The organism is Flavobacterium sp. N1719, assembly GCF_025947045.1.
Taxonomy (GTDB): domain Bacteria; phylum Bacteroidota; class Bacteroidia; order Flavobacteriales; family Flavobacteriaceae; genus Flavobacterium; species Flavobacterium stagni.
The window spans coordinates 1,614,802-1,672,472 of sequence record NZ_CP109993.1 but is presented as its reverse complement, the minus strand read 5'-3'; the positions used below and the strand labels follow the sequence as shown (position 1 = coordinate 1,672,472).

Here is a 57,671-nt window from a genome sequence, read left to right as displayed (position 1 = left end):
CAATATAGTCTTGCTGAATTTGAATCAATTATCCAAAACAATCCGCAGTGCATTAGCCCAAATGTGCTTCTTCGTCCATTGTATCAAGAAATTATTCTACCTAATTTAGCTTACATTGGCGGTGGAGGCGAAATTGCCTATTGGTTGGAATTGAAAACAATGTTTTCACAGTTTAAAGTACCATTCCCGCTATTGATGTTACGCAATTCTGTAGTAAATGTGAGTCAAAAACAGGAGCAGAAACGACAAAAGTTAGCCGTTTCGTATGGAGAATTATTCAAGACTCAAGAACAATTAAAAATCAGCAGCACCCAACGTTTAAGTTCGCTGAACTTCGATTTTGAATCCCAAAAACAATTTTTAAAAGACCAATTTGAATCGTTATACCAATTGGCTTCACAAACCGACAAATCCTTTGTGGGTGCAGTCAAAGCACAAGAACAAAAACAAATTAAAGGATTAGAAAACCTCCAAAAAAGAATGATTCGTGCTGAAAAAAGGGTTCATAGCGAACAATTGGAACGCATCATTGCTTTACAAAATGAATTATTTCCAAATCAAGGATTACAAGAAAGAAGTGCCAATTTTAGTACTTTTTACATGGAATTTGGCCCTGATTGGATGGAACGATTACATCAAGAACTAAATCCGTTGAAAAGTTGTTTTTCGGTATTCATTTTCGATTAATTTATTAACACTATAACGTTTTAGTGGTTGCAAATCTATTTTTTTGTTTTGTAAATCATTCATTTACATTATTTTAGTATAAAATCAACTAAACCATGACAAAAAAACTACTCACTTTCATTGCCCTAATCTCGTTTTATTTTTCAAATGCACAGACCATTTCTATTGTAGGAACGGGTGTTAACGGATGGCCACCGACCAATGGTCCAGAAATTACATTGGCTACAACAGATAACATTGTGTATACCATTTCAAATTTAGCTGTTTCAACAGGTTATGTGAAATTCAGACAAAATTTGGATTGGGCCGTAAACTGGGGCTCAACTACCTTTCCAAACGGTACAGGAACTCAAGGGGGAGCCGATATCCCAACAATATCAGGCACTTATAATGTAACATTTAATCGATTGACTGGAGCCTATTCCTTTGCGGGTACGGCTACGGGAGCAACCATTGATCTTTGGGGACCTGCAGTCGATGCACAATTGGGGTACGGCGGACCTGGTGTATCTATGACTACCAGTGATGACGTGAACTATTCGTTAGCTAATTTTATATTTACTTCTGGGAATGCCTATTTCCGTCAAAATGGAAACAACAATCTTACTTACGGAAGTACCGCTTTTCCCGCTGGAACTGCTGTAGCGTCTGGCCCTTCCATTCCAATAAATGGTGGTGAATGGTATGTAACCTTCAATCGTGTAACAGGAGTATACAATTTTGATTACCCTCAAATTGGAATCTTAGGCTCGGCTTTGAACGGTTGGACAACCGACACCGATTTGCAAACCAATGACGGGTTCAATTATAATGTACAAGTTAGTCTAACCACTGGCGCTGTAAAATTCCGCAAGAACAACGCTTGGGGTATTGATTGGGGAGGAACAAGTTTTCCAAGTGGAACAGGAACGCAAGGCGGACCCGATATTACTATTCCAACGGCAAGCACCTATTATGTAACCTTCGAACCGTTGACAGGCAATTATACCTTCACAGATTTATTGAGTACAACTTCTTTCGAAAAAGTAAAATTTTCAGCATACCCAAATCCATCTACAACCACATGGACATTTGAAGGAAATGCATCTATGGAAAAAATTGAGTTATTGGATGTAAGTGGGAAAATTTTGGATTCGGTTTTACCTATTAGTACTTCATACACTTTACAAAATAACAATTTGAGTCCGGGTATTTACTTGGCCCGAATCCACACGGCAACTGTTATACAAACCATCAAGCTGATCAAAAATTAATTCAAGAGTTAGTCCTATGAAGTCCTCAACATGAAAATGTTGAGGATTTTTTATTTTATACTAAAATGATTTCGCTAATCTGAATCAAAACACTACTTTTGCACCCGAAAAATAATATTTTACACAATGTCAGGGAATAGAACTTTTACAATGATTAAACCGGATGCGGTTGAAAAAGGACACATCGGTGGTATTTTAAATATGATTGCTGAAGGCGGTTTCAGAATCGTAGCCATGAAATTAACGCAATTAACCGTTGCTGACGCACAACAATTTTATGCGATTCACAAAGAAAGACCTTTCTTTGGAGAATTGGTAGAATTCATGACACGCGGTCCAATCGTTGCTGCAATTTTAGAAAAAGAAAATGCAGTGGAAGATTTCAGAACATTAATCGGAGCTACCAATCCAGCTGATGCAGCTGAAGGTACTATCCGTAAAAAATATGCTACTTCTATTGGAGAGAATGCCGTTCACGGTTCTGACTCTGATGAAAATGCTGCAATTGAAGGTGCTTTCCACTTTGCTGGAAGAGAGCAATTCTAAGCTAAGAAAACAATCAAAAAAAGCCGGTACACATGCACCGGCTTTTTTTTATTTATACTTTTCAAACAAAGATTGAACTACTTGACCGGTTCGAGCATACCGTTCATCACGCTCAATTTTATAGGCGGGTGCTACCCGTTCTTCACACGCTTGAAGAGAACAAGATTCACATGTGACTCCTACTGTGCGCCTTACTAAGTGTTCGGATTTCAAAAACTTGATGGTTTGTACTGCCAAAGGAGAGACCATTATCCCTAAAGCGATACTTCGATAATAACCACTACGAAATGGATCTTTTGTAGCCGTTGACAATACTAAATATTCATTTTCGGTATGGGTATAGGATGAAATTTGAGCATCAGACAATTGGGTAAGTTCAGACTCAGGCAATACTTGTAAATTGCGTATAGAAACCCATCTGCGGCAATAGTGTTCATTATGTTCGTTCCCATGGGGATCCAAGGAATTTGTAATATGCAATTCTTTGGTTAACTGTATCGCTCCTCGTTCAGGTTTATACCGAAAACGCAAAAAGAATAAGTTTTTTAAATTAAAATCATGCGGAAGTATATTCGTCAGGCGTTGATAAAAAGTCTCGGGTGAATCCGTAAAATTTGCCACCAAGGCTTCAAATGCATCCGCTTGAAAATGGGGTTGATTGAAAAAGGACTTCAGGGATTGTACTAATCGTTTTTTTGGAATCAATAAAGCCCCAGCAAAATAAGAGGCTACAAAATTATTGAACACTTGGTCAAACCGTTCAAACTGTATCCATGAAAAGGTATATAACCGATCCGTGATTTGTAAATAATTGTATGCAATTTCTTTCGCATAAATAAACATCCGTTGAGATGTATCCGACTCGGAAGAAACCAATAAGGTTTTTGAACTTGGTACAAATACAGAACGTAATTTATCCAATTCCCGATGCTGTGTCAATTCTTCATTATTGATTGTATAACCATATTCTTCGATCAATATTTCTTCCAAATCATTCACCGCTAATTTTTGATTTAGATCAATTGAATAGGCTTTTGCAAATTGTTCCACTTGTTGTTCATACACTTCAAAGTAATTATCATGAGCTTCTTGATAGGAACGAAGTGCGGCTAGAAAGAAACTTTCACGTGTGAGGTTGTAATTCTTGGCAATCTCAAACAAGGTGGTTATGAAAGCATTGACTTTCAAAGGAGCATCCGCAATAATATCAATCAAATCGCTTTCACGGATACCAAAAATATCTAGAGGAATCTCTTTTAAAATTTTGGATTGCAAAATCTCACCAATGGGAGCTAAGTTTTTATCCAATTTTAATGAAACTAAATCATCATAATTGGTATCCAATGCTTCGGCTAATAAGAGAATTTTATCCCGTTTTGGATACTTTTTCCCTTTTTCAATTTCATTAAGATAGGATTTTGACAATCCTGTTTTTTTAGCTAATCCAAATAAAGACAAATCTTTCTCATTCCTTATTTGTCGCATCTTCAACCCAAATATCAAACGAATATATTCTTCTTCTATCATTCTTACTGATTCCATTTAATTTCCAAATTTAATTTTTTTTGCGGAAAATCACAAAAATAATTTTTTTTACATTTTTGCGAACGTTCGCTTGTTTTGTGTTTTTTAATTTTATAATATTGCTGTAAATTAAAAATCAGCTACCATGGAAACTGTAACTACAACTATTTCAATTCGAAAAGATGCCGAGCACTATGCTTCCCTTTTGACACCTGAGGCACTTACTTTTCTCGAACAACTTCACCAAAAATTCAATACTTCACGCAAAGTGCTAATAGAAAAAAGAAAGCAACAGCAATTGGAATTTGATCGAGGCGCTACACCAAAATTCCCAACAGAAACAAGTGCTATTCGAACAGGAACGTGGACAGCTGCTCCAATTCCTGAAAAATTACAAGACCGAAGAGTTGAAATTACAGGACCCGTAGATGCAAAAATGATTATTAATGCGTTAAATTCTGGTGCCTCCATGTTCATGGCTGACTTTGAGGACAGTTGTTCACCTACTTGGAAAAATCTCATGGATGGACAACTCAACTTACACGCGGCTCTTCGTAAAACCTTACACTTAGAAACCCCTACCAAAACCTACGAACTCGGCCCTAAAACCGCTACATTATTGGTTCGACCCCGAGGTTTACATCTGGAAGAGAAAAATCTTTATTATGGAGATGAGCGGCTATCGGCTTCTTTGGTCGATTTTGGATTATTTGTATTTCATAATGCACAATACGCCTACCAACACGAAGAAGGGCCATTTTTCTATATCCCTAAATTGGAACATTACTTAGAAGCACGCTGGTGGAATGAAGTCTTCGTATTTGCTCAACAGTATTTAAAAATCCCAACGGGAACATTTAAAGCTACTGTTTTGATTGAAACCATAACAGCAAGCTTTCAATTGGATGAAATCATTTATGAATTAAGGGATCACATTGCTGGATTAAACTGTGGTAGATGGGATTATATTTTTTCTTATATCAAAAAATTAAAAACGCACGACCAATTTCTCGTCCCCGATCGTGATCAAGTGACCATGACAAGTCCGTTCATGCAAGCCTATGCGTTGCGAGTGATACAAGTTTGTCACAAACGCAATATCCTAGCAATAGGTGGTATGGCTGCTCAAATTCCAATTAAAAATGATACAGATGCCAATACGATTGCCATTCAAAAAGTCATAACTGATAAGGAACGGGAAGTTCGAAATGGTCATGATGGAACATGGGTCGCACATCCGGGTTTAGTCGCCCCTGTATTGAAAGTTTTCAATACCCATATGCCTACCAAAAACCACCTTCATATTAAACGGAATGAACTACAAATTACAGAGGGAATGTTGGTTGAACTGCCTCAGGGAACCATCACAGAAAATGGAGTTCGCAAAAACATCCATGTCGGTGTTTTGTATTTAGAATCTTGGTTAATGGGTACGGGGGCTGCAGCCTTATATCATTTGATGGAAGATGCGGCAACAGCAGAAATCTCTCGAGTTCAACTCTGGCATTGGCGCAATAAAGAAGTCGTATTGGAAAACAATGAAATATGCTCGACATCTTATTATCAAAAATTAATGCAAGAAGAACTCGAAAAAATCAAAATCAGTATTGGTAACTCTCGCTATGAGTCGGGGCGTTTTGCTTTGGCTTCAGCACTCTTTTTCAAAATGATTACTGCAGACGAACTTGCAGAATTCTTAACCCTAGAAGCTTACGAATTTTTAGAATAAAAAAACCGGATGCGGCAACATCCGGTACACATTTTCAATAATAAATATGAATCACTATCAAAAACTTTTCAAAAGTATGAAAACATCAGAACGAATTCAAGCATTACAACACGATTGGTCAACAAATCCAAGATGGAACGGAATAGTTCGACCCTACAGTGCTGAAAAAGTAGTAGAACTTCAAGGTTCCTATCAAATTGAATACAGTATTTCCCGCCGTGGTGCTGAGGTATTATGGCATAAATTAAACCATCAAAGTTGGGTAGCTGGTTTAGGCGCATTAACAGGCAACCAAGCAATACAAGAAGTGGAAGCCGGATTAGAAGCCATCTATTTGAGTGGCTGGCAAGTGGCTGCTGATGCCAATGTAGCTGGTGAAATGTACCCTGATCAATCACTTTACCCCGCAAACAGTGTTCCGTTGGTCGTAAAACGCATCAACAACGCACTTTTACGTGCAGATCAAATACAGTCCGTAAACAAAGTTAGTGAAAAGAAAGACTATTTAGTTCCGATAATAGCGGATGCAGAAGCAGGCTTTGGCGGTAATTTAAATGCTTTTGAACTGATGAAAAGCATGATTGAAGCAGGTGCTTCAGGAGTTCACTTTGAAGATCAATTGTCGTCGGCCAAAAAATGTGGGCACTTAGGAGGAAAGGTGTTAGTCCCAACCCAAGAAGCGATCAACAAACTCATTGCAGCTCGCCTTGCAGCGGATACAATGGGCGTCCCAACATTAATTATCGCTCGCACTGATGCGGATGCAGCCAACTTATTAACTAGCGATATTGACGAACGTGACCAAAAATTCGTCACTGGGGAGCGCACTGCGGAAGGCTTCTATTATGTCAATGCTGGAATTGCGCAAGGAATTGATCGCGGTTTATCGTATGCTCCCTATGCGGATTTAATTTGGCTGGAAACATCTACTCCCGATTTGAATCAAGCCCGCCAATTTGCTGAAGCAATTCATGCCGAATTTCCAGGAAAATTACTGGCTTATAACTGCTCCCCATCGTTTAATTGGGCGGCAAAATTATCCGTATCAGAAATGGAAACTTTCCGTGAAGATTTAGCCGCAATGGGATACAAATTCCAGTTTATCACCTTGGCAGGGTTCCATGCTTTAAATACATCAATGTTCGAATTGGCATTGGCGTATAAAAAAAGAGGTATGGCAGGGTATTCTGAGTTACAAGAACGCGAATTTGCATTACAAAAAGAAGGATTTAAAGCCGTTAAGCATCAAAATTTTGTAGGGACATCTTACTTTGATGCCGTTCAAGATACTGTCACTTTAGGTTTAGCATCAACAGTTGCTATGAAAGACTCGACTGAAGTTGCACAATTCTAAGTTTTTATAGTTTTAGTTTGTAAAGACGCTCCTTTTGCCGGGGGCGTTTTTCTTTATAAATGACCCATTTTCAATTGTTGAAAAAAAAGTTCAATTTAAATGGCTGTTCAATTAACGCAATATAAGTTCTTTGATTACTTCTTTTCCCAATTCTTCGTTTAACATCCCAATAATTTTGGATTTTCCATGACTCAATTCTTCACGCAAAACGGAAGAAGATAACGAGACATAAAGCGTAGTTCCTTTCAACTTTACTTCCCGCGTGTAGCTATTGACGCCATTCCCTAAAATTGTTCGCCAAACTTTCTCTGCATCCACACGCTCCAATCCTGCCTCTAATTTATTCGTTTGAATAAAGGCTTTTAAGACTTCAGAAATGGAGTTTTCATTGCTTTGACGTTTCATTATTTCTTTGAAAAGGGTTTAAATTTTTTATAATGGTATTCTAAATCGGCTTGATTTTTTACTACCAAAATGGAATCGGTGAGTTCGATCAATTCCTCACTCCATGAACCATAAGGCGTTTTATAGTAGATATTCCAGGTGCCATCTTGGTTTTTAAGGGTAATTGTTTCTTGCAAATTATTGGTGCGAAATGAACCATCCAATTGCGGCATTACCTTTTGTCGAAAACCTGCATTATTCTTAATTTCAATATAATCTACAGTGGGATTGACTTTATAATCTTTATCCTCACCTTCTTTCATTTCGACTTTTTGAATTTCCCAATAGCCGTTTAACTTTGTCAAATCAGCTTCTTGAACAGTGGGTTTACAAGCGACAAAAAAGCTCGTAACTACAAATAAAATAACCGTTTTTTTCATACCAAAATAAAAACTAAAGGTACCGAAAATTCAGGATTAAAACCTACTTTTGATTAAACCTTTTTTTAATTCGGTGGTCTTACCCAAAAACATAACCCTATGCAGTTTAAAACCTACCTTTTCACATGTCTTGGCCTTATTGCCTTGAGTAGTTGTTCAAAAGATGATTCAGCAAGTACACCCACCACTCCCGAAGAATCGATGTATTTCCCTCCCAGCGATGGCACGAATACTTGGGAAACAAAATCTATAGCTTCTTTAGGATGGAATCAAGCGGCTGTTCAACCTTTAGTCGATTATTTGACACTAAAAAACACCAAATCGTTCATGATTTTAGTCAACGGACGAATCGTAATGGAATACTATTTGAACGGACATACAGCTACTACTCCCTGGTATTGGGCGAGTGCGGGCAAAACATTAACAGCAATGACCTCTGGGATTGCCCAACAAGAAGGCTTAATCAACATCAACAATAAAGTATCCGATTATTTGGGTACGGGTTGGACCAGCGCTCCTTTAGCCAAAGAAAATATGATTACCTGCAAACATCTTTTGACTATGACATCGGGCTTAAACGATGCATTAGGCGATGATGTGAGTCCGGGCAATCTACAATACGTAGCCGATGCCGGAACCCGTTGGGCCTATCACAATGTCTATGTAAAAATGCAAGATGTGGTTGCCGCAGCGAGTGGTCAAACGTGGTCTAGTTATTTTAACACCAAATTACGTGATCGCATTGGAATGACGGGAGGCGCTTGGATTGAAGATGGCAGTGGTTTAAGTGTATATTGGAGTACAACCCGCAATATGGCACGTTTTGGATTATTGTCTTTAAATAAAGGAAAATGGAACGGTACGCAAATCGTTAATGAAGCGTATTATAATGAAGCTACATCAACTTCTCAAAATCTAAATCAAGCGTATGGCTATTTGTGGTGGCTCAATGGAAAATCAACCTATCGATTGCCAGGTTTACAATTGCAGTTTAATGGTACTTTAATTCCGAATGGCCCTGCAGATATGTTTTGTGCCTTGGGTAAAAATGACCAAAAAATATATGTCATTCCGAGTAAAAAAATGGTTGTGATTCGGATGGGGGAAGTTTCAGACCCGAACAATCCAACTTTTGCATTATCAGGATTTGACAATGAATTATGGGGAAAAATAAATGCGCTTTTTTAAGCGCATTTTTTATTTAAAAACTGTTTTATCAAAAAATCGAATCAAGCCTGAAATCAAAAAGAAAAAGGCAATAAGTTGAAGCCCCATCGCTAAATCTTCAAATTTAATCTCAACTAATTTTGAAAGTAAACCGATTCCAAAACTCAATACAATTAAAAGCATTGCAGAAACAGAACGGTACCAATTCCATACTTTTTTCATAGGCTATTTAAAAAAACTATCCACAAATTCGTATTTATTAAAAACTTGTAAATCCTCAATTCCTTCTCCAACTCCGATGTATTTTACCGGAATTTGGAATTGATCCGAGATACCAATTACAACACCACCTTTGGCTGTTCCATCCAATTTGGTTACCGCTAAACAACTCACTTCAGTAGCTGCAGTAAATTGTTTGGCTTGTTCGAAAGCATTCTGTCCAGTTGATCCATCCAAAACTAATAATACATCATGAGGCGCATCACCTACCACTTTCTGCATTACTTTTTTCACTTTGGATAATTCATTCATCAAACCTACTTTGTTGTGTAAACGACCCGCCGTATCGATAATCACCACATCGGCATTTTGAGCCACTGCTGATTGTAGGGTATCAAAAGCAACCGAAGCCGGATCAGAACCCATTTGTTGTTTTACAATTGGAACCCCAACACGATCCGCCCAAATTTGTAATTGATCAATGGCAGCGGCCCGAAATGTATCCGCAGCACCCAAAACAACTTTATATCCAGCCTTTTTAAATTGGAAGGCTAATTTTCCAATCGTTGTTGTTTTACCCACGCCATTCACACCAACCACCATAATCACATACGGTTTTGTGTTACTAGGAATCGTAAATTCCGTTTCTTCACCCGACTTGGTTTCTGAAAGTAAACCTGCAATTTCTTCACGTAAAATGTGATTTAATTCGTCGGTTCCCATGTATTTATCTTCAGAAACACGGGATTCAATGCGTTCAATAATTTTTAAGGTCGTATTCACCCCAACATCGGAGGTTACTAAAATTTCTTCTAAATTATCCAAAACCTCATCATCGACTTTGGATTTACCCGCGATGGCTTTGGTTAATTTGGATAAAAATGATGTTTTTGACTTCTCTAGTCCTTTATCTAAGGTTTCCTTTTTTTCAGAGGAAAATAATCGTTTGAAAAAACTCATCTGTTTCTACTAAAGTATGCTGTTTTGCTGGATACAAATATAAATAAAAAAGCTACTTTCAAGAGAAAGTAGCTTTGATATGTTTGTTGTGCACTTACAATTATTTCTTTTTCAAATACTCATCAACTTCTTCTGGAGTCATAATAGATTCCACGAAAGTATAAGCACCTGTTTTTGGAGATTTTACCATTTTAATGGCTTTTGTCAATCTCTTTGAAGCGGTTTGTAACGTTGCTACGGTTTTCTTTGCCATGATTCAAAAGGGTATTTTGAAATTTTTAAAACAATAAAAATCTCGTATTATTTAATTTCTTTGTGAACAGTCATTCTCTTCAAGATCGGATTGAATTTTTTCAATTCCATACGATCTGGAGTATTTTTCTTATTTTTCTTAGTGATATAACGTGAAGTACCTGGCATACCAGACTCTTTGTGCTCAGTACATTCTAAGATTACTTGGATTCTATTACCTTTCTTTGCCATTGTTCTTTATTTTTATAGGTTACAGATTAAATAAATCCGTTTGCTTTAGCATCTTTCAATACAGCAGCAATTCCTTTTTTATTGATTGTTTTAATCGTAGATGCAGCTACTCTCAAAGTAACCCATCTGTCTTCTTCAGCAAGGTAGAAACGTTTTTTAACCAAGTTCACAGAAAACTTTCTCTTCGTTTTGTTCATCGCGTGAGAAACATTGTTTCCTACCATCGCTCTCTTACCTGTAAGGTCACAAACTCTTGACATTATGCTTTTCTTTTATCGTTATTCAAAATCAGGGTGCAAAGAAACAAAAAAGAAACCTTATACACAAAAAAATATTATAGATTTTTTAAAATTTCTTTTTGCAGTATTTCCAAGGCTTTATTCACGGTTCGATCAATTACTTTTTCTCGGGGCTGACCAAAATTAAACCCCTCAACCACAACATTTTCCGGCGTTGCCAATGCAATGAACACCGTACCCACTTCAGCATCCGAATCGCCTTTTTCAGGTCCGGCATTGCCCGTAGTCGCCAAAACATAGTCCGATTTTAATTGACGCTGTGCTCCTTTTGCCATAGCCATTGCTACTTCTGCACTCACCACACTGTGGGTTGCAATTAGTTGCGGATCGACACCTAAAAGATCCACTTTGGCTTCTGTAGCATAACTCACAACACTTCCTTTAAAATAGGCCGAAGATCCTGCCACCGAAGTAATTGTTTGCGCTATTTTACCGCCGGTACAACTCTCAGCCGTTGCCAACGTTGTACCCTTTTGTTTCAACAACCTACCAACTACAACTTCTAAAGTTTCGTCTTCGTCATAGCCCACAATGATATCGCCTATAATCGCTGAAACCAATTCCACTTGGCGCTGAATTTCGCTTTCAAGTTGTTGCTGATCGATCCCTCGGGCTGTTAAACGCAATCGAACGCGTCCAGGGGCCGGTAAATAGGCCAACTTGATAAAATCAGGCAAGGCATTTTCCCATGCTTCAATGCGCTCAGCCACGACACTTTCCCCTTGTCCGTAAGTCATTAATGTTTTATGGAGAATGTAGGGGCGTTGATACGTTGACACAATTTTTGGCAACACTCCATGTTCCATAATGTATTTCATTTCATACGGAACACCGGGCATGGAAATAAAAACGGTATTTTCTTTTTGAATCCACATGCCGGGAGCGGTACCCACTTGATTAAAGAGCACTTCGGCTTTGGAGGGCACTAAGGCTTGATCTTTGTTAATTTGTGAAGCTGGTCGCTTGAGTACATTTTCAATCAAAGCCACCACATGGGCTTCAACTTTGGCATTGCGAACAAACGTATCTTCAAAATAATCACACAAGGTTTTTTTGGTGATATCGTCTTTTGTCGGACCTAAACCTCCCGTTAGAATCACAATATCAAATTGATTTTGCAATTCCTGGAAAGTCTGCAGTATATGTTCGCGTTGATCACTAATTGATCGCATTTCATACGTTTGCACGCCAATACGATCCAATGCCTTGGCAATGTAAGCTGAATTGGTATCTATAATTTGACCAATTAGAATCTCATCTCCAATGGTAACAATGGCAGCTTTCATAATTAAATAATAAGTGAATTATAAATCGAAATCTTTCTTAATTTCTTTTACTGCTCGATCAACTTGATCTTTAATACTTTCAAAAGTAGCTTCAATTTCTTTACGCTTTCCTTCTGCTTTGGTCCACGCTTCTACCTGAAGAATCTCTTCATGTGCCATAGACATTCCTAGCAAATCTAGCGTTGGTTTTATTTTGTGAGCGAAAGAGTAGGCTAATTTGTGATCTTTTGCTTTAATCCCTAAATCAATTTGTTGAAGATCTTGGGGAACTTCAGTCACAAACAACGTGATAATTTGCATTACAAATTCAGGATCATTGTCCGATAATGCGTAAACTTTTGCGAGGTTATAATTAATTGCCATTATTCGTAATATTCGTATTTATTGCCTTATTATTTTACTTGTATTCTAAATGTTTTTTTACCTTCTAAATAGCCTTCCAAAATATCATTGGGTTGGACTTTGGCTACGCCAGCCGGTGTTCCCGTAAATATCACATCCCCTTTTTTCAAAGTGAAATATTGTGATACATACGAAATTAATGCGTCTATGGTCCATAACATGTGAGAGGTATTTCCCTTTTGAACCACTTCCCCATTGCGTTGCAACTCAAAGTTAATGTTTTCCATAGATTGAAAATCAGATTTCGGAAAAAATTCACCGATAACCGCAGAACCGTCAAATGCTTTCGCTTTTTCCCAAGGCAAACCCTTTTTTTTGAGTTCGTCTTGCACATCACGTGCCGTAAAATCGATTCCCAATCCTATTTCGTCATAATAACTAGGAGCAAATTTTTGATCAATGTATTTCCCTACTTTATTAATTTTCACCAATACCTCAACTTCGTGATGCACATCATTGGTAAATTCAGGAATCACAAAAGGGTGTTGTTTTAACAATATCGATGAATCGGGTTTTAAAAAAACCACAGGCGCATCCGGACGCTCGTTATGCAGCTCCGCAATATGCTGGGTATAATTTCTACCGATACAAATGATTTTCATAATAACAGTTCTAAAAATAAATTCCCTAAGTCAAAATTCGCTTAAGACTTTCTTACTTTCGATTTATAATTTGGTATTTAACTTGCGTAACTTGATTCCTGTCAGTACTTTCTTCGTGTACAATGGAAATTCTGCTCCTTGAATCCAACCAAAATAGCCAGGTTCTTTGTCAAAAACTTCTTCTACTAAAGCTCCTTTGTGTTTTCCAAACGTGAAAATCTCTCTACCCTGTTCATCCAACGCAATAAAACCAGCAAAGTCAACAGCTTTTTTACGGGTGGTAAATTCCGATAACGCCTTCATATCATTGGGTAAATCCGGATAACGCTCCAGCTGCGCCTTCAAGATTTCATAAGTTGCCAAGGTATCTGCCTCGGCACTGTGAGCATTCTCCAACGTTTGATTGCAATAAAACTTGTAGGCCGCACTCAACGTTCGCTCTTCTTTTTTATGAAAAATGGTCTGCACATCAACAGAGACCCGATTCTTCATATCAAAATCAACCTCTGCACGCAATAATTCTTCAGCTAATAAGGGAATATCAAAACGATCGGAATTGAATCCCGCCAAATCGGCATCTTTAATCATAGCATGAATTTGGGGAGCGAGTTCTTTAAAAGTGGGTTCGTGGGCAACTTTCTCATTGGAAATTCCATGTACGGCTGTAGCTTGTGCTGGAATCGGAATGGTGGGGTTTACCAACCAGGTCCGACTTTCTTTGTTCCCGTTAGGGTATACTTTTACGATGGATATTTCTACTATGCGGTCTCTAGCCACATCAATTCCCGTTGTTTCTAAGTCGAAAAAACAAATCGGACGGTTTAATTTTAATTCCATTCTCTAGTATTCAAGCGGACAAATATAAGGCATTGCATGTACCGTTCATCGATACCTTTATTTTTTTAAACATTTCCTATAAAAAAAACCCTTTCCTAAAAGTGGAAAGGGTTGATTATGAAGTTGTACTAAATTTCTCTATTAAGATCCCAAGCTTCTAAGTAATCCGCAACGCGTTTTACAAAGCTACCACCCAATGCACCATCGACTACACGGTGGTCATAACTGTGGGATAAAAACATCTTTTGACGGATTCCGATAAAGTCTCCTTCTGGTGTTTCAATAACCGCCGGCACTTTACGAATCGCACCTAGTGCCAAAATTCCCACTTGCGGCTGATTAATAATAGGTGTTCCAAAAACAGAACCGAACGTACCCACATTCGTAACCGTATAGGTACCGCCTTGGGTATCGTCTGGTTTTAATTTACCGGCTTTTGCACGGTTTCCTAAATCATTTACCGCTTTGGCCATACCTACCAAGTTCAATTGATCGGCATTTTTAATTACGGGTACGATTAAGTTCCCATTCGGTAAAGCAGCGGCCATTCCCAAATTGATATTTTTCTTTTTCACGATATACTCCCCTTCTACGGAAATATTCATCATCGGAAAATCTTTCAACGCTTTGGCTACGGCTTCCATGAAAATTGGTGTAAAGGTCAATTTCTCGCCTTCACGCTTTTCAAACGCATTTTTCACTTTATCACGCCATTTCACGATATTGGTCACATCCACTTCAATAAACGACTGCACGTGTGCCGAAGTTTGCACGGATTCTACCATATATTTCGAAATCAACTTGCGCATGCGGTCCATTTCCACAATCTCATCGCCACCGTTAACCGAAACAGGAACAGCTTGTGCCGCTGGTGCTAGTGTTACTGGAGCTGCCACCGCTGGAGCTGGAGCTGCCACCGCTGCAACGGGTTGATTTCCTTTATTTTTAATATAATCTAAAATGTCCTCTTTGGTCACACGTCCTTCTTTTCCTGAACCCGTAATGGTATCCAACTCGGCTACAGAAATTCCCTCTTCTTTGGCAATGTTTTTTACCAAAGGAGAATAAAATTTATCCGAACCCGAAAAATCGGCAGGTGCAGCTACTTCTTTAGCAACTTCAATGGTAGCAGCAACAGCAGCAACCACAGGAGCCGTTTCCGCTTTAGGTGCTTCAGCAGCAGGTGCGCCACCTTCGGTTTCAATAATGGCGATCGTCTGACCTACTTTTACCACATCGTTTACTTGAAAAAGGATTTCAGTCAACGTTCCCGAAACTTCACTCGGTACCTCGCTGTCTACTTTATCCGTAGCGATTTCCAAAACCGCTTCATCCGCAGCAATGGTATCACCCACATTTTTCAACCAATTGGTAATCGTTGCTTCCGCAACACTTTCCCCCATTTTGGGTAATTTCAATTCAAACTTTGCCATATTATTAGTGTGACGTTGTGTTCTATAATTTGGATTGCAAAAATACTAATTCTTCTGAGCCTATATAAAGAATTTCGTAATTTTTCATAAAAATTCGACACCTCCTACATCGTTTGCGTGGTCACTTCCGATGATTCCATCAAAGGTTGCAAGGTAATTGCGATACTGCACGCCTTCATTTTTGTGCTTTTGCATTAAGGCCATAATGGATTGATACGTATAATAACGGGTATCAAAAATAACCCGGGTAATTCCTTTATTTTCGGGGATTCCTACTTCTAATTGGGTTTCATAGCGAACCGGAACAGTACTTTTTATTTCAAGTTTATCTTTTGTAAAAACAAGCAATGAGTCGGGAGCAACCGATCGATTTTTTTGCTGTTTTGATTTGATAAGCGAAAACAAGAACGCCCCTATTCGCATCATCAGATCAAAAAACAAGGACCGATTAAAATGCTTTTGGTAAAAAAACTGCATCGCTTCACGGAAACGCTTCATGTATTGACCATCGCGAACGGTACTCTCTCCTTTATAATGAATCACCGTAGTATCGTGAAAGTAGTAATTGGTGCGACCCGACTTCAAACTCAGATAACTCAAGTCAATGTCATCGGAGTACATAAAGCAATTTTCATCAAATCCGCCCAACTCCAAATACACTTCGCGAGGCATCACCATAAAAGCACCAACTAGAATATCGACGTGACCCGATTCATTTTCGGTAAGATGTTCGGCGTAATATTTCGTAAATACGGGAATTTTTGAAAAAGCTTTATACAACCCAAAAATCTTCGTAAAAGCCACCCAAGGTGTGGGTACGCCGCGTTTGGATTCGGGTAAAAAATGTCCCGTTCCGTCAATTAACTTGCATCCCAAAATCCCTAAATTTGCTTCCAATTCGGGATGGGATGCCAAATGTGAAAAGATTTTGGTAAAGGTATCTTCTGCCACCACGGTATCGGGATTCAAAATGCACAAGTACTTTCCTTTGGCTTCGGCCACACCTATATTATTGCCTTTCGGAAAACCGTAATTCTCTAAATTGGCGATTAACTTGACCTCTGGAAAACGTTCCCGAACCATCGCACAACTGTCATCAGACGATGCATTATCCACCACAATGATTTCTGCTTCCAATCCCGCCGTAGCTTTTTGAACACTGTATAAACATTGTTCCAAAAAGTACCGCACCTTGTAGTTTAAAATGACGACGGAGAGTTGCATGCCACAAAGATACAGATTGCCCGTAATAATTAACCGCTGAAATAAAATTGGTGATTGCCCATCAATCCGTTACTTTTGTACCGCAAAATTGCCAACTAAAATCCTCGAATTTTGAATTACTTATCGGTAGAAAATATTGCCAAATCCTACGGTGAACGCACCCTTTTTGAAAACTTATCCTTTGGGATCAACAAAGACCAAAAGATTGCTTTTGTCGCTAAAAACGGAACGGGGAAAACGTCTTTACTCAAAATGATCACCGGTGAAGATACCCCTGATGCAGGCCAAATCGTGATGCGCAAAGACATTAAAATGGCGTTTTTGTCGCAAGAACCCAATTTGCAACCCGAACTCACCATCGAGGAAAGTATTTTCGCCAGCGATAACGATACGCTAAAAATCATCGAACAATACGAAAAAGCGCTCGAAAATCCAGAAGACGAAGAAGCCTACCAAAAGGCTTTTGAAAACATGGAGCGCCATAATGCATGGGACTTCGAAACGCAATACAAGCAGATTTTGTTCAAACTCAAACTCGACGATTTGAAATTGAAAGTCAAAAATCTTTCGGGAGGACAAAAGAAACGCTTGGCACTCGCCATCATTTTGATCAACCGTCCCGATTTATTGATTTTGGACGAACCCACCAACCATTTGGATTTGGAAATGATCGAATGGTTGGAAAATTATTTTGCCAAAGAAAATATGACGCTGTTCATGGTGACGCACGACCGTTTCTTCTTGGAACGGGTATGTAATGAAATCATCGAACTCGACAACGGCAAACTCTACCAATACAAAGGGAATTACTCCTATTATTTACAGAAAAAAGAAGAACGCATCGCCAGTGAAAATGCTTCGGTTGAAAAAGCAAAAAACCTTTTTGTCAAAGAATTGGATTGGATGCGCCGTCAACCCAAAGCCCGAACAACCAAGTCCAAATCGCGTATCGACGACTTTTATGTGATTAAAGAAAAAGCACATTCCCGTCGGAAGGAACACGTGATGGAACTGGAAATCAACATGGAACGCATGGGAAGCAAAGTGGTCGAATTGCATAAAGTATCCAAAAAGTTCCAAGATAAAATCATCATGGACGGTTTCGATTACACGTTTAATCGCGGCGAACGCATCGGAATCATTGGAAAAAATGGAACCGGCAAGTCGACCTTTTTAAATATTTTAACCCAAACACTGCAACCCGATGGCGGAAAAGTGGTAATTGGTGACACCATTAAAATTGGGTACTACACCCAAAGTGGCATCAACCCCAAACCGGAACAAAAAGTCATCGATATCATTAAAGAATACGGCGAATACATTCCGCTGACCAAAGGTCGGACCATCTCTGCTGGAGGCTTACTCGAACGCTTTTTATTTGACCGTAAAAAGCAACACGATTATGTAGAGAAATTAAGTGGTGGCGAACTCAAACGCTTGTATTTATGTACTGTGTTGATTCAGAACCCTAACTTTTTGATTCTGGACGAACCCACCAACGACTTGGATATTGTGACCTTGAATGTGTTGGAAAATTTCTTATTGGATTATCCCGGCTGTCTATTGGTCGTTTCCCACGACCGCTATTTCATGGATAAAATTGTCGACCACCTTTTTGTGTTCCGAGGACAAGGTGAAATTGAAGATTTTCCGGGTAACTACTCCGATTTTCGGGCTTATGAAGACAGTGCTGCGCCTGAGAAAGAGGAGAAAACAGACGGCAACACGGCCAAAAATTGGAAAGAAAAACAAGTAAAACAAGGCTTGACCTTTAACGAACAAAAGGAATTCCAGAAAATTGAACGCGAAATCAAAGATTTAGAATACACCAAAAAACAAATCGAACAGCAATTCACCGAAGGTTCGCTCGCCCCTGACGCGATTGAATCCAAAGCCTTGGAATTGCAAAAAATCATCAAATCCTTGGAGGAGAAAGAAGAACGCTGGTTTGAACTTTCTGCGAAGATAGAGGGGTAATTTAAGTTTACAGTCGCAGTTTACAGTCGCAGTTTTCGAACTTTAAAACATTTCAGTCTTTAGCTATGCAACAAATTAGGGCTTTTATCCAATTCTTATGGCACTCCAAAAATGAACATGGAGTCCATTCGCCGTTTGTATTTGATTTGGTGACCCAATGTTTTTACGATAAAAAAAAATACCCCGCGTATGAAAAACTCGCTAGCTACCGAAACCAACTTTTAGCAAACTCCAATACCATTGAAGTAACCGACTTCGGAGCGGGTTCGCGGGTGTTCAAATCCAATACGCGAGCGATAAAAGCCATTGCGAAAAACGCAGGAATTTCGCCCAAAAGAGCACAATTGTTATTCCGACTTGTGCAGTATTTCCAACCGGTATCGGTTTTGGAAATTGGCACTTCCCTCGGACTAGCAACTGCAGCCCTACATTTGGGGCAGCCCAACGCCCAATTGATTACCCTCGAAGGCTGCCCGAATACGCAACGTATCGCTCAATCTGAATTCCAAAAGTTGTTCCCCTCTGCCCATTCCGTTGCGTGGATCACTACCGAATTTTCGACATACTTGAATGCCTTGGAGGCCACTACACAATTTGACTGTATTTACTTTGACGGCAACCATTCAAAAGCGGCCACCTTAGCGTATTTCGAACAGTTATTGCCCACAGCCACTAACGATTCCGTGTGGATTTTTGATGACATTCATTGGTCAACCGACATGGAAGAAGCCTGGGAAAGTATCAAAAACCATCCCGCGGTAACTGTAACCATCGACACCTTTCAATGGGGATTGGTTTTTTTTCGCCAAGAACAACAATTCGCCAAAGAACATTTTATCCTACGTACCTAAAATTTTAGGTTTCTTGTAACAAAATCCGGGCAACGATTACTTATCTTTCGACTTGCAATTAGGCATTTCAAAGAATACTCATACTCATGGCCGAATCATTAATTAGAATTACCAATATCAAAAGGGATTTCCAACTGGGAAGTGAAACCATTAATGTACTCAAAGGAATTGATTTAAACATCAACAAAGGAGAATATGTAGCCTTGATGGGACCTTCGGGTTCGGGAAAATCCACCCTGATGAATCTTTTGGGATGTTTGGATACGCCAACGTCTGGAACCTATATTCTTAATGGTAAAGATGTTTCCAAAATGCACGATGACGATTTAGCCGAAGTGCGCAACAAAGAAATTGGTTTCGTTTTTCAAACCTTTAATTTGTTACCGCGTACCACCGCCTTGGATAATGTGGCGTTACCAATGGTTTATGCCGGTTATTCTAAATCCGATCGTCACGAACGCGCCAAAGAAGTGTTAGCCCAAGTGGGATTGGCTGATCGTATGGACCATCAACCCAACCAACTTTCGGGCGGACAACGTCAACGGGTAGCCGTTGCTCGAGCATTGGTCAACAAGCCTTCTATCATCTTGGCCGACGAACCCACAGGAAACTTAGACAGTAAAACTTCCGTTGAGATTATGAAGTTGTTTGACGATATTCATGCCAATGGCAACACCGTAATTTTGGTTACCCACGAAGAAGATATTGCACAATATGCCCACCGTATTATCCGTTTGAGAGACGGAATCATTGAAAGCGACACCCCAAACCGATAAGTTGGGGTTTCCTTTTTTAGTTAATTACACACCAATTCTATTTTTATGAAAAACAAACTAAACCTTACCTTATTTTTCTTAGCCGTTTCGGCTGTAGTATTTGGCCAGCAATCGGGATTCCAATGGAAAGAAGCTGAATCGGGTGGCTACAAGTACAAATACGTGACCAACGACCCGATGAAAGCCCGTTTTTACACCTTAAAAAATGGCTTGACGGTTATTTTGAGTCCGACCAACAAAGACCCGCGCATTCAAGCTTATGTGGCGGTGAAAGCAGGAAGTAAAACCGACCCGGCTACCAATACCGGATTGGCGCATTATCTTGAGCACATGTTGTTCAAAGGAACCGACAAATATGGAAGTTTGGATTGGGCCAAAGAAAAAGTGGAATTGGACAAAATCGATGCCCTTTACGAGAAATACAACAAATCGACCGATGCAGCGCAACGCAAAGCCATTTACCACCAAATCGACTCCATTTCGGGAGTGGCTAGTAAATATGCCATTGCCAATGAATACGACAAAATGATGACTTCGATGGGAGCGCAAGGCACGAATGCCTTCACTTCATTTGAGCAAACGGTGTATACAGATGATGTTCCTGCGAGTGCCATCGACAAGTATTTAACGGTGCAAGCCGAGCGTTTCCGCAACCCTATTTTGCGTATTTTCCATACTGAATTAGAAGCGGTTTATGAAGAAAAAAACCGTTCGCTAGACAACGACGGACGCAAGGTGTTTGAAACCTTATTTTCCAATTTATTTTTAAAACACAATTACGGTTTACAGACCACCATTGGAACGGTTGAACATTTGAAAAACCCGTCTTTGGTAGAAATCCGAAAATATTTCAACAAATATTATGTTCCTAATAATATGGGTATCATTTTATCCGGTGACTTTGATGCGGATAAAGTAATTGCCACCATTGACAAAATGTTTGGATACATGCAAGCCAAACCGTTTGACAAATATAAATTCGAACCCGAAGCGCCCATCACCGCTCCGATTCAAAAAGAAATCGTAGGTCCCGATGCTGAAAGTTTGACTCTAGGTTACCGCCTACCCGGAAATAAAGACAAAGATGCTTTATTAGCTGATTTGGTGGGACAAATTTTAACCAACGGAAAAGCCGGTTTATTGGATTTGAATTTGGTCAAAAAACAAAAACTACTCCGCGCCAATGCCTTCACCTACAGTTTGATTGACTATGGCGTTTTGTATTTTTCAGCATCTCCAACCAACGGACAATCATTGGAAGACGTGAAAGCCTTGGTGTTGGGCGAAATCGACAATTTGAAAAAAGGAAATTTCGACAATGATTTGATTGCTTCAATCATTAATAACATCAAGAAAAATAAAATTACCGAATCCGAAAGTTATGGCGAACGTGCAAGCGTTTTGATGGATGCCTTTACGTCTGAATTGGATTGGAAAGATCAAGTGGCGTACGTGAACAATCTTTCTAAAATTAAAAAAGAAGATATTGTCGCTTTCGCGAATAAATATTTAGGCTCTAATTATGTGTGTATTTTCAAACGCAAAGGGGATGCACCCCAATCGCAAAAAATTGAAAAACCACAAATTACGCCAGTGGAAACCAATGCCGACAAACAATCGGCTTTTGTGAAAATGGTGGATGATCTACCAGCCACTGCCGCTACGCCCGTATTTTTAGATTACAACACCGCCATTCAAAAAGCAAAATTAGGAAATGCGGAAGTGCTGTATGTCCCGAACAAAGACAATTCGATTTTCCGTTTGCGTTACCGTTACAACATCGGAACATTGAACGATAACAAACAAAGTATTGCTACACAGTTTGTACAATTTTTGGGTACGGATAAAAAATCTGCGGAACAAATCACGAAAGAGTTTTACAAAATCGCATGTAGTTTCAACATCAATGCCAATGAAAATTATACCACAGTGACCATTGAAGGTTTGCAAGATAATTTTGAAGCCGCAGTGAAACTATATGAAGAGGTTATCGCTAACATTCAAGCCGATGAAACTGCTTTAAAAGCCTTAAAAGCGCGCATTAACAAATCGAGAAAAGATGCCAAAGCCAACAAAGGCGCTATCCTACAAGGATTAACGAGTTATGCCACCTACGGTCCGGTGAACAAATTCAACAATACGTTCAGCAATGCCGAATTGGAAGCCCTTACAGCGCAAGAATTGGTCGATCGTATAAAGAATTTAAACAATTACGAACAAACGGTGATTTATTACGGTCCCGCTTCTTTAGCTTCTTTAACTGAAAAATTAAAAGGAGTACACAAAGTACCGGCTCAATTTTCAAAACCTGCTCCGGCAAAAGAGTTTACGTTAACCACGCAAAATTCCAACCAAGTCTTGTTTACCGACTACGATATGGTACAAGCGGAAACACGTTGGGTGCGTAACTTAGAAGCGTTTGACCCTAATCAAAAAACAATCGTGAATGTATTCAACAATTATTTTGGCGGCGGAATGGGTTCGCTAGTTTTCCAAACCATTCGCGAGAGTAAAGCCCTAGCTTACAGCACCTACGGATACATCATGGAACCACAAAAAGCCGAGGATCACTTCCAAATCTTAGCCTATGTGGGAAGTCAGGCCGACAAATTTAACGAAGCGACCGTGGCCATGAATGAGTTATTGAACGTGATGCCTGAATTACCGGCGAATTTGGAATTGGCAAAAACACAAATCAAAAAAGACATTCAAACCGAACGCATTACCCAAGACGGTATCATTTTCAATTATTTAAATGCCAAACAATTGGGATTAACTGCTGACCCGCGTAAACAAATGTACAATCAGGTGGACAGCATCCAAATGAAAGATGTGAAAGCCTACCACCAAAGTCATTTGGCCAATAAAGCGTATACTTACGCCATTGTTGGTTCAGAAAAGCGAATCAACTTGGAGGATTTGAAAAAACTGGGTGAAGTGAAAAAAATCACCTTAGAAGAATTGTTTGGGTATTAATTCCGAACCTTCCTAATCATAAAGCTGTCCCTAAAAAGACAGCTTTTTTAGTTTTTAGTACGTCTTTTTGTTACTTTTGAAAACGATTGAAAAAAGCGAAAGCAGCTATGAAAGTATATACAAAAACAGGGGATGCTGGAACTACTTCCCTATTTGGTGGAGACCGCGTTCCCAAACACCATATTCGTATTGAAAGTTATGGTACGGTAGACGAACTCAATAGTTACATCGGACTCGTGCGCGATCAAGAAATGAATCCCTTGTACAAAGCCGTTTTGGTCGAAGTGCAAGACCGTTTGTTTACGGTAGGAGCTATTTTGGCTACACCACCCGCGAAAGAAGTGTTGAAAAACGGCGAAAAACGCTTGCAAAACTTAGGCATCACCGAAGCGGATATCGACTATTTGGAGATGGAAATGGATAAAATGGATGCTGAATTACCGCCTATGACACACTTTGTGTTACCGGGTGGACATACTACGGTGTCATATTGTCATGTAGCGCGCTGTGTATGCCGTAGAGCCGAGCGTTTAGCGGTGCATTTGAATGACATCGAACCGACAGATTCGCTTGTAATTAAGTACTTGAACCGACTTTCTGACTACCTTTTTGTGTTGGCACGGAAGTTGTCCCTCGACTTGAACGCCGAGGAAACGCCTTGGATACCGAGAAAGTAGTTTTCAACTTTTGTTTTGAATAAAAATCAAGTCGCAAGTCCCGTGAAAACCCACTTTTTTACGTTCTTAACTTTTAAATTAAAATAAATCAATTTTTACTTGACTTTTTCAGTTAAAAATTTATTTTTGCAGTAAATCTAAAAATCGAAAGAAGATGTATTGGACATTAGAATTAGCATCGTATTTAAGTGATGCACCGTGGCCTGCTACTAAAGATGAATTAATCGATTTTGCCATCAGAACCGGAGCGCCTCTTGAGGTGGTTGAAAACCTTCAATCCATCGAAGACGAAGGCGAAATTTACGAGTCTATGGAAGAAATTTGGCCAGATTACCCTACGGATGAAGATTATCTGTGGAACGAGGACGAATACTAAGAAATAAAAACATTCACAACTGAAAAAAAGTCTCATTTGGGGCTTTTTTTTTGTTTAAATTTGCACACCCCGAAAGGGGCAAAAACTAAATTATTATACCATGAGTATCATTAACAGCATACTTAAAATGTTTGTCGGAGATAAATCCGAAAAAGATATTAAAGCAATCCAACCTATTGTAGCGAAAATCAAAGCGATGGAAGGTTCGTTGACCGGACTCTCCCACGATCAATTGCGTGCGAAAACCGCTGAATTCAAAGCCAAAATCAAAGACGCCCGCGCTAAATTTGATGAAGAAATCAGCAAACTTAAAGCTGATGCCGAAGCTACACAGGATATCGATGCTCGTGAAGACTTATACAACAAAATCGATGCGTTAGAAAAAGAAGCCTACGAAGCTTCTGAAAAAACACTTAACGATATTTTACCCGAAGCTTTTGCTGTGGTGAAAGAAACGGCAAAACGTTTCAAAGAAAACACATCCATTACCGTAACCGCTACGCCAATGGACCGTGAATTTTCCGCGACCAAAGCGTATGTTACCCTAGAAGGTGACCAAGCCGTTTGGGCCAATTCCTGGAATGCGGCTGGAAAAGAAATTACTTGGGACATGATCCACTACGATGTACAGTTGATCGGGGGTATCGTATTGCACCAAGGGAAAATTTCAGAAATGCAAACCGGGGAAGGAAAAACCTTAGTAGCTACCCTTCCGTTGTACTTGAATGCCTTGACCGGAAATGGCGTACACTTGGTGACCGTGAACGACTACCTTGCCAAACGTGACAGCACGTGGAAAGCGCCTTTATTCGAATTCCACGGATTGACAGTAGATTGTATCGACAACCACTCGCCCAACACCGCTGCCCGTCGTAAAGCGTATAATGCCGACATCACTTATGGAACCAACAACGAGTTTGGTTTCGACTACCTTCGTGATAACATGGCACACTCGCCCGAAGATTTGGTACAACGCAAACACAATTATGCGATTGTCGACGAGGTGGACTCGGTATTAATCGATGACGCACGTACACCGTTGATCATCTCGGGACCGGTTCCTGATGGCGATCGTCACGAGTTCAACGAATTAAAACCAAAAATCGAAAACTTATATAACCTACAACGTCAATTGGCGAATGGTTTCTTAGCGGAAGCTAAAAAATTAATCAAAGAAGGCAATGCCAAAGACGGCGGTTTCCAATTGTTGCGTGCTTACCGTGCGCTTCCAAAAAACAAAGCGTTGATCAAATTCTTGAGTGAAGAAGGTGTAAAACAATTGTTGCAAAAAACGGAAAACCAATACATGCAAGACAACAACCGCGAAATGCACAAAGTGGATGAAGCGTTGTATTTCGTGATTGAAGAAAAAAATAACCAAGTGGAATTGACCGATAACGGTATCAAATTCCTTTCCCAAGATACCTCTGACGATTTCTTCGTATTACCGGATATCGGAACTGAAATCGCCAACATCGAAAAAATGAATTTGGACAAAGACCAAGAAGCGGAAGCCCGCGAGCGTTTGTTCCAAGATTTCGGTGTAAAAAGCGAGCGTATTCATACCTTAACCCAATTATTGAAAGCGTATACCTTGTTTGAAAAAGACGTGGAATACGTGATCATGGACAATAAAATTTTAATCGTAGACGAACAAACCGGTCGTATCATGGACGGTCGTCGCTACTCCGATGGTTTACACCAAGCGATTGAAGCGAAAGAAAACGTGACCATTGAAGCGGCTACGCAAACCTTTGCTACGATTACGTTACAGAACTACTTCCGTATGTACAACAAGTTGGCGGGGATGACCGGTACCGCAGTGACGGAAGCTGGCGAGTTCTGGGAAATCTACAAGTTAGACGTTGTTGAGATTCCGACGAACCGTGGAATTTCACGTATCGATAAAGACGATTTGATCTACCGTTCTGTACGTGAAAAATACAATGCCATCATTGAAGATGTGGTGAAAATTTCGCAAGAAGGTCGCCCTGTTTTGATCGGTACCACTTCGGTTGAAATCTCGGAATTGTTGAGTCGTATGTTGAAAATTCGCAATATTGCGCACAACGTCTTGAATGCGAAATTGCACAAAAAAGAAGCCGATATCGTTGCCGAAGCAGGTAAACCAGGGGTCGTAACCATCGCCACCAACATGGCCGGTCGTGGAACCGACATTAAGTTGACGCCTGAAGTAAAAGCTGCAGGTGGTTTGGCCATCATCGGTACAGAGCGTCACGATTCACGTCGTGTAGACCGTCAGTTACGCGGTCGTTCTGGTCGTCAAGGAGATCCAGGAAGTTCGCAGTTCTATGTATCGTTGGAAGATAACTTGATGCGTCTTTTCGGTTCGGAGCGTGTAGCCAAAATCATGGACCGTATGGGCTTGAAAGAAGGGGAAGTGATCCAACACTCGATGATGACGAAGTCGATCGAACGTGCCCAGAAAAAAGTAGAAGAAAACAACTTTGGGGTTCGTAAACGTTTGTTGGAATACGATGATGTTATGAATGCGCAACGTGAAGTGGTGTACAAACGCCGCCGTCACGCCTTACACGGAGAACGTTTGAAACTGGATATCGTGAATATGTTGTACGATACCTGTGAAGTGATTGTAGCCGACAACAAAGGGGTGAACGATTTTAAAAACTTCGAATTTGAAATTATTCGCTACTTCTCCATCACCTCGCCGATTACGCAAAGTGAATTTGAAAAATTAAACGAAATGGAAATTACAGGTCGTCTCTACAAAGCGGCGTACCAATATTATACAGAGAAATGCGAACGTTCTGCCCGTGAAGCCTTCCCGATTATCGCGAATGTGTACGAAAATCCGGGGAACCAATTTGAGCGTATCGTGGTACCGTTTACCGATGGTATCAAATCCTTGAATGTGGTAACCGACTTGAAAAAGGCCTACGAAACGCAAGGTGCACAATTGGTGGCTGATTTCGAAAAGAACATCACCTTAGCCATTGTGGACGAAGCCTGGAAAAAACACTTGCGCAAAATGGACGAATTGAAAACGTCGGTGCAGTTGGCGGTTCACGAACAAAAAGACCCGTTGTTGATTTATAAATTGGAAGCCTTCAACTTGTTCCGTACGATGTTGAATGCTGTAAATAAAGAAGTGATTTCGTTCTTGTTCAAAGGCGATTTACCCCAACAACAAGTGTCGCAAGAAATTCACGAAGCGCGCATCGAAGACCGTCCACGCGAGCAGTACACTGAATCGCGTAACGAAAATGAAGTGGCGGAAAGCAATGCTCAAGCGCAGCAAGAAGCCCAACCGCAACGCACAGAAACGGTGGTGCGCGAAATGCCAAAAATTAACCGTAACGATACCGTTACCATCAAACATATTTTAAGTGGCAAAACCGAATCGATGAAGTACAAAAAAGCCGAATCGATGATTGCTACAGGCGAATGGGTTATTGTAAACGAATAATACATTCCCACTTAAAAAATCTTCCCCGTATCCACCGATGCGGGGATTTTTTTTGCCCAAAATCCACCGCAGCTCCTCCCCGATTTGTTATATTTGTGACTCAAAATTTCCAACTATGCAACATATTATTGACCGCTTTATCAGCTACGTCACGATCGATACCGAGTCGGATGCCAACTCACCGACAACACCCAGTACCGCCAAACAATTTGACTTGGCCAACTTACTGGTGCAAGAATTACAAAACATCGGACTCACCGAAGTCACCATCGATGAAAAGGGCTATGTGATGGGCACCCTTCCTTCGAATGTGGAGCATGACGTACCAACCATCGGCTTTGTGTCGCATTACGATACTTCGCCCGATTTTACAGGAAAAGGCGTAACGCCACAAATTGTGCACAATTACGACGGCGGTGACATTGTGTTGAATGCTGAAAAAAACATTGTGCTTTCGCCTTCCTATTTTGAAGATTTGTTGTTGTACAAAGGACAAACCTTGATTACCACCAACGGACTCACCTTGTTGGGTGCCGACGACAAAGCCGGACTTACAGAGATTGTAACCGCGATGGAATACTTGGTACAACACCCCGAAATCAAACACGGGAAAATTCGCGTGGGTTTTACGCCGGATGAAGAAATTGGCCGTGGTGCCGACTTTTTTGACGTGGAGCAATTTGGCGCGCAATGGGCCTATACGATGGACGGAAGTCAGTTGGGCGAATTGGAGTACGAGAACTTCAACGCGGCGGGTGCAAAAATTACCTTCAAAGGGAAAAGCGTACACCCGGGCTATGCCAAAGGCAAGATGATCAACTCCATGTTGATTGCTAACGATTTTATCAATGCCTTACCGCAACACGAAATCCCACAAGAAACCGAAGGTTACGAAGGCTTTTTCCACGTGACGGGTTTGACCGGCAGTTTGGAAGAAACCCATTTGGAGCTGATTATCCGCGACCACGACCGGGCGAAGTTTGAAGCGCGCAAGGCCATGGTACTACAAATTGCAGCCGACATCAACGCGCGTTTTGCGGCACAGTTTGGCGAGGACATTTGCATCGCCGAGGTGAAAGACCAGTACTACAACATGCGGGAGAAAGTCGAACCGATGTATTTTATTGTGGACTTGGCCGAGCAGGCGATGCGCGAGTTGGGGATCGTACCCTTGATTAAACCCATTCGTGGCGGCACGGACGGATCGCGTTTGTCGTACATGGGACTACCCTGCCCGAACATCTTTGCGGGCGGCCATAATTTCCACGGCAAATACGAATACGTACCCGTAGAAAGCATGCAAAAAGCAGTGGACGTGATTGTGAAGATTGCGGAGTTGACGGCAACGACGAAATTTGAATAAATCAAAGAACATACTTACACGAAACGGCGTACGATAGTGCGCCGTTTTTTTGTGGAAATTATTTAAAAGTATTTACTCCGACTAGAAAGATCCACTATGTCAAAAATTGAAAAAGCGTTGGCATCATAATTGGAAAAGAAAAATACTAATCCTCAAATGAAAATTAAATTGACACGCCATGAAAAAAGCCATCCAAATTCTTTCGTTTTCGTTATTTATAAGCTTTACTTTTCCCTGTTTTCAAATGTGTTCGGATGCTTCGTTATTGAAAAGGAAGCATCAGGAAACAGGCCAGTTGGAACCCGAAACACCAACCAAAACAGAACAAACCAAACCTATTCATTTATGGAAAGAAAAGGGGAATGCTGCACAAGTTGGCTGGGTTGCGGCACGAGCCGAATGGACTTTTACGACGTATGAACTAGCCCTGAAAAGCTTTCAAATAGATACTGTAGCCGATTTAAAAGAGCGGGGCATCTATCCGTTTCTTTGCATTACGGGCGTTGTATTGTTTACCGTATTGCTTTGTTATCATGCTGTTCGGCAACGTTTTGCAAGTGTTTTCTGGATTTCGTTGATCAACATTGCCTTGCTTGTAACCGCCGTTGGGCTATGGGTTTATGACAAAACCTTGGAGGAATTGCAGCAATTGAAGTGGGGTTTTTATATGGTGTTTATTACGCTGGTGGTGTTGGCAGTTATATCGTATTTGAAAAAGAGAAAAACACTGCAATAAAGTAATTTATATGTGAACTAAATTCACTTCCCTATCCCTAAAATTAAATCAATCGAAATTATAATGTAAAAACCTGTATTTTAGCAGTAACCAGCACCAGCGATTGTAGCGGCATCCCCCGATAGCTATCGGGGATACAGCGGAAAGCGCGGCGGCTTGCCGGGGGCTAAAGAAATTATGAGTTATGAATTATGAGTTATGAGTGAACAAAAAACGTGGAATCGCAATGCCTATTGGCAACAGGAACTTGAGGGTTTAAAGGCTATTCTTGCAACGACTGAATTGGTGGAAACGACCAAATGGGGCGGGATTGTGTATACGCTCAACGGGAAGAATGTGCTGGGCTTGGGCGGGTTCAAAAATTACTTTACCATTTGGTTTTTTAACGGTGTTTTTTTGAAGGACGAATTGGGTGTGCTGGTGAATGCCAACGAAGGAGTCACGAAAGGCCTTCGGCAATGGCGGTTTACCCGTTGGGAGGATGTTAACGAAAAAAACGTGTTGCATTACGTGAATGAAGCTATCGCCAATGAACGCGCCGGACTTGCGATCAAACCCGAGAAGAAAGTACGCATCGAATGTGCTTTTCTCGATGCCGAACTCGCTAAGGATGCTGCCTTACGCACGGCTTTTGAGGGGTTTACGCTTTCGAAGCAAAATGAATTTTTGGAATACATCGCCACAGCGAAACAGGAAAAAACGCAAGTGAGTAGGATGGAAAAAATAAAACCGCTCATCTTGGAAGGACGCGGTTTGAACGATCGGTACCGGAAATAAAAAAATCCCGAGGCGATCGGGATTTTTAGTTATGCTTTTTTGTTCAAGGCAGCACTCAATTCCATCGAAATAGCGGTACGTTCCATTTTTAATTTCCCGGACATGGTTTCGATGATTACTGTGGTTTCGGCCAGCTCGACAATTTTACCGTGAATCCCACTTTTGGTAATAATGCGGTCCCCGACTTTCAAGGCACTTTCAAATTCTTTTTCTTTTTTCATGCGGTTTTGTTGTGGACGAATCATAAAGAAATAGATGACTACGAACATCAATAAAAACGGCAACATTTGTGTTAATTGACCCATAATTGAATTATTTGTTTGTTATAATAAACCGCGACCGGCTTTTTTCATTTTTCCATTAGCTTGGAATTCTTTGACCAAGTTGTCTAAGATTCCGTTGATGAAGAGGCTACTCTTCGGGGTTGAATATTCTTTGGCCAATTCCAAGTACTCGTTGATGGTTACTTTGGCTGGAATGGACGGGAACTTAATGAATTCGCAAATGGCCATTTTTAAAATAATGGTATCCAATTCAGCGATCCGTTCTAAATCCCAATTGGGGGTTTTATTTTCAAATTCTTTCCCGAATTCTTTTTCGTTTAATAAGGTCTTGCGCAATAGATCGACAGCAAAATCGGCATCTTCCGCATCTTTAAAGATTTTCGGCACGCGAAACTCTTCGCTTGTAAAATGACGCAATTGCTTTTGAATCAAAGTGTTCACCACAGGAATATCATCCACCCACGTCAGTTTGAAGTCTTCTAAATAGGCATACAACTTTTCATTGGGCGCAATGATTTCAGTGAATAAATCCATCACAAAGAACCGCTCTTCTTCAAAAGTCACCGTGGGCTTACCCATGTACTTTTGGTACAACGCGCTGTTCTTCACATCTTGCAACATATAGATGATGGTATCATCGTTATTTTGCCAGTTGTTGATGTGGTTGTATTCCAAAGCTTGTTGCAAGGACGGATTATTTTCCAAAGCGAGCAACACGGTATTATTGATAAATCGGGTATTGGGATTGCGTTCTTCTGGGGTAGCTAAGTGTTTGTTCTTGGCCAATTCGATGTAAGTTGCCTCTTTTTTACGGAGTTCGACCAACGAAGACAAAAGGATGAGATAAAGGTCGAGGATGTTGTCCAAACTGGCTTTGAGAAATTTCTCTTGTTTGGTGAGGTCATCGCTTCCACTTTGATGCATAGCGTAAATGGTTTGCATCACTTTAATTCGGATATGTCTTCTGTTTAACACGGAATAAGAACTTTTGGGTTAAAAATAACAAAGCGAAAGAAGTGCTCTTTCGCTTTGCAAAAATAAAATTATTTTTTGGGAAACGCGTTTATTTCGCGTTTTCTTTTCTACGTTGTTCGATACGGTTTTCAGCAATGGCCATCGCTGCTTTTTGCGTGGTCAAGTTGTTTTTCACTGCATAGTCGAAAATTTCTAAGGTTGTATTGTAGATATTTTCGGTACGACGCATCGCTTCTTCTTTACCGTAGTTGGCAATTTCACCATATACATTGATGATGCCACCTGCATTGATTAAGAAGTCAGGCGCATACACGATTCCACGCTCTTGCAAGATAGGTCCGTGTACATTTTCGTTAGCCAATTGGTTGTTGGCCGCACCTGCGATTACTTTCGCTTTAATACGGTAAACGGTATCATCATTGATAGTTGCTCCCAAAGCACATGGTGCATAGATATCTACATCAGCGCTGTATAAATCCTCACCTGTAAAGATAGAAGCACCGTATTTTTTACTGACTTCCTCCAAACGTTGCTCACTCAAATCCACGATTTGAACCAAAGCACCTTCGTTACACAAGTGACTTACTAAGGTTTCACCCACGTGACCGATACCTTGAACCAATACTTTTTTTCCGGCTAAATTGTCCGAACCAAATTGGTATTTGGCAGCGGCTTTCATCCCCATGTACACCCCATAAGCGGTAACAGGAGAAGGATTACCTGATCCACCACGGGCTTCTGAAATACCTGTTACGTATGGCGTTACATCGCGTACAGTATCCATATCGGCGGTAACCATTCCTACGTCTTCTGCAGTGATGTATTTTCCTGAAAGGGAATTTACGAATTCACCAAACTTGCGCATCAACTCCGGATTCTTGTCGGTTTTGGCATCCCCGATAATTACGGCTTTACCCCCACCCAAGTTCAATCCAGAAATGGCCGACTTGTAAGTCATTCCACGCGACAAACGCAAAACGTCATTCAAGGCTTCCCACTCATTATTGTATTTCCACATACGCGTACCGCCCAAAGCCGGACCCAAAACGGTATTGTGAATTCCGATTATTGCTTTTAAACCTGTATCTTTGTCGTGACAAAAAACGATTTGTTCGTGGTTGTCAAACGAAAGTTGGCCAAATACAGGGTCCATTTTCTGAAGCTCCTGTGCTGTAGTGATTTCTGCAGTCATAAAATTAATTTTGTGTTGCGACTTTATCAATAAGTCGAGACAAATTTAACGTTTTATTCAAGATATTTCATCGAATTATGGTTTAATTAGCATATTGTTAATAAAATCAGGATATGCTGAAAATTTTTAAATTACATTATAACACATTTTTTAACATTATTTCTAAAAAATAACAACGAGTCGCCTATAACTCATGAAAGAACTTCAATATTTAAATAAATATTTTATAAAATACAAATACCACTTTTTAGCGGGTATTTTCATTACTATCATTGCCCAAATCTTCTTTTCCTATACCCCAAAATTGATAAGCGCTTCTTTTAAAATCATTCAAAATTATCCTCAAAATGGTTTACAAAAGTCGGAGGTCTTGAAATTGCTTATTAAAAACATCTCCTTAGCCATTGGGACTTCATTGATTGCAGGGTTTCTCACCTTTCTAATGCGCCAAACCTTAATCGTAATGTCGCGCCATGTCGAATTTGATTTAAAAAACGAAGTCTTTCGTCATTACGAACAATTGGATCAAGGCTTTTACAAACGCAATCGTACGGGCGACTTAATGAATCGCATTACCGAAGATGTGGCTAAAGTGCGCATGTACGTTGGCCCAGCCGTAATGTACACCATCAACACCTTGATTCGATTTGGCGTGGTTATTATTTATATGTATAATGTTTCACCACGATTGACGCTGTATACGCTACTTCCATTGCCTCTGCTTTCCTATGTTATTTTTAAATTGAGTGTGGAAATCAACAAACGAAGTACCTTATTTCAACAATTTTTATCCAAAGTTTCCAGTTACAGTCAGGAAGTGTTCTCCGGCGTACGGGTCATTAAAGCCTATGCTTTAGAAAATAAAAACCAAAAAGAAATGTCGGCTCTCGCTGAGGAAAGCAAAGCCAAGAGTTTGCAATTGGCGGGAGTACAATCCTTATTTGGTCCGTTGATGATCACCCTGATTGGGATTAGTAACTTGGCGGTTATTTATTTTGGAGGAATGATGTACATCAATGGCGACCCGCATATACAGAGTATCGGTGTCATCGCAGAATTTATATTGTATGTCAATATGCTCACTTGGCCTGTAGCTTCTATTGGTTGGGTTTCCTCGTTAGTTCAAGAAGCAGCAGCATCTCAAAAACGCATCAATGAGTTTTTAAAAACCCAGCCTGAGATTCAAAACAAGGCAACAGAAATAACGCCTATTCAAGGACGGATTGAATTCAAGAATGTGAGCTACACGTATGAGGACACCCAAATTGAAGCCTTGAAAAACGTATCTTTTACCGTTGAAAAAGGACAAACATTAGCCATTCTCGGAAAAACAGGCGCTGGAAAATCGAGCATTTTAACACTACTCACTCGTTTGCACGACATCGAACAAGGAGCGATTTTAATCGATGGACAGCCGATTGATCAAGTAAACTTAGTTAGTTTACGCGACGCCATTGGTATTGTTCCGCAAGATGCCTTTTTATTCTCGGACACGATTAGTAACAACATCAAATTTGGAAAAGAAAACGCTTCCCAAGAAGAAGTGGAAAGTGCGGCTAAACTAGCGGTTGTACACGACAACATCATTCAATTCAACCAGCAATATGAAACTATTTTGGGCGAACGAGGAATTACGTTGTCGGGTGGTCAAAAGCAGCGGGTTTCCATTGCTCGTGCCATTATCAAAGACCCTAAAATATTATTATTGGACGACTGTCTATCGGCTGTCGATACAGAAACGGAAGAAAAGATTTTAGGTCATTTGAATCGAATTTCGGCAGACAAAACCACCATCATTGTAAGCCATCGGGTATCATCAGCCAAAAATGCGGATCAAATTATAATTTTGGAAGAAGGAAGGATTATTCAACAAGGTTCTCATAATCAATTAGTAAACCAAGACGGCTATTATAAGGAACTTTATGAGAAACAACTTTCTGAAAAAGAAGTACAATAATACTTGCATTATATTCATTTTTTTTTCATTTTCGTAGATAGAAAATTAGTAATTGACTGAATGAATTATGAGAGAAAATGATATGTTGGAAAAAGACGAAATCTTTTCCAAAGTTTTAAGAGCCGGTAGAAGAACTTATTTTTTTGATGTTCGTTCGACAAAAGCAGACGACTACTATATCACGATTACAGAAAGTAAAAAGTTTACCGAAGAAGACGGATCGTTTCATTTCAAAAAACACAAAATCTATTTGTACAAAGAAGATTTTGCTGCCTTCCATGAAATTTTAGAAGAAATGACCCATTTCGTTTTGTCGTCCAAAGGAGAAGAAGTAATCTCTGAACGTCACCAAAAAGACTTTAAGAAAGAATATCCTGCAGAAGAGTCAGGAAACAACGAAAGAAGTTTTACCGATATAGACTTCGACGATATTTAAAAAACAAAAAATCCGAAAGCCATTACTTTCGGATTTTTTTATGCTACTTATTATTCAGCTCCTGAGGTCAGGTAATTGTATATTTTCATGCCTTGTTCATCACTCAAACGGGCTTTCTTTTGCATTCTAGACACAATCGGTTTCCAAGCCTCAGCATTGTAATCCGTCGGTTTGTACAATTGGTGACAACGGGCACAACTGCCTTCGTATAAACTTTTTCCTTCAGCCAATTCTGGCGTTAATTCTTTTTTAGGAGCGGGCTTAGCTGCTTCTGGCGCTGATTTGCTCGAACCGCAGGCATAGACGAAACCTGCAACTACAGCCAAAGCAAGTACTTTTGTTTTCATATTTATTAGTTTTGGTAAGTAAAACTACACAAAAAAAGCAGTCCGAAGACCGCTTTTTCATTTATTTAACATCCATCAATTCGACATCAAAAACCAAGATGGCATCCGGTGGAATTACCCCTCCTGCGCCAGCAGAACCGTATCCAATATGTGGTGGAATCACAAAACGGGCTTTATCCCCTACTTGCAATAAAGCAATGCCTTCATCCCAACCTTCAATTACATAACCTTTTCCTAATGGGAATTCGATGGGTTTTTTACGTCCATACGAACTATCGAATACCTTCCCATTATCCAAAGCGCCGGTATAATGAACCGAAACAGTTCTTCCTTTTTCAGCTTGTTTGCCATTTCCTTTTTGGATAATTTGGTAACGTAAACCGCTTTCCGTTTTTTGGAAACCAGCCGCTAATTTTTCAATTGCCGCTTCTGCTTTTTGTTTGGCTTCTTCCAAACGCTTCACGCGCGAACCTTCAAACACACGAAAGGCTTCAATCGCATTCCATTTTTGGGCTTCCTCGCCTTCGCGAATGATTTCAATACTATCAATCAAATCGTTTTGTTGAATCGCATCAACCACATCCTGTCCTTCTACCACATGTCCGAATACAGTATGTTTACCGTCCAACCATGGTGTTGCAACGTGTGTGATAAAAAATTGGGAGCCATTGGTTCCAGGACCTGCATTCGCCATAGACAATACGCCCGGACCGCTGTGCACTAAATCGGGATGAAACTCATCATCAAATTTATATCCCGGTCCGCCCGAACCAATTCCTTGTGGACAACCTCCTTGTACCATAAAGTCAGGAATCACACGGTGAAATTTTAATCCATCATAATAGGGCTTGCCCATCGGACGTGCGTCATTTTCCAATTGACCTTCTGCTAAACCTACGAAGTTCCCCACCGTACCCGGTGTTAAATCGTGGGTTAATTTCACTAAAATAGCACCGCGAGAGGTGTTGAATTTAGCATATATTCCGTTTTCCATTGTGTTTTTTATTTGAATTGCGGGGCAAAGGTAAACTTATTCTTTTAACTTTGAAACACCAAACCAAAACACCATGCCTTCTATTTTTAATCCCGATGACAACCAACAAATGGTTGCGCGTATTCAACAACTCACCCCTGAATCGAAAGCCCTTTGGGGAAAAATGAGCGTGGACCAAATGTTTGTGCATTGCTCCAAAGCCATTGATGTGGCCTTTAATACAATCCTTTTAAAGGTGAATTTCATATTCAAACTGTTGGGACGACTTTTAAAAAACAAAGTCATTGTGAAAGGGGAATTATCCAAAAACAGTCCGACAGCCAAAGAATTTGTCATCACCGAACATTCCGATTTCCAAGAAGCCCAAACGGCATTGATTTCGAGAATTCAACGATTTGCAAATGAGGGTCCGACCTGCATACAGCTCCACAATCACCCTTTTTGGGGCCCACTTACTATCGACGAATGGGATATGTTGATGTGGAAACATTTGAATCACCATTTGGAACAATTTGGCGTGTAAAAAAAACATTGCTTCGTCACGTTCAGGTTGTGTACCTTTGCCCCAAAATTGAGTTATGCGCATTGATATCGTTACCGTTTTACCCGAATTACTCCGCAGTCCGTTTGAAGCGTCTATCATGAAACGTGCTATTGACAAAGGATTAGTGGAAGTCCATTTTCACAACCTTCGCGATTATACCACCAATAAATACAAAAGTGTGGACGATTATCCGTATGGAGGCGGGGCCGGAATGGTGATGATGATCGAACCCATCGATAAATGCATCACCCAATTAAAAAGTGAGCGCAACTACGACGAAATCATTTACATGACCCCCGACGGAGAAACCTTAAACCAAGGTATGGCCAATGCAATGTCGTTGTATGAGAACATCATCATTCTTTGTGGGCATTATAAAGGAGTCGATCAAAGGGTACGCGACCATTTTATCACCAAAGAAATTTCCATTGGCGATTATGTGTTGTCGGGGGGCGAATTGGGAGCCATCATTCTCTCGGATGCGCTGATTCGTTTGATTCCAGGTGTTCTGAGTGATGAAACTTCAGCATTGACCGATAGTTTTCAAGACAATTTACTCTCTCCTCCCATTTATACGCGTCCTGCCGATTATAACGGTTGGAAAGTTCCGGAGGTTTTATTAAGTGGCCATGCTGCAAAAATTGATGAATGGCGGGAGGAAAAAGCGTTCGAACACACCAAAAACCGCCGACCCGATTTACTTGATCGCTAAGCAATTAGCACTTGGATTAAAAAAATACACGAGTGCCCAAAAAATTTACAATACTCCGTTATTTAATTTAAAATAATTAATTACATTTGCACCCGCATTGGACCAACCTCTGACGAGAATCGTGAATGTTGCTCTGACTAAACCATAAAACGTTTTACAATGGCAGATTTATTAAAATTCGTTCAAGACGAATTCGTTGCAAAAAAAGATTTCCCTGAGTTCGGAGCAGGTGATACCATCACTGTGTACTACGAAATTAAAGAGGGTGAAAAAACAAGAACACAGTTCTTTAAAGGTGTAGTAATCCAACGCAAAGGTGCTGGTGTTACTGAAACTTTTACTATCCGTAAAATGTCAGGTGCTGTAGGTGTTGAGCGTATCTTCCCTTTAAACATGCCTGCTTTACAAAAAATTGAAGTAAACCAAAGAGGTAAAGTTCGTAGAGCACGTATCTTCTACTTCCGTGAGCTTACAGGTAAAAAAGCTAAAATCAAAGAAAGAAGAAGATAATCTTCATTCTGAAGCTATAAAAGGGTCCCGATTTTTACATCGGGACTTTTTTTTTGAAAAAAAATTACGCTTCAAATTATCAATTTTCTATTTTTCAAACCTTTAAATCACAAATTCGTAATTCAATCGTTTTCGCTAGCAAAATTCATGCTCCTTCGGGCGTATCTTCTTATATTTGTGGGATTTTGTTTAATTACGCAAACTAAAACTTTTAATATGGCAAAAATTAAAGTGGCTAATCCAGTTGTCGAATTGGATGGCGATGAAATGACACGAATTATCTGGAGTTTTATTAAAGAACAACTGATTTTACCTTACCTTGATCTAGACATCAAATATTATGATTTAGGCATCGAACACCGAGATGCGACCAATGACCAAGTGACAATTGATGCAGCAGAAGCCATCAAACAATACAATGTTGGTATTAAATGTGCAACCATCACTCCGGATGAAGCACGTGTGGAAGAATTCAAGTTAAAAGAAATGTGGAAATCACCCAACGGCACGATTCGTAATATCGTGGGAGGAACAGTTTTCCGCGAACCAATTATCATGAGTAACGTACCGCGTTATGTTCAAGGTTGGACCCAACCTATAGTTATTGGACGTCACGCCTTTGGGGATCAATACAAAGCTACCGATAAAGTAATCAAAGGAAAAGGGAAATTAACCATGTCGTTTACCGATGAAAACGGTGAAACAACTTCTTGGGAAGTTTTCAACTTTAAAAATGACGGTGTGGCGATGTGTATGTACAATACCGATGAATCGATCTACGGTTTTGCGCACTCTTCCTTCCAAATGGCGTTAACTAAAAAATGGCCGTTATACCTTTCTACTAAAAATACCATCTTAAAAGCATACGATGGACGTTTCAAAGATATTTTTGAAGAAGTTTACCAACAACATTACAAAGCACAATTTGAAGCATTAGGTATTGTTTACGAACACCGTCTAATTGACGACATGGTGGCTTCAGCAATGAAATGGAACGGAGGTTTCGTTTGGGCATGTAAAAACTACGACGGCGACGTTCAATCAGATACAGTAGCTCAAGGATTCGGTTCGTTAGGATTGATGACTTCGGTTTTGGTTACTCCTGACGGAAAAACTGTAGAAGCAGAAGCGGCTCACGGTACAGTTACACGTCACTATAGACAACACCAACAAGGCAGAAAAACTTCAACCAACCCTATCGCATCGATTTTTGCATGGACACGTGGTTTGGAGCACCGTGGTAAGTTAGACAACAACCAAGAATTAATCAACTTCTGTCATGCTTTGGAAGCCGTATGTATCGAAACGGTAGAAAGTGGTAAAATGACAAAAGACTTGGCGATGTTGGTAAAACCTGAAGGACTTACCGATGCCGATTACTTAACAACTGAAGATTTCTTACAGACCTTGAAAGTGAATTTGGATGCTAAACTAGCGTAAATTTCATTTTAATTACATAAAAAAAGGCAGTTAGTAGTTAACTGCCTTTTTTATTTTTTTGGAGTAGCATTCGACTGATCCATTTTTTCTACGTATTCAACTTGCAATCGGGCCTTGTACCCGATTCCTAAATTCCAATATTTCTGCGAAAACAAAGTTCCATTGGCATCATAGAAATTATACTGTCCGGTGTTGGGTGAGAGTTCGCCGTAATTCAACGCTTCAATTTCAATAATGTTCATCCCTGGATTCAATTCCACGGTGAATTTTTGAAAATCATCTCTAAGAATAATGGAGGGATTCACCAAAACGCCATTCAACCACACCCGAATATTATCGCCATCAATCAATCCATAATCGCGATTGGCTAATTCAATGGTTTTGGTAAACACTATCGCCTTTCCCAAATCCATGTCGCGGTTGAATAGTTCCGGACTAACCCCTTCTTCTTTCAATTGATTGTTAAAACGGTCTGTATAGAGCTCAGATGGATTTCGAGGCGCTTCGTATTGTTTATCGGGTATGTCACCAATTTTTGGAATCTGTGGCATACTTTGAAAGATAATATCATCCGAAGTCTTCGCTTTGGGAGTATTCAATTTAAAAGCTGGTACAACCGTTGGCGTGGTAGCCACGTCAGCTTTCTTTTTGGCTAATTTATCGGGAACCGCTTTAATCTGAATCTTCTTCCGACGGGATTCCAATTGGGACCATCCGGAAAAAGTGATTAGTAAAGCAATTAGCAATAAGCGGCTTTTCATGCGAGAATTTTGAGTAAAATTAGAAGTAAATCAGTTGCACCTTACGAGTTTAACCCTATGTTAACATTCGTCTTGTAACAACCTGTCACTAGATTCGTCAAATTTGCAAAAAATTTCACAAAGACCATGCCTAACTATTTACGATTCGCCTTCATTTTTTGCCTTTTCACCTATGGAATCCACGCGCAAGAAAAATTTACCTTGAGCGGAACCCTTACCGACGAGAAAAACAATGAAACTTTAATTGGTGTCAATATCCTTGTCAAAGGAACCAAATCATTTGCCGTAACCAATGAATACGGATTTTATTCGCTCACACTTCCAGCGGCAACTTATGACATCGAATTCAGTTACCTCGGCTATGAAACACAAGTACAAAAAATTGATTTAACGCAAAATCAAAAACTGAATATTCAATTAAAAGAAAAGGGCGAACTCCTAGAAGAAGTAGTAGTCACTTCCAATGACACCAAAAGCAATATTCGAAAACCCGAAATTAGTGTCAACAAGCTCACTACCGCAACCATCAAACAAATGCCTGTTGTTTTAGGAGAAGTTGATATCATCAAATCGCTTTTATTCCTCCCCGGAGTAACCAATGCAGGTGAAGGGCAATCGGGATTCAACGTGCGCGGTGGTGGCGCCGACCAAAATTTAATTCTCCTCGATGAAGCTACCATCTACAATTCCTCTCACCTTTTTGGCTTTTTCTCTGTATTTAATCCCGACGCCATTAAAGATTTGAAATTATACAAAGGCGGAATTCCGTCCCGCTTTGGTGGTCGCGCATCTTCCGTTTTGGACATCTACCAAAAAGAAGGAAACAGTAAAGGGTTTCACATGAATGGGGGGATCGGACTCATTTCTTCCCGCTTGATGGCGGAGGGGCCGATTCAAAAAGGAAAAGGGTCATTCATCGTTGCCGGTCGCGGTTCGTACGCCCATTTGTTTTTAAAATTATCCAACAACGACAATTCGGCTTACTTCTATGATTTAAACACCAAAATCAATTACAAATTCAATAAAAACAATACGGTTTTTGTTTCGGGCTATTTTGGCCGCGATGTATTTGATATCAACCAAAGTTTTACCAATACCTACGGAAATGCTACCCTTAATTTGCGATGGAACCACTTGTATTCCGATAAACTATTTTCCAATTTATCCCTAATCTACAGCGATTATTACTACGGGTTAAACTTGGATTTTGTCGGATTCAATTGGGACTCGGGAATTAAAAATTATAATCTGAAATACGATTTCCGCCATTACCTCACCGACAAAATCAAATTGTTTTATGGGGTGAATGGGATGTATTACGACTTTAATCCGGGGACTATCGAACCCTCACGCAGTGATTCAGGAATCAATTACCGCCAGTTGGAAAAGAAGTTTGCTTTCGAACCTGCCGTATATCTCAGTGCCGAACAAAAGATAGGCGACCGTTTGAATATTGAATACGGTTTCCGTTACAGTTGGTTCTACCGTTTGGGAAGCTCAACGCTAAATCTTTATGCCAACAACAATCCAGTGACCTTCGACAACGAGTTAAAAATTTATGAAAAAGCCACGCCTATTGGTACGAAATACTACGGCTCCAATAAAATCATGGCTGACTATAACAATCTCGAACCGCGTTTAGCTTTGTCCTATGAATTGACATCGAAGAGTTCGATAAAACTTGGCTACAACCGCATGGTTCAATACCTGCAATTGGTTTCCAATACCGCATCGCCCACACCCTTAGACGTTTGGACGCCCAGCGATCAATACATCAAACCTCAAATTGCCGATCAAATTGCCTTGGGGTATTTTTCCAATTTAAACGACGATAACTACTCCCTCGAAGTGGAAACCTTTTATAAAAAAGTCAAAAACCGCATGGATTATATTGATGGTGCCGACTTGATTGCGAACGAAGCGATTGAGCAAGTGATTCTCAATGGAGAAATGCGCTCGTACGGTCTTGAGGTGCTTTTCCGAAAAAACACCGGAAACTGGACCGGATGGATCGCTTACACCTTATCCAAATCCGAACAACGCACTCCCGGTAGAGCGCCAGGTGAAACCGGCATCAACAATGGTCAATGGTACCGCTCGGGCTATGACAAACGTCACAATCTAGCCCTTACTTCTACCTATAAATATTCCAAAAAATGGAGCTTTGGTGCCAACTTTGTCCTGCAAACCGGACAGCCGGTAACCTATCCCAACGGGCAATATACTTATTTAGGAATCACCGTTCCAAGCTACGGAACCCGAAATGAAAACACATTGCCATTGTACCACCACTTGGACGTTTCTGCCACGTTAACACCGAAACAAACCCGTAAAAAATGGTCGGGTGAATGGGTATTCAGTATTTATAATTTGTACGGACGTAAAAATGCTGCCAGCATCAGTTTTCGTCAAAATCAAGATAGCGGACAAAATGAAGCGGTTCGCTTATCCATTTTCGGACTTGTGCCTTCGGTAACCTATAACTTTAAATTTTAATTCCATGAAAAAATATATTTCACTTTTCGTTTTAGCTTTAATGTTCATTAGTTGTGAAGATGTGGTCAACGTCGACTTAGAAACGGCTGCCCCTAAATTGGTAATTGATGCCAATATTCTTTGGAATAAAGGCACCGTTGGGAACGAACAAACCATCAAACTCTCCACTACAACAGGTTATTACAACACCGAAACGCCAAAAGTGTCAGGCGCTACCGTTTACATCACCAATTCAACGAATACCATCTTCCCGTTTGTGGAAACAGTACCCAATTCAGGTGAATACAAATGCTCGACCTTCGTACCCGTTATCAATGAAAATTACACCTTAACTGTGCAATACAACGGCATGACCTATCGCGCCACTGCCCCGTTATTGGCAACGCCTACGATTGACAACGTGCAACAAACCACCGTTCAAGGTTTTGGTGGAGACGAAATTCAGGTAAAATTCTTTTACCAAGACAATGGTGCCGAAGACAATTTCTATTTGGTTGGTGCCAAAAATTCATTGCTCGCCATTCCCGAATACGGCGTGATCTCCGATGAGTTTTTCCAAGGCAACCAAATGTTCGGATTCTACACCAACGAAAACCTGGAAGCCAATGTGCAACTGCATTTCAAACTCATGGGCATCACAGAACGGTATTACAATTACATGAACAAACTGTTGAATATCGCCGGAAACCAAGGCGGGAGTCCGTTTTCTACACCCCCGGCTACCCTGCGCGGTAACATCATCAACCAAACCGACGAAAACAATTATCCCCTTGGCTATTTCCATTTGTCTGAAATTGATGAAGTGGATTATACCGTGGAATAACCAATATATTGAGAAGTTATTTGAATTTAATTTTTAATTTTGAGCTAATCCCAAATTCATAATTCATAATTTATAACTCATAATTATTCATCATGTCTTCCCACCACATCGTTCGTGACGACCAAGAACCAGCCTTAATCATCGCCAACGGCGCGGCTTGTTCTATCGAACTCATGAATCAATTGCTGGAATGGCAACCGCTGGTGATCGTACTCGATTCGGCGATGGAGCGGGTGGTCGAACTCGAAATTAAAGTCGATGTGTTGTTGGGCGACTTCGACCGCGACTTTGACCCCAATTCGTACAAAGAAAAACAATACCCGTTGGAAATCGTTCCTACCCCCGATCAAGACAAAACGGATTTGGAAAAAGCCTTCGATTATTTGATTGCACGCGGCCACAAAGCCGTCAACGTCATTTGGGCAACCGGACGTCGCATCGATCATACCTTGCACAATTTGACGATTTTGGCCCATTACCGTGACCGACTCAAAATTGTGGTTTTGGATGATCATTCCAAAGCATTCATCATTCCGAGCCACTACCAAAAATGGTACCCCAAAAACACTATCCTGTCATTATTACCCATTGGAACTGTTGAAAACATTAGCACTACCAATTTATTTTATCCTTTGGAGCAGGAAAACCTGCAGTTGGGTTACCGCACAGGGAGTAGCAACCATGTCGCCGAAGACGGCATCGTGACCATTACCCACGAAACGGGCGATTTGCTGTTGGTGGAGTCCATGGACTAACGGGCGAAAAGTCTTTTTTTTGAATAAGGAGCAGCCCTTTCAAGTCCTTATCACCTGCCTTCCCGCTGTCCGCTTTATCCCTTCACTGCGTTACGGGGATACCGCTTCCCATCGGGGCTAAATATCAAGTGCCTTTTTCTAAAAATCGTTTCTTGATTCCCCCATTTTCACGCGAATTATTCGTTATTTTTGTTCTTCCTTTCCATCAAAATTAAGTGACTACGGCTATGAGATTCCAAGTTATTTCCGAATACCAACCCACAGGCGACCAACCCCAGGCGATTAAAAAATTAGCCGCCGGAATTGAAGCCGAGGAAAAGTACCAAACCCTCCTCGGAGTGACGGGTTCGGGAAAAACATTCACCATCGCTAATGTGGTGCAAGAAGTGCAGCGTCCAACTTTGGTTTTAGCACACAACAAAACCTTGGCCGCGCAATTGTACTCGGAATTCAAGCAATTTTTCCCCAACAATTCGGTGCAGTATTTCGTTTCCTATTACGACTACTACCAACCCGAAGCCTATATTCCCGTCACAGGAACTTACATTGAAAAGGATTTATCCATCAATGAAGAACTGGAGAAACTGCGCTTGAGCACTACATCCGCTTTACTCTCGGGTCGACGCGATGTGTTGGTAGTCGCCTCGGTTTCTTGCTTATACGGTATCGGAAATCCGGTCGAGTTTCAAAAAAATGTGATTTCCATTCACCGCGACCAAACGATTTCCCGAACCAAATTACTGCATCGCTTGGTGCAAAGTTTGTATGCGCGCACGGAAGCCGACTTTACGCCAGGAACCTTCCGCATCAAAGGCGATACGGTAGAAATTTTCCCCAGCTACGCCGACGATCCCTTTCGCATCCATTTCTTTGGAGACGAGATTGAAGAAATTGAATGTTTTGATGTCCAAAGTTCGAAAGTCATTGAACGCTACGACAAATTGAATATCTATCCCGCGAATATGTTTGTGACCTCTCCTGATGTGTTGCAATCTGCGATTTGGGATATCCAACAAGACTTGGTTAAACAGGTCGATTATTTTAAAGAAATTGGGAAACACCTCGAAGCCAAACGCTTGGAAGAACGCACCAATTTCGATTTGGAAATGATACGCGAATTGGGCTATTGCTCCGGTATTGAAAATTATTCGCGCTATTTGGATCGCCGCCAACCCGGAACGCGTCCGTTCTGTTTGCTCGATTATTTTCCAGAAGACTTTTTAATGGTCGTCGACGAAAGTCACGTGACAATTTCGCAAGTCCACGCCATGTACGGTGGCGACCGCAGCCGTAAAGAAAACTTGGTCGAATACGGTTTTCGACTCCCCGCAGCCATGGACAACCGTCCGCTGAAATTTGAGGAATTCGAATCCTTGCAAAACCAAGTCATTTATGTGTCGGCAACACCCGCAGATTATGAATTGCAAAAATCGGAAGGCGTTTATGTGGAGCAAATTATCCGCCCAACAGGTTTGCTAGATCCCATTATCGAAATTCGTCCGAGTCTCAACCAAATCGACGACTTGATCGAAGAAATCCAACAACGCTGCGAATTGGATGAACGCACCTTGGTTACTACGTTGACCAAACGTATGGCTGAAGAATTAACGAAATACTTGACGAAAGTATCCATTCGTTGCCGTTATATTCACAGTGATGTCGATACCTTGGAACGGGTAGAAATCATGCAAGATTTGCGCAAAGGTATGTTTGATGTGTTGATTGGGGTGAACTTACTCCGTGAGGGATTGGACTTGCCCGAAGTTTCTTTAGTGGCCATTTTGGATGCCGACAAAGAAGGCTTCTTGCGCAGTCACCGTTCGCTAACCCAAACCGTGGGTCGGGCTGCACGTAACGTAAACGGTAAAGCCATTATGTATGCCGACAAGATTACCGATTCGATGCAGAAAACCATCGATGAAACCAACTACCGTCGGGAAAAACAAATGAATTACAATAGTAAACACAACATCACGCCACAAGCACTCAATAAAAAACTAAGCAATCCATTGACCAAAAATCAACTGGGCGGCACTTACAATTACGAGGAAGTCATTCAAAAAGCAGCCGAACCCAAAACGGAATATTTATCCAAATCGGAAATCGAAAAACGCATTCGCGACACCCGAAAAGAAATGGAAAAAGCAGCTAAAGAATTGGATTTCATGCAAGCTGCCAAATTACGGGATGCTATTAAAGTCTTGGAAACCCAATTGGCCAAAGTATAATATTTTTCAAATCGAAACGTTTTTGTTTCATGAAAAATCTATGTATCCTTCTACTCGCCTTTTCTAGTTTTGGTCAAACTAAATTCCAAATTTTAGATTCCATTACCCGTCAACCGGTAAGCTATGCCAACATTTGGAATGATAAACAAATTATTCGAAATTCTGACTCTTTGGGGAATTTTGAAGCGTCCATTGCCGACAAAAAACCATTAAAAATTACGGCTATTGGATATCAAGAAAAAGTATTTCAAACCAATCAAAATCCCATACTACTGCAACCTGTTCCGTATCTTCTCGATGAAGTTGTTATTCGTAAACCTAAAAATACGAATCCAACGGTTGTATCGAAATCGAGTCGAAAAGGTCAAGCCTTATTTGTTCAATACGATGCAAAATCGGTTAGTGTAGTGAAATTTATTAAAGGAGAATCCACACAAAAATTTTTAAAATCGATCGCCTTTTATACACAAACGAGTTCGAACAACCGTAAAATTGCGCTGATCTTTTACAGCGTAAATGAAAAAGGGGAACCGGGCGAACTTTTAAACACCGAAACTGTGGTTTGTAATTTAAAAAAAGGGACAAAAGAAACGCGGGTGGATCTTGTGGACTATGCGATTGAACTTCCTAAAGAAGGTATTTATGTGGGACTCCAACATTTATTAATTGAAGACAATAAAATGTACTCGCAAGATAAAAATGCCACACCACTTTCTTTTTTCTATGAACCCGGACTGTATTTTTCAGAGGAAACCGACATTAAAGATTCTTGGTGTTTTTATGATGAAAAATGGAAATTATATCCCACTCGTTCCTTAAATTTAGGCGTTGAATTAACGGACTAATAGATGAACGAAACCCATTACCGCAAACTAGAAAACATGTACCATTCGGGGCCGATTAACCAAAAAAGCTATCCCGATGTGCAACTTACGGTATCCGAAGGTCGGGCTGAAATTTCACTTACGGTACAACCCGATTATTTTCATGCGGGCCAATCGCTCCACGGTTCGGTCTACTTTAAAATGCTAGACGATGCCGCCTATTTTGCTGTCAATTCCCAGATCACCGATAGTTTTGTGTACACGACCTCATTTCATATCCAAATTTTACGTCCGGTGAAAGCAGGCGTAATAACAGCCATCGGGACGGTGCAATTTGTATCGCGGAATTTATTTATTGGTGATGCAATTTTATACGATAACAAAGGTCGCGAAGTCGCTCGCGGAACGGGTAACTTTATGAAAAGTGGCTTGGCGTTGGATGAAAGTTTGGGCTACCAATAAAAAAAGCACCCCGAAGGATGCTTTTGTACGCTATTTTATATTAACCGATTTCAATCAATCGTTTGGGTTTGGGTAAAGCTTCCTCGCGTTTGGGCAAAGTAATGTGTAACACCCCATTTTCATAATTAGCCTGAATGGCATCGGTATTCACGCTTTCGGGTAAGGTGAAGGAACGCTTGAAGGAAGAATAACTAAACTCTCTGCGGGTGTAGCGCCCTTCGTTTTGCGTTTCTTGAGATTGTGCTTTTGTTTCTGAGGAAATCGTCAATACATTCAAATCAATTTCAATGTTAAAATCGGATTTGTTTTTTCCAGGAGCGGCCAATTCGATCCCAAAAGCAGTTTCAGTTTCTTTAATGTTTACGGCAGGAACGTTTGCCCCAAAATTTTGCATTCCTCCCATCCAATCGGGTTTGAAAAATTCATCAAAAACAGATGGAAAACTCACGGCATTTCTTTTTACAAGTGTCATATCTTTTCTTTTTTAATTAAACATTTTTAAAAGGATAATTCACTCTAGACAAAGAATAGACCACTACCCAAAAAAAGTCATTTTGACATTTTTTGTTACGAGAAAAAAGAAATTTTGACCGATTTAAGAAAACCTTAACTGACTAATTTTCAGTTATGTTGCTCTTGAAAGACTTCGAGTAAGAAATTGGGATCAATCATGCGCGTGGGCGAATCTTCCATGGCTTTCAATACGCGTTTAATCGCATGGGGGTTGAGTCCCATATTAATCCCGATTTCCCGAATTTTAATTTGTTCGCGTTCGTGTAGAATTCCGTCACAATGCATCAGTAAGGCTAATCGGTAAAATTGTTGCACACGTTCAAACTCGGATTTGATAATTTCACTGCGGTGTTCTTCGTGGAAAAGTTGGCGCAGTTCCTCTTTGGAAATCCCCAATTCCGTGGCGATGATTGTCAAAAAAGCATATTCGCGTTCATGCAATTCACCATCGACTATGGCAAAGGCAATCATATCGGACAATAAACTGATTTTTTCGGATTGGGTGTTCATGATTTCCGTATTTTTAGCTAAAATATAAAAAAATCTTAATACCTATGGCTGTCCAAAAAATAGTCGTTTTCCTACTCCTTGTTTTTTCCCTCCCCCATTTTGGGCAAGAAAGTACGGCTTCTCCGCAAGTTCAATCGTTTACCTTAGAAGCGACACAATTGCAAACTACCAAGAAAATTTGGTTATACCTTCCCAAAGATTACACCCAATCGAAGCAACATTATCCTGTGATCTACATGCCCGATGGTCAAAATTTATTTGATGCCAAAACTTCGTATGTGGGCGAATGGAAAATTGACGAAACATTGGACAGTTTGAACGCGCAAGTAATTGTAGTAGGTATCGAACACGGCGGAGAAAAACGACTGGAAGAATTGACGCCTTTTCCCAATGCAAAATACGGCGGAGGCAAAGGCGATGCGTATTTGGTCTTTTTGGTACAAACCTTAAAACCGTATATCGATAGCCATTACCGCACAAAAACCAACGCCAAAAACACCGCGATTTTTGGAAGTTCGCTGGGCGGATTAATGGCGTTTTACGCTTCGATAAAGTATCCTGATGTTTTTGGAAAAGTGGGTTGCTTCTCCCCTGCCTTTTGGATCAATCGCGAACCCTTAAACCAACTACTTGCAGCTACAAAAGAGTACAAAGCGAGAATTTATTTGTTGTGTGGCGATCAAGAAGGCGATGAGGATATGGTCAAAGATATGCAAGCCACTGAATATTGGATCAATACCCAACGCTGTTCGTGTAAAAAAATGAACAAAAGCGTGATAATCAAAGGCGGCCAACATAACGAGAAATTGTGGAGTGTACAGTTTGAAAAAGCGTACCTTTGGCTGTTTTGAATTTAGAATTTAGAATTTAGAATTTAGAATTTAGAATTTAGAATTTAGAATTTAGAATTTAGAATTTAGAGTTTAGATTTTGGAATTTGGAATTTGGAATTTGAGATTTTAGGACTAGCGTTCGTATACTGAACACTGAACACTGAACACTGAATACTGATTACTGTAAACTGATTACTGAAAAGATGAACAACAACGATATCTTTAAAAAACTCCGAGTAGCCTTACAGTTGCGCGATGACCAAATTGTAGAAATATTGGAATTGGTGGATTTTCGTATTTCAAAAGGCGAATTGGGTAACTTTTTCCGGGATACGGAACATCCGAAGTATATGGATTGTGGCGACCAAATTCTACGCAATTTCTTAAACGGATTGATTATCCATTTGCGCGGACCCAAAGACGCGCCTAAGAATCCGCTGGAGGTGATTGCCACACACAAAAAGACACCGCCCAAGAAAGAAGTCAGCGATAAGCCAAAAGGAACAGCTCCCAAATCGTTTGGCAAAAAACCAGCTAAGAAATTCAATGCCAAACCGGTTGTTGTGGAGAAAGTAAACTACAAAAACGGCAAGAAGAAAGAAAAGTAACACTTTCTTTCCCAACGGTTTGTAACCTAGGTCACGTTTTCCTGTTTTTTATACGGTTACCTTTACTGTGACAATTTAAAAAAACAAAAACGATGAAAAAAAATATGGGTTTTGCAGACCGTGCGATTCGATTAATCATTGCAGCTGCGTTGGTTTTACTTTACAGTAGAGAAGTAATTTCGGGTACTTTAGGAACTATAGGCCTTGTGTTTGCGGGTGTATTTACACTGACTTCTTTGGTAAGTTTTTGTCCGCTCTATACTTTACTCGGATTGAATACGGCCAAAAAAAATTAACAATTTGTGAATAATTTTCACAGAATAGGATTTAAAAATCAGCGGTTTATGCTGATTTTTTTTTATGTTTACACCACTCTAAACAGTACATAATGAAAAAAATCACATTATCTATTTTAGCCGTAGCAGCTTTATTTGCTATTGCCTGCACACAAGAAGAAGCATCCACTTCTTCAACAACTGCAAAAGTGACCACGGGTTCCACTACAACATTGGCCACTACACCCAAAAAATTCTTATTTGACGCGACCAAAGCCGAAACGGCGGGTAATGCGGATTGGATTTTGGATGCCGATTCCACAAATCCACAGCGCATCCCAACTCCGGCACAATCAGGCATTACTGCGACAACGCCTGAAAGTTATTGGCGTGGCGGATTGTCTTCATGGGGCGTTGCCTTAGCAAAATTGGGGCATACTGTAGAAACCTTACCTTCTGGAACAGCGATTACTTATGGAGGAACCGGCGTTCAAGATTTAAAAAATTATGATGTTTATGTGGTTACTGAACCGAATATTCGATTTACAGCGGCAGAAAAAACGGCCATTTTACGATTTGTACAAAACGGTGGCGGTTTGTTTATCATAGGTAACCATAACGGTGCCGACCGTAATAACGATGGCTACGATGCCGTAAAAGTTTGGAACGATTTAATGAGTACCAATACGGTAAAAACCAATCCATTCGGATTTACATTCAATGCGGTTAATATTTCTGAAACGACCACCAATCGCTTAAGTGCGACTACCGATCCTATTTTGAATGGTTCACAAGGTGTGGTTTCCAATTTAAAATTCTCTGCGGGTTCGACCCTAAGTTTGAACACCACGGCAAACACCACCGTGAAAGGATTAATCTGGCGTTCGACTTCAACGCAAGGCACCACGAATGTAATGTGTGCTAGCGCAACATTTGGTACGGGACGTGTTTTTGCGATTTGCGACAGTTCGCCCGCGGATGACGGCACTGGAACACCGGGCGATACGTTGTATCCGGGTTGGACCGAATTGGTATCCCATTCGCGTTTGCACATGAATGCTTCCCTTTGGTTAGCAAAACTATAATAGAAGCACGGTTGCGCTAAGGATAGGAGTGGAAAGCCCGGATGCCGGAGGAACGAAGGCAACGGACTTGCAACGGATAGCCTGACCCTTCGGGGAGCGCCCAAACTATAAAATACAAAACGCCCAGTTTGAAGCTGGGCGTTTTTTTATGCAAAAAAAATCCCGACAACTGGCGTCATCGGGACTTTCGTCACTTTCGTTAATTTATCGTTACGACAAAGCCGCTTTAACTTGATCTGCTGCTTCTTGGAATTGTACTGCCGATAAAATAGGCATTCCAGAGTTGTCGATTAATTCTTTAGCCACCTCAGCATTGGTTCCTTGTAAACGAACAATGATCGGCACTTTGATTTCGTCACCCATATTTTTGTAAGCATCAACAACACCTTGTGCCACACGGTCACAACGTACGATACCCCCAAAAATATTGATTAAAATCGCTTTCACGTTAGGATCTTTCAAGATGATACGGAAGGCCGTCTCCACACGTTTTGCATCGGCAGTTCCACCCACGTCCAAGAAGTTAGCCGGCTCAAAACCTGCATACTTTATCAAGTCCATCGTAGCCATCGCCAATCCAGCACCATTTACCATACAACCTACAGTTCCGTCCAAATCCACGTAGTTTAATCCCGCTTCTTTCGCTTCCACTTCGATCGGATTTTCTTCACGGATGTCACGCATTTCAGCAATCGCAGCTTGACGGTACAACGCGTTATCGTCGATGTTTACTTTGGCATCAACCGCTAAGATTTTGTTATCGGATGTTTTTAATACGGGGTTAATTTCAAACAACGACGCATCGCTGTTGATGTAAGCCGTATATAATGAATCTACGAATTTCACCATTTCTTTGAACGCGTTCCCTGACAACCCTAAGTTGAAGGCGATACGACGCGCTTGGAAACCTTGCAATCCAATATTTGGATCGATTTCTTCGGTGAAAATCAAATGCGGTGTTTTTTCAGCTACTTCTTCAATATCCATCCCACCTTCAGTTGAATACATAATCATGTTTCTTCCTTTGGCACGGTTTAACAATACCGACATGTAGAATTCAGAAACTTCGCTTTCCCCAGGATAGTATACATCTTCAGCAATCAATACTTTGTGTACTTTCTTTCCTTCTGGTGGTGTTTGTGGCGTCACCAACATCATACCGATGATTTGTTCTGAAATCTCAGTAACTTGATCGAGGTTTTTAGCCAATTTCACACCTCCGCCTTTTCCGCGGCCTCCTGCGTGAATTTGTGCTTTCACCACATACCAAGAAGTTCCGGTATCGGCTGTTAATTGTTTGGCAGCTGCTACCGCTTCCACTGGATTATTGGCAACAATACCACGTTGTACGCGAACGCCATATTTTGCGAGAATCTCTTTTCCTTGATATTCGTGTATGTTCATAATAAAGAATAAGTTTAGTTGTATTCGGAACGGGTCCGATATTAAGTGCCACAAATGTAAGTAAATCGACCAAAACAAAAAAGAAATGTATATCAATTTAGTAAGTTTTTTGGAGCTATTTCCCGCTTTCGCCTTTATCTATTTTTTTGGCCCTTAAAAACCGACGAATAGGCCAAAAAAATAGGATATCGGCTCTATCGGGGCTAAAAAAATTCCGTATTCCCAATCCCGCCCCTGCTTTGTTAAAATATTCCTATAAATCGGCTACACGGTTGACTCCCTGCAGGCTATGCGGTATCTTTGCCGCGTATAATTTTAAATTTAATTTTTTTGAACAGCATGCAAACTACTGAGTTACTCGCATTGGCTGAAACCTACGGCTGTCCGCTGTATGTGTATGATGCCCACAAAATCGAATACCAATACCAACGCCTTACCAACGCCTTTTCCAAAGTGGAATCGTTACGCATCAACTATGCAATGAAGGCGTTATCCAACATTTCGATTTTGAAGCTGTTCCGAAAGATGGGGTCTGGACTGGACACCGTTTCGATTCAAGAAGTGCAACTCGGACTCCATGCGGGTTTCACGCCGGATAAAATTATTTTCACCCCCAATGGCGTTTCGTTTGAAGAACTGGAACAAGCGGCGGCTTTGGGTGTACAAATCAACATTGACAATTTATCGGTCTTGGAACATTTTGGTACCAAGCATCCCAAAACGCCGGTGTGTATTCGCATCAATCCGCATGTCATGGCAGGAGGAAACGAGAACATTTCCGTGGGTCATATCGATAGTAAATTTGGAATTTCAATTTATCAAGTGCCGCATATTTTGCGCATCGTTGAAAATACGGGCATGACCATCAACGGCATCCACATGCATACCGGATCGGATATTTTGGATATCGAAGTGTTTTTGTATGCCGCTGAGATTCTTTTTGATACCGCCAAACAATTCAACAACTTGGAATTCCTGGATTTTGGTTCGGGCTTTAAAGTCCCTTACAAAAAAGGCGATATTGAAACGAATATTGAAGAATTGGGAAAAAAATTGACCAAACGCTTTTTGGCCTTCGAAAAAGAATATGGAAAACCGTTGACCTTGGCTTTTGAACCGGGAAAATTCTTGGTGAGTGAAGCGGGGTATTTCTTGGCCAAAGTCAATGTTGTCAAACAAACCACTTCGACTGTATTTGCGGGTATCGATACCGGATTTAACCATTTGATTCGCCCCATGTTTTACGGTTCGTCCCACACGATTGAAAACATTTCCAATCCCAAAGGCAAGGAACGTTTTTATACTGTGGTGGGCTACATTTGTGAAACGGATACGTTTGCCAACAACCGTCGTATCGCCGAAATTAACGAAGGCGATGTGTTGTGTTTTAAGAATGCAGGAGCGTATTGTTTCTCGATGTCGTCCAACTACAATTCGCGTTTTAAGCCGGCTGAAGTTTTATGGAAAGACGGTCAAGGCCACTTGATTCGGGAGCGGGAAACGTTTGAAGATTTACTCCAAAATCAAATTCTTTTGGATATTTAATAAAAAAGGCTGTCGTAACGGACAGCCTTTCGTTTTTAATGCAACGGACGTTTCTTAATCATACCGCCTTTGGTATCTTTTATCGAATGTTGGACAATAAAAGCGCCTTCATCCACTTTTTGAATTTCCAAAACTAATTTGGTGACTTCCAAGCGGGTCACGACACAATACAAAACTTTATTTTCATTGTGGTCGATACCGCGTTTCCCATAGCCGCTTTCCGAATTATAAACTGTAACACCGTGTTGCAAATTATCAATGATTGCTTGTTTGATTTCATCAGCATTACGAGAAACGATAGTTACTCCGATGTATTCTTCGATACCATTGATAATAAAATCCACCGTTTTGGAAGCGGAGAAATAGGTCAACATACTGTACATGGCCGTTTCAACATTGAACAAAAATGCGGCGCAAGCAAACACACCAATATTGAATACCGAAATGAAGTCGCCCACCGTAAGACTCGTTTTTTTACTCACATAAATGGCCAAAACTTCGGTACCGTCAATCACGGCGCCACCCCGAATGGTAAACCCGATTCCGGCTCCTAAGAAAAATCCGCCAAACACGGAAATTAATAGTTTATCGCTGGTGATTACTTTAAAATCGACAAAATGGACGAGCAATGACAAGGCTAAAATAGCGCCCATACTTTTTAAGGCAAACTCCCAGGAGATTTGTTTGGCGCCAATGAAAATAAAAGGCAGATTGATTAATACAATTAATAAAGATAAGTCGACCCCCGTTGCCCGTTCTGTCAATAACGACAATCCCATGGCTCCCCCATCGAGAAAATCATTGGGCAGTAAAAATTGCTTTAACCCGATGGTTGCCATGGTTATCCCAATAGAAATCAGGACAAAGTCTTTGAGGTAGCGTTCAAAAACGAGTTCTTTGATGCGGGTGCTTTCTTTGTATAAGGTTTTAATCAATACTTTCATAGGCTATTATTTTTAGACAAAATACAAAAAAAAGCCCTTTGGAGAAAGGGCTTCAATGCGTTTAACAGGAAATTAATACTAGCGAAACAGTTCGGGCAACACTTCGCATTCCGAGCCGTTGGGAAAGGTAATATTGATTTTTTGACAAACGGTTGGTGCAATTTGCGTGATGAACCGCTTTTCATGGCTCTCCCCTTTTCGGATACCCCAACCGTAGAATAACAACGGGGCGTGGGTATCGTAGGCATAGGGTGTTCCGTGGGAAGTTCCTGTTTTGCCGTACTCGATATATCCCGGTTTATCCAAAACGACCAATTGCCCATTTTCATGAACATCATAACCGCGTGCAACCATTTCTTTGTAATAATCACCGGCACAAAAATGCTCGACTTCCTCCTGCGTATACACGGTTTTTACATGTTCTTGTTCCAACAAAAAGGATTTAAATTGGGACACTACACTTGGGTAATCCAATTGCTTTTCTTTGATTTTTGCCATATCCAAATACACATTGAAATTGGAGTAATTCAACACTAAATCGGCACCAAATGTGTCGGTAGAAAACTTCTTCAAACTGGCTTCTATGGCTTTGTAATCCAAATTTGTCACGTTGTATTTATGATCGTGCATAAACGCAGCATTCTCCGAACACGCATGATCGGCGGTGATAAAAACCATGTACTGATCTTTCCCTACGGTTACATCCAAATAGGCTAGAAAATCGGATAGTGTTTTATCCAAACGTAAATAGGTATCTTGCAATTCCATGGAGCGCGGACCCAAGATATGGCCAACATAATCTGTAGACGAAAAACTGACGGCTAAGAAATCCGTATTTTCATCTTTACCCAATTGTTCTTTGGCGATAGCTAATTTGGCAAAATCGGCTAAATAATCGTTTCCAAAGGGCACTGCTCGCAACACACCTGGATCGTTTTTGGCCACCATCGCTTTTAAATCATAAGGAAATACTGGTTTTTCTACGCCGTATAATTTCCCTTCATAAGGTGAATCATCGGGATCACTTTCGTTATAAGTAGCCAAAGGTTTCATCAAATTCCACCCTTGATTGATGTAATTCATATAGCCTTTTTTAGCATTGAACTCGGTTACCCAGTCGGGTAGTTTTTCACCATAATAATTACTGGAAATAAAACTTCCCGTTTTACTGAACCAAAACGCCCAATTCGCAAAATGTCCGGCGGGCAAAATAGCACCCCGGTCTTTGATACTCATGCCGATGACTTTTCCTTTAAAATTGGTTCCCATGCGTAATTCATCGGTTATTGTTGTGGCCAATAAATTCTTGGGAGACATCAAGCCTTCGGTACCAGCCACTTCACCAAGCGCAGTTACCGAACTATCTTCCGTGCAATATTTTTCTTTTCCTTTGGTGCGACTGAACCACTCGTTACTTACTATTCCATG

58 protein-coding genes (2 of these 58 only partly in view) are annotated in these 57,671 nt (G+C 40.6%); 33 read left to right on the top strand and 25 right to left on the bottom strand.

Features of this window, described 5'->3' with window-relative positions; translation table 11 throughout:
* From bshC to OLM45_RS07160, 3 genes are all read left to right on the top strand, one after another.
* Positions 1–687, top strand: partial view of a bacillithiol biosynthesis cysteine-adding enzyme BshC gene (gene bshC, locus OLM45_RS07170; RefSeq protein ID WP_264509329.1) — the 3' end only. Its footprint begins 909 nt before the window's first position; 687 of the gene's 1,596 nt are visible here — the last part of the coding sequence; its start codon lies beyond the left edge, outside the window; its stop codon occupies positions 685–687.
* Positions 688–782: 95 nt separating this feature from the next.
* Positions 783–1,940 carry a T9SS type A sorting domain-containing protein gene (locus tag OLM45_RS07165; protein ID WP_264509328.1) on the top strand — a complete coding sequence of 386 codons (1,158 nt, stop codon included), beginning with the start codon at positions 783–785 and terminating at the stop codon, positions 1,938–1,940.
* Between the two features lie 126 nt (positions 1,941–2,066).
* Positions 2,067–2,486: a nucleoside-diphosphate kinase gene (locus OLM45_RS07160; RefSeq protein WP_264509327.1), complete on the top strand. Its 420-nt coding sequence runs from the start codon at positions 2,067–2,069 to the stop codon at positions 2,484–2,486.
* Positions 2,487–2,534: 48 nt separating this feature from the next.
* On the opposite strand, the gene OLM45_RS07155 is transcribed toward OLM45_RS07160, so the two are convergent.
* Complete coding sequence (locus OLM45_RS07155) at positions 2,535–4,028, bottom strand: helix-turn-helix domain-containing protein (RefSeq protein WP_264509326.1); 1,494 nt, start codon at positions 4,026–4,028, stop codon at positions 2,535–2,537.
* Between the two features lie 127 nt (positions 4,029–4,155).
* On the opposite strand from OLM45_RS07155, the gene aceB reads away from it, so the two are divergent.
* A complete protein-coding gene (gene aceB / locus OLM45_RS07150; protein ID WP_264509325.1) occupies positions 4,156–5,739 on the top strand; it encodes a malate synthase A in 1,584 nt (527 codons plus the stop codon).
* 76 nt (positions 5,740–5,815) lie between these two features.
* Positions 5,816–7,093, top strand: coding sequence for an isocitrate lyase (aceA, locus tag OLM45_RS07145; RefSeq protein ID WP_129460798.1), 1,278 nt, complete (start codon positions 5,816–5,818; stop codon positions 7,091–7,093).
* 111 nt (positions 7,094–7,204) lie between these two features.
* On the opposite strand, the gene OLM45_RS07140 is transcribed toward aceA, so the two are convergent.
* Both OLM45_RS07140 and OLM45_RS07135 read right to left on the bottom strand, forming a co-directional pair.
* The gene (locus OLM45_RS07140) at positions 7,205–7,501 is read right to left on the bottom strand and encodes a DUF721 domain-containing protein (RefSeq protein ID WP_129460797.1); all 297 of its coding nucleotides are present in this window, start codon (positions 7,499–7,501) and stop codon (positions 7,205–7,207) included.
* Positions 7,498–7,917 (bottom strand): lipocalin family protein, encoded by a 420-nt coding sequence (locus tag OLM45_RS07135; RefSeq protein ID WP_264509324.1) that lies wholly within the window; start codon positions 7,915–7,917, stop codon positions 7,498–7,500. The genes OLM45_RS07140 and OLM45_RS07135 overlap by 4 nt, the downstream gene beginning before the upstream one ends.
* A 99-nt stretch (positions 7,918–8,016) precedes the next feature.
* On the opposite strand from OLM45_RS07135, the gene OLM45_RS07130 reads away from it, so the two are divergent.
* Positions 8,017–9,105, top strand: a complete 1,089-nt coding sequence (locus OLM45_RS07130) for a serine hydrolase domain-containing protein (RefSeq protein ID WP_264509323.1) — start codon at positions 8,017–8,019, stop codon at positions 9,103–9,105.
* Positions 9,106–9,114: 9 nt separating this feature from the next.
* Here OLM45_RS07130 and OLM45_RS07125 read toward each other — a convergent pair whose 3' ends face one another.
* From OLM45_RS07125 to OLM45_RS07075, 11 genes are all read right to left on the bottom strand, one after another.
* A complete protein-coding gene (locus OLM45_RS07125; protein ID WP_264509321.1) occupies positions 9,115–9,306 on the bottom strand; it encodes a hypothetical protein in 192 nt (63 codons plus the stop codon).
* Between the two features lie 3 nt (positions 9,307–9,309).
* Positions 9,310–10,263, bottom strand: coding sequence for a signal recognition particle-docking protein FtsY (gene ftsY, locus OLM45_RS07120; RefSeq protein WP_264509320.1), 954 nt, complete (start codon positions 10,261–10,263; stop codon positions 9,310–9,312).
* 100 nt (positions 10,264–10,363) lie between these two features.
* Positions 10,364–10,516: a DUF4295 domain-containing protein gene (locus tag OLM45_RS07115; RefSeq protein ID WP_129460791.1), complete on the bottom strand. Its 153-nt coding sequence runs from the start codon at positions 10,514–10,516 to the stop codon at positions 10,364–10,366.
* Between the two features lie 47 nt (positions 10,517–10,563).
* A complete protein-coding gene (gene rpmG / locus OLM45_RS07110) occupies positions 10,564–10,746 on the bottom strand; it encodes a 50S ribosomal protein L33 (RefSeq protein ID WP_073362761.1) in 183 nt (60 codons plus the stop codon).
* A 26-nt stretch (positions 10,747–10,772) separates the two neighbouring features.
* Entirely contained in the window at positions 10,773–11,006 is a 234-nt protein-coding gene (gene rpmB, locus OLM45_RS07105; protein ID WP_129460790.1) for a 50S ribosomal protein L28, read from the bottom strand.
* 74 nt (positions 11,007–11,080) lie between these two features.
* On the bottom strand, positions 11,081–12,331 hold the full coding sequence (locus tag OLM45_RS07100; RefSeq protein ID WP_264509319.1) for a CinA family nicotinamide mononucleotide deamidase-related protein: 1,251 nt from the start codon (positions 12,329–12,331) through the stop codon (positions 11,081–11,083).
* Between the two features lie 18 nt (positions 12,332–12,349).
* Complete coding sequence (locus OLM45_RS07095; RefSeq protein WP_264509318.1) at positions 12,350–12,694, bottom strand: Hpt domain-containing protein; 345 nt, start codon at positions 12,692–12,694, stop codon at positions 12,350–12,352.
* Positions 12,695–12,723: 29 nt separating this feature from the next.
* On the bottom strand, positions 12,724–13,335 hold the full coding sequence (locus OLM45_RS07090; protein WP_264509316.1) for a fumarylacetoacetate hydrolase family protein: 612 nt from the start codon (positions 13,333–13,335) through the stop codon (positions 12,724–12,726).
* Between the two features lie 63 nt (positions 13,336–13,398).
* Entirely contained in the window at positions 13,399–14,172 is a 774-nt protein-coding gene (locus OLM45_RS07085) for a 3'-5' exonuclease (RefSeq protein WP_264509315.1), read from the bottom strand.
* A gap of 128 nt (positions 14,173–14,300) precedes the next feature.
* Positions 14,301–15,605, bottom strand: coding sequence for a dihydrolipoamide acetyltransferase family protein (locus tag OLM45_RS07080; protein WP_264509314.1), 1,305 nt, complete (start codon positions 15,603–15,605; stop codon positions 14,301–14,303).
* 84 nt (positions 15,606–15,689) lie between these two features.
* Complete coding sequence (locus tag OLM45_RS07075; RefSeq protein WP_264509313.1) at positions 15,690–16,829, bottom strand: glycosyltransferase family 2 protein; 1,140 nt, start codon at positions 16,827–16,829, stop codon at positions 15,690–15,692.
* A 111-nt stretch (positions 16,830–16,940) separates the two neighbouring features.
* Between OLM45_RS07075 and OLM45_RS07070 the strand changes: the two genes are divergently transcribed.
* The 10 genes from OLM45_RS07070 to OLM45_RS07025 all read left to right on the top strand — a co-directional run bounded on the left by OLM45_RS07070 (position 16,941) and on the right by OLM45_RS07025 (position 30,786).
* Positions 16,941–18,806, top strand: coding sequence for an ABC-F family ATP-binding cassette domain-containing protein (locus OLM45_RS07070; RefSeq protein WP_264509311.1), 1,866 nt, complete (start codon positions 16,941–16,943; stop codon positions 18,804–18,806).
* A gap of 65 nt (positions 18,807–18,871) precedes the next feature.
* Positions 18,872–19,657 (top strand): O-methyltransferase, encoded by a 786-nt coding sequence (locus tag OLM45_RS07065; RefSeq protein WP_264509309.1) that lies wholly within the window; start codon positions 18,872–18,874, stop codon positions 19,655–19,657.
* An 86-nt stretch (positions 19,658–19,743) separates the two neighbouring features.
* Positions 19,744–20,433, top strand: coding sequence for an ABC transporter ATP-binding protein (locus tag OLM45_RS07060; RefSeq protein WP_264509308.1), 690 nt, complete (start codon positions 19,744–19,746; stop codon positions 20,431–20,433).
* Between the two features lie 45 nt (positions 20,434–20,478).
* Positions 20,479–23,409 (top strand): M16 family metallopeptidase, encoded by a 2,931-nt coding sequence (locus OLM45_RS07055; RefSeq protein WP_264509307.1) that lies wholly within the window; start codon positions 20,479–20,481, stop codon positions 23,407–23,409.
* 107 nt (positions 23,410–23,516) lie between these two features.
* Positions 23,517–24,086, top strand: a complete 570-nt coding sequence (locus OLM45_RS07050; protein ID WP_129460779.1) for a cob(I)yrinic acid a,c-diamide adenosyltransferase — start codon at positions 23,517–23,519, stop codon at positions 24,084–24,086.
* Between the two features lie 154 nt (positions 24,087–24,240).
* A complete protein-coding gene (locus tag OLM45_RS07045) occupies positions 24,241–24,462 on the top strand; it encodes a DUF2795 domain-containing protein (protein ID WP_073362738.1) in 222 nt (73 codons plus the stop codon).
* A gap of 100 nt (positions 24,463–24,562) precedes the next feature.
* Positions 24,563–27,910 (top strand): preprotein translocase subunit SecA, encoded by a 3,348-nt coding sequence (gene secA / locus OLM45_RS07040; RefSeq protein ID WP_264509306.1) that lies wholly within the window; start codon positions 24,563–24,565, stop codon positions 27,908–27,910.
* 115 nt (positions 27,911–28,025) lie between these two features.
* Positions 28,026–29,273 carry a peptidase T gene (pepT, locus tag OLM45_RS07035; protein WP_264509304.1) on the top strand — a complete coding sequence of 416 codons (1,248 nt, stop codon included), beginning with the start codon at positions 28,026–28,028 and terminating at the stop codon, positions 29,271–29,273.
* Positions 29,274–29,451: 178 nt separating this feature from the next.
* Complete coding sequence (locus OLM45_RS07030) at positions 29,452–30,009, top strand: hypothetical protein (protein ID WP_264509302.1); 558 nt, start codon at positions 29,452–29,454, stop codon at positions 30,007–30,009.
* 198 nt (positions 30,010–30,207) lie between these two features.
* Positions 30,208–30,786, top strand: a complete 579-nt coding sequence (locus tag OLM45_RS07025; protein WP_264509300.1) for a YdeI/OmpD-associated family protein — start codon at positions 30,208–30,210, stop codon at positions 30,784–30,786.
* A gap of 29 nt (positions 30,787–30,815) precedes the next feature.
* Here the strand turns inward: OLM45_RS07025 and yajC are convergent, their stop codons facing one another.
* From yajC to OLM45_RS07010, 3 genes are all read right to left on the bottom strand, one after another.
* Positions 30,816–31,091: a preprotein translocase subunit YajC gene (gene yajC, locus OLM45_RS07020; protein ID WP_129460773.1), complete on the bottom strand. Its 276-nt coding sequence runs from the start codon at positions 31,089–31,091 to the stop codon at positions 30,816–30,818.
* Between the two features lie 18 nt (positions 31,092–31,109).
* A complete protein-coding gene (gene nusB, locus OLM45_RS07015) occupies positions 31,110–32,045 on the bottom strand; it encodes a transcription antitermination factor NusB (RefSeq protein ID WP_264509299.1) in 936 nt (311 codons plus the stop codon).
* Positions 32,046–32,133: 88 nt separating this feature from the next.
* Positions 32,134–33,237: a Glu/Leu/Phe/Val dehydrogenase dimerization domain-containing protein gene (locus OLM45_RS07010; protein ID WP_129460771.1), complete on the bottom strand. Its 1,104-nt coding sequence runs from the start codon at positions 33,235–33,237 to the stop codon at positions 32,134–32,136.
* A 193-nt stretch (positions 33,238–33,430) separates the two neighbouring features.
* On the opposite strand from OLM45_RS07010, the gene OLM45_RS07005 reads away from it, so the two are divergent.
* Positions 33,431–35,194 (top strand): ABC transporter ATP-binding protein, encoded by a 1,764-nt coding sequence (locus tag OLM45_RS07005; RefSeq protein WP_264509298.1) that lies wholly within the window; start codon positions 33,431–33,433, stop codon positions 35,192–35,194.
* Between the two features lie 67 nt (positions 35,195–35,261).
* Entirely contained in the window at positions 35,262–35,630 is a 369-nt protein-coding gene (locus tag OLM45_RS07000) for a PUR family DNA/RNA-binding protein (RefSeq protein ID WP_129460769.1), read from the top strand.
* Positions 35,631–35,680: 50 nt separating this feature from the next.
* Here the strand turns inward: OLM45_RS07000 and OLM45_RS06995 are convergent, their stop codons facing one another.
* Both OLM45_RS06995 and OLM45_RS06990 read right to left on the bottom strand, forming a co-directional pair.
* Complete coding sequence (locus tag OLM45_RS06995; RefSeq protein ID WP_264509297.1) at positions 35,681–35,977, bottom strand: c-type cytochrome; 297 nt, start codon at positions 35,975–35,977, stop codon at positions 35,681–35,683.
* 61 nt (positions 35,978–36,038) lie between these two features.
* On the bottom strand, positions 36,039–36,971 hold the full coding sequence (locus tag OLM45_RS06990; RefSeq protein ID WP_264509296.1) for a peptidylprolyl isomerase: 933 nt from the start codon (positions 36,969–36,971) through the stop codon (positions 36,039–36,041).
* 73 nt (positions 36,972–37,044) lie between these two features.
* On the opposite strand from OLM45_RS06990, the gene OLM45_RS06985 reads away from it, so the two are divergent.
* The 4 genes from OLM45_RS06985 to OLM45_RS06970 all read left to right on the top strand — a co-directional run bounded on the left by OLM45_RS06985 (position 37,045) and on the right by OLM45_RS06970 (position 40,177).
* On the top strand, positions 37,045–37,494 hold the full coding sequence (locus tag OLM45_RS06985; protein WP_264509295.1) for a DUF1569 domain-containing protein: 450 nt from the start codon (positions 37,045–37,047) through the stop codon (positions 37,492–37,494).
* 55 nt (positions 37,495–37,549) lie between these two features.
* Positions 37,550–38,227 carry a tRNA (guanosine(37)-N1)-methyltransferase TrmD gene (trmD, locus tag OLM45_RS06980; protein ID WP_264509294.1) on the top strand — a complete coding sequence of 226 codons (678 nt, stop codon included), beginning with the start codon at positions 37,550–37,552 and terminating at the stop codon, positions 38,225–38,227.
* Positions 38,228–38,386: 159 nt separating this feature from the next.
* Positions 38,387–38,737, top strand: a complete 351-nt coding sequence (gene rplS, locus OLM45_RS06975) for a 50S ribosomal protein L19 (RefSeq protein WP_129460764.1) — start codon at positions 38,387–38,389, stop codon at positions 38,735–38,737.
* Positions 38,738–38,953: 216 nt separating this feature from the next.
* Positions 38,954–40,177, top strand: a complete 1,224-nt coding sequence (locus OLM45_RS06970; RefSeq protein WP_129460763.1) for an NADP-dependent isocitrate dehydrogenase — start codon at positions 38,954–38,956, stop codon at positions 40,175–40,177.
* Positions 40,178–40,227: 50 nt separating this feature from the next.
* Here OLM45_RS06970 and OLM45_RS06965 read toward each other — a convergent pair whose 3' ends face one another.
* Complete coding sequence (locus OLM45_RS06965) at positions 40,228–40,938, bottom strand: hypothetical protein (RefSeq protein ID WP_264509292.1); 711 nt, start codon at positions 40,936–40,938, stop codon at positions 40,228–40,230.
* 126 nt (positions 40,939–41,064) lie between these two features.
* On the opposite strand from OLM45_RS06965, the gene OLM45_RS06960 reads away from it, so the two are divergent.
* The 6 genes from OLM45_RS06960 to OLM45_RS06935 all read left to right on the top strand — a co-directional run bounded on the left by OLM45_RS06960 (position 41,065) and on the right by OLM45_RS06935 (position 48,526).
* A complete protein-coding gene (locus tag OLM45_RS06960) occupies positions 41,065–43,434 on the top strand; it encodes a TonB-dependent receptor (protein WP_264509291.1) in 2,370 nt (789 codons plus the stop codon).
* A gap of 4 nt (positions 43,435–43,438) precedes the next feature.
* Complete coding sequence (locus tag OLM45_RS06955) at positions 43,439–44,257, top strand: DUF4249 domain-containing protein (RefSeq protein ID WP_264509289.1); 819 nt, start codon at positions 43,439–43,441, stop codon at positions 44,255–44,257.
* Between the two features lie 92 nt (positions 44,258–44,349).
* On the top strand, positions 44,350–45,012 hold the full coding sequence (locus tag OLM45_RS06950) for a thiamine diphosphokinase (protein ID WP_264509288.1): 663 nt from the start codon (positions 44,350–44,352) through the stop codon (positions 45,010–45,012).
* A gap of 227 nt (positions 45,013–45,239) precedes the next feature.
* Positions 45,240–47,240 carry an excinuclease ABC subunit UvrB gene (gene uvrB, locus OLM45_RS06945; protein WP_264509287.1) on the top strand — a complete coding sequence of 667 codons (2,001 nt, stop codon included), beginning with the start codon at positions 45,240–45,242 and terminating at the stop codon, positions 47,238–47,240.
* A gap of 29 nt (positions 47,241–47,269) precedes the next feature.
* Positions 47,270–48,085 (top strand): hypothetical protein, encoded by an 816-nt coding sequence (locus OLM45_RS06940; protein ID WP_264509286.1) that lies wholly within the window; start codon positions 47,270–47,272, stop codon positions 48,083–48,085.
* Positions 48,086–48,088: 3 nt separating this feature from the next.
* Positions 48,089–48,526: a PaaI family thioesterase gene (locus OLM45_RS06935; protein ID WP_264509285.1), complete on the top strand. Its 438-nt coding sequence runs from the start codon at positions 48,089–48,091 to the stop codon at positions 48,524–48,526.
* A 40-nt stretch (positions 48,527–48,566) separates the two neighbouring features.
* Here OLM45_RS06935 and OLM45_RS06930 read toward each other — a convergent pair whose 3' ends face one another.
* Positions 48,567–48,998, bottom strand: coding sequence for an Hsp20/alpha crystallin family protein (locus tag OLM45_RS06930; protein ID WP_264509283.1), 432 nt, complete (start codon positions 48,996–48,998; stop codon positions 48,567–48,569).
* Positions 48,999–49,147: 149 nt separating this feature from the next.
* Positions 49,148–49,549 (bottom strand): TerB family tellurite resistance protein, encoded by a 402-nt coding sequence (locus tag OLM45_RS06925; protein ID WP_264509282.1) that lies wholly within the window; start codon positions 49,547–49,549, stop codon positions 49,148–49,150.
* A 44-nt stretch (positions 49,550–49,593) separates the two neighbouring features.
* Here OLM45_RS06925 and OLM45_RS06920 point away from each other — a divergent pair, with 44 nt between their 5' ends.
* The 4 genes from OLM45_RS06920 (at position 49,594) to OLM45_RS06905 (ending at position 52,350) form a co-directional block, all read left to right on the top strand.
* Positions 49,594–50,400 carry an alpha/beta hydrolase gene (locus OLM45_RS06920; protein WP_264509281.1) on the top strand — a complete coding sequence of 269 codons (807 nt, stop codon included), beginning with the start codon at positions 49,594–49,596 and terminating at the stop codon, positions 50,398–50,400.
* A gap of 185 nt (positions 50,401–50,585) precedes the next feature.
* On the top strand, positions 50,586–50,990 hold the full coding sequence (locus OLM45_RS06915) for a DUF1456 family protein (RefSeq protein WP_264509280.1): 405 nt from the start codon (positions 50,586–50,588) through the stop codon (positions 50,988–50,990).
* A 92-nt stretch (positions 50,991–51,082) separates the two neighbouring features.
* Positions 51,083–51,286 (top strand): DUF2892 domain-containing protein, encoded by a 204-nt coding sequence (locus OLM45_RS06910; protein ID WP_264509279.1) that lies wholly within the window; start codon positions 51,083–51,085, stop codon positions 51,284–51,286.
* Positions 51,287–51,378: 92 nt separating this feature from the next.
* A complete protein-coding gene (locus OLM45_RS06905; RefSeq protein WP_264509277.1) occupies positions 51,379–52,350 on the top strand; it encodes a ThuA domain-containing protein in 972 nt (323 codons plus the stop codon).
* A gap of 210 nt (positions 52,351–52,560) precedes the next feature.
* Here OLM45_RS06905 and sucC read toward each other — a convergent pair whose 3' ends face one another.
* Positions 52,561–53,754 (bottom strand): ADP-forming succinate--CoA ligase subunit beta, encoded by a 1,194-nt coding sequence (sucC, locus tag OLM45_RS06900; protein ID WP_264509276.1) that lies wholly within the window; start codon positions 53,752–53,754, stop codon positions 52,561–52,563.
* Between the two features lie 339 nt (positions 53,755–54,093).
* On the opposite strand from sucC, the gene lysA reads away from it, so the two are divergent.
* The gene (lysA, locus tag OLM45_RS06895) at positions 54,094–55,299 is read left to right on the top strand and encodes a diaminopimelate decarboxylase (RefSeq protein WP_264509275.1); all 1,206 of its coding nucleotides are present in this window, start codon (positions 54,094–54,096) and stop codon (positions 55,297–55,299) included.
* A gap of 35 nt (positions 55,300–55,334) precedes the next feature.
* On the opposite strand, the gene OLM45_RS06890 is transcribed toward lysA, so the two are convergent.
* Positions 55,335–56,243 (bottom strand): YitT family protein, encoded by a 909-nt coding sequence (locus tag OLM45_RS06890; protein WP_264509274.1) that lies wholly within the window; start codon positions 56,241–56,243, stop codon positions 55,335–55,337.
* Positions 56,244–56,321: 78 nt separating this feature from the next.
* Positions 56,322–57,671, bottom strand: the 3' portion of a protein-coding gene (gene pafA / locus OLM45_RS06885; protein ID WP_264509273.1) for an alkaline phosphatase PafA. 258 nt of this gene lie beyond the right edge of the window; the window shows 1,350 of its 1,608 coding nt (coding positions 259–1,608); its start codon lies beyond the right edge, outside the window; it ends in the stop codon at positions 56,322–56,324.

Excerpts from the sequence above, each read along its gene's own strand:
- yajC (WP_129460773.1), bottom strand. The coding sequence starts at position 31,091 with ATGGGTCAATTAACACAAATGTTGCCGTTTTTATTGATGTTCGTAGTC.
- OLM45_RS07060 (WP_264509308.1), top strand. The coding sequence starts at position 19,744 with ATGGCCGAATCATTAATTAGAATTACCAATATCAAAAGGGATTTCCAA.
- ftsY (WP_264509320.1), bottom strand. The coding sequence starts at position 10,263 with ATGAGTTTTTTCAAACGATTATTTTCCTCTGAAAAAAAGGAAACCTTA.
- OLM45_RS06890 (WP_264509274.1), bottom strand. The coding sequence starts at position 56,243 with ATGAAAGTATTGATTAAAACCTTATACAAAGAAAGCACCCGCATCAAA.
- rplS (WP_129460764.1), top strand. The coding sequence starts at position 38,387 with ATGGCAGATTTATTAAAATTCGTTCAAGACGAATTCGTTGCAAAAAAA.
- uvrB (WP_264509287.1), top strand. The coding sequence starts at position 45,240 with ATGAGATTCCAAGTTATTTCCGAATACCAACCCACAGGCGACCAACCC.
- OLM45_RS07065 (WP_264509309.1), top strand. The coding sequence starts at position 18,872 with ATGCAACAAATTAGGGCTTTTATCCAATTCTTATGGCACTCCAAAAAT.
- OLM45_RS06925 (WP_264509282.1), bottom strand. The coding sequence starts at position 49,549 with ATGAACACCCAATCCGAAAAAATCAGTTTATTGTCCGATATGATTGCC.
- OLM45_RS06995 (WP_264509297.1), bottom strand. The coding sequence starts at position 35,977 with ATGAAAACAAAAGTACTTGCTTTGGCTGTAGTTGCAGGTTTCGTCTAT.
- aceB (WP_264509325.1), top strand. The coding sequence starts at position 4,156 with ATGGAAACTGTAACTACAACTATTTCAATTCGAAAAGATGCCGAGCAC.
- OLM45_RS06920 (WP_264509281.1), top strand. The coding sequence starts at position 49,594 with ATGGCTGTCCAAAAAATAGTCGTTTTCCTACTCCTTGTTTTTTCCCTC.
- OLM45_RS07135 (WP_264509324.1), bottom strand. The coding sequence starts at position 7,917 with ATGAAAAAAACGGTTATTTTATTTGTAGTTACGAGCTTTTTTGTCGCT.
- OLM45_RS07055 (WP_264509307.1), top strand. The coding sequence starts at position 20,479 with ATGAAAAACAAACTAAACCTTACCTTATTTTTCTTAGCCGTTTCGGCT.
- OLM45_RS06960 (WP_264509291.1), top strand. The coding sequence starts at position 41,065 with ATGCCTAACTATTTACGATTCGCCTTCATTTTTTGCCTTTTCACCTAT.
- OLM45_RS07095 (WP_264509318.1), bottom strand. The coding sequence starts at position 12,694 with ATGGCAATTAATTATAACCTCGCAAAAGTTTACGCATTATCGGACAAT.
- secA (WP_264509306.1), top strand. The coding sequence starts at position 24,563 with ATGAGTATCATTAACAGCATACTTAAAATGTTTGTCGGAGATAAATCC.
- OLM45_RS07050 (WP_129460779.1), top strand. The coding sequence starts at position 23,517 with ATGAAAGTATATACAAAAACAGGGGATGCTGGAACTACTTCCCTATTT.
- OLM45_RS07100 (WP_264509319.1), bottom strand. The coding sequence starts at position 12,331 with ATGAAAGCTGCCATTGTTACCATTGGAGATGAGATTCTAATTGGTCAA.
- OLM45_RS07075 (WP_264509313.1), bottom strand. The coding sequence starts at position 16,829 with ATGCAACTCTCCGTCGTCATTTTAAACTACAAGGTGCGGTACTTTTTG.
- OLM45_RS06910 (WP_264509279.1), top strand. The coding sequence starts at position 51,083 with ATGAAAAAAAATATGGGTTTTGCAGACCGTGCGATTCGATTAATCATT.
- OLM45_RS07025 (WP_264509300.1), top strand. The coding sequence starts at position 30,208 with ATGAGTGAACAAAAAACGTGGAATCGCAATGCCTATTGGCAACAGGAA.
- OLM45_RS06935 (WP_264509285.1), top strand. The coding sequence starts at position 48,089 with ATGAACGAAACCCATTACCGCAAACTAGAAAACATGTACCATTCGGGG.
- pepT (WP_264509304.1), top strand. The coding sequence starts at position 28,026 with ATGCAACATATTATTGACCGCTTTATCAGCTACGTCACGATCGATACC.
- OLM45_RS06965 (WP_264509292.1), bottom strand. The coding sequence starts at position 40,938 with ATGAAAAGCCGCTTATTGCTAATTGCTTTACTAATCACTTTTTCCGGA.
- OLM45_RS07085 (WP_264509315.1), bottom strand. The coding sequence starts at position 14,172 with ATGGAATTAAAATTAAACCGTCCGATTTGTTTTTTCGACTTAGAAACA.
- OLM45_RS07115 (WP_129460791.1), bottom strand. The coding sequence starts at position 10,516 with ATGGCAAAGAAAACCGTAGCAACGTTACAAACCGCTTCAAAGAGATTG.
- OLM45_RS07155 (WP_264509326.1), bottom strand. The coding sequence starts at position 4,028 with ATGGAATCAGTAAGAATGATAGAAGAAGAATATATTCGTTTGATATTT.
- OLM45_RS06915 (WP_264509280.1), top strand. The coding sequence starts at position 50,586 with ATGAACAACAACGATATCTTTAAAAAACTCCGAGTAGCCTTACAGTTG.
- sucC (WP_264509276.1), bottom strand. The coding sequence starts at position 53,754 with ATGAACATACACGAATATCAAGGAAAAGAGATTCTCGCAAAATATGGC.
- aceA (WP_129460798.1), top strand. The coding sequence starts at position 5,816 with ATGAAAACATCAGAACGAATTCAAGCATTACAACACGATTGGTCAACA.
- OLM45_RS07090 (WP_264509316.1), bottom strand. The coding sequence starts at position 13,335 with ATGAAAATCATTTGTATCGGTAGAAATTATACCCAGCATATTGCGGAG.
- OLM45_RS07000 (WP_129460769.1), top strand. The coding sequence starts at position 35,262 with ATGAGAGAAAATGATATGTTGGAAAAAGACGAAATCTTTTCCAAAGTT.
- OLM45_RS06970 (WP_129460763.1), top strand. The coding sequence starts at position 38,954 with ATGGCAAAAATTAAAGTGGCTAATCCAGTTGTCGAATTGGATGGCGAT.
- OLM45_RS07160 (WP_264509327.1), top strand. The coding sequence starts at position 2,067 with ATGTCAGGGAATAGAACTTTTACAATGATTAAACCGGATGCGGTTGAA.
- OLM45_RS07010 (WP_129460771.1), bottom strand. The coding sequence starts at position 33,237 with ATGACTGCAGAAATCACTACAGCACAGGAGCTTCAGAAAATGGACCCT.
- OLM45_RS07030 (WP_264509302.1), top strand. The coding sequence starts at position 29,452 with ATGAAAAAAGCCATCCAAATTCTTTCGTTTTCGTTATTTATAAGCTTT.
- OLM45_RS07080 (WP_264509314.1), bottom strand. The coding sequence starts at position 15,605 with ATGGCAAAGTTTGAATTGAAATTACCCAAAATGGGGGAAAGTGTTGCG.
- lysA (WP_264509275.1), top strand. The coding sequence starts at position 54,094 with ATGCAAACTACTGAGTTACTCGCATTGGCTGAAACCTACGGCTGTCCG.
- OLM45_RS07130 (WP_264509323.1), top strand. The coding sequence starts at position 8,017 with ATGCAGTTTAAAACCTACCTTTTCACATGTCTTGGCCTTATTGCCTTG.
- rpmB (WP_129460790.1), bottom strand. The coding sequence starts at position 11,006 with ATGTCAAGAGTTTGTGACCTTACAGGTAAGAGAGCGATGGTAGGAAAC.
- OLM45_RS07125 (WP_264509321.1), bottom strand. The coding sequence starts at position 9,306 with ATGAAAAAAGTATGGAATTGGTACCGTTCTGTTTCTGCAATGCTTTTA.
- OLM45_RS06905 (WP_264509277.1), top strand. The coding sequence starts at position 51,379 with ATGAAAAAAATCACATTATCTATTTTAGCCGTAGCAGCTTTATTTGCT.
- rpmG (WP_073362761.1), bottom strand. The coding sequence starts at position 10,746 with ATGGCAAAGAAAGGTAATAGAATCCAAGTAATCTTAGAATGTACTGAG.
- OLM45_RS06930 (WP_264509283.1), bottom strand. The coding sequence starts at position 48,998 with ATGACACTTGTAAAAAGAAATGCCGTGAGTTTTCCATCTGTTTTTGAT.
- OLM45_RS06950 (WP_264509288.1), top strand. The coding sequence starts at position 44,350 with ATGTCTTCCCACCACATCGTTCGTGACGACCAAGAACCAGCCTTAATC.
- OLM45_RS06940 (WP_264509286.1), top strand. The coding sequence starts at position 47,270 with ATGAAAAATCTATGTATCCTTCTACTCGCCTTTTCTAGTTTTGGTCAA.
- OLM45_RS07165 (WP_264509328.1), top strand. The coding sequence starts at position 783 with ATGACAAAAAAACTACTCACTTTCATTGCCCTAATCTCGTTTTATTTT.
- trmD (WP_264509294.1), top strand. The coding sequence starts at position 37,550 with ATGCGCATTGATATCGTTACCGTTTTACCCGAATTACTCCGCAGTCCG.
- OLM45_RS06990 (WP_264509296.1), bottom strand. The coding sequence starts at position 36,971 with ATGGAAAACGGAATATATGCTAAATTCAACACCTCTCGCGGTGCTATT.
- OLM45_RS07005 (WP_264509298.1), top strand. The coding sequence starts at position 33,431 with ATGAAAGAACTTCAATATTTAAATAAATATTTTATAAAATACAAATAC.
- OLM45_RS07045 (WP_073362738.1), top strand. The coding sequence starts at position 24,241 with ATGTATTGGACATTAGAATTAGCATCGTATTTAAGTGATGCACCGTGG.
- OLM45_RS06985 (WP_264509295.1), top strand. The coding sequence starts at position 37,045 with ATGCCTTCTATTTTTAATCCCGATGACAACCAACAAATGGTTGCGCGT.
- OLM45_RS06955 (WP_264509289.1), top strand. The coding sequence starts at position 43,439 with ATGAAAAAATATATTTCACTTTTCGTTTTAGCTTTAATGTTCATTAGT.